The sequence below is a fragment of the Polyangiaceae bacterium genome, assembly GCA_020633235.1.
Lineage (GTDB): Bacteria > Myxococcota_A > Polyangia > Polyangiales > Polyangiaceae > JACKEA01.
This window is the reverse complement of record JACKEA010000012.1, coordinates 1-57671: the sequence shown is the minus strand read 5'-3', so window position 1 is coordinate 57671 and position 57671 is coordinate 1. Positions and strand designations below refer to the sequence as shown.

Sequence of the window (57671 nt, the reverse complement as noted above, 5' to 3'; positions counted from 1 at the left end):
CGTGTGGCTGACGGCCGGAGAAGTCCTGGCGGAGTCTCCAGCCCGCCGAGAGAAGCACATCAAGGAGCTCACGGGCCTGAGCAAGGCGCAGAGCAAGAAGATTGCCGCCGCGCTCAAGGGAACGACCACGGACGCGGACGCCTTCACCGAGCTACAGGAATTTCGGTCCAGGAAGACCGAGCCCGCTCCCGCCGGTCGCCTGGTCCTCCAGCCCGGCAGCGAGCGCCGCCGAACGAGCAGCCACTACACGCCCCGCAGTCTTACCGAACCGATCGTCGAGAAGACCCTCGCGCCGCTGATCGCGACCATCGCGCGCAGCTCCGGCAAGGACGCGGCGCCCAGCGATCTGATCTTGGAGCTGAAGATCTGCGATCCGGCGATGGGTTCCGGCGCGTTCCTGGTGGCGGCGTGCCGCTATCTGGCGGACCAGCTCGTGGCGGCGTGGACGCGCGAAGGCAGGCTCGACAAGATCGCCAGCACGACGGGTGATGTCACAGCTCATGCGCGGCGTCTCGTCGCTCAGCGTTGCCTGTACGGCGTGGACAAGAACGCGTTTGCCGTGGGTCTCGCGAAGCTATCGCTCTGGCTCGTCACGCTGGCCAAGGACGACCCTTTCACGTTCGTGGACCACGCCCTCCGCCATGGCGATTCCCTGGTGGGTCTGAGCTTGGACCAGATCCGCGCGTTCCACTGGAAGCCGAAGGGCCAGCTCGAGCTGTTCACGAAAGAGATCGACGCAGCGCTGGACGAAGGCGTCGCGCTGCGCCGGCAGATCCTGGAGCGGGCCGACGACGACACACCGGCGGCAGCCCGCGAGAAGGAGCGCTTGCTGTGGGACGCCGAAGACGCCCTCGACCGCGTGCGCTTGATCGGCGACGTGTGCGTTGGCGCGTTCTTCGCGGAACAGAAAGACAAGGCGCGTGAGAAGGAACGTAACCGCCGACTCGACCTTGTGAACGCGTGGTTGCGCGACGGCGGTCTGCCGACGGAGGAGCTGCGAGAGCTTCAGGCGGAGATTCGCGCACGACTGCCAGTGCTGCACTGGCACATCGAGCTGCCGGAGGTGTTCTACGAGGAGCGGCCCGATCCGTTAGAGGGCGGGGCCGTGAACGGGGCGGCGTATCTGGACGCGTTCGTCGGAAATCCGCCTTTCCTCGGTGGGAAGCGCATCTCGACCGAGCACGGTGACAGCTACGCCGACTGGCTGATTGCCCTTCACTCAGCGGGAAAGAACGGAGACCTCAGCGCGCACTTCTTCCGACGTGCAGACTCACTCCTAGGCGCGCACGGCACTGTGGGGCTGATCGGCACCAACACGATCGCGCAAGGCGACACTCGCGCAACGGGCCTCCAGTGGCTGGTGCGGCACGGGCACCAGATCTACGATGCTACCCGAAGCATGCTCTGGCCGGGGGACGCGGCAGTGGCCGTCGCAGTGGTGCACACCGGGAAGGGCGATGTTCTCGCCGTCGCTCCGGATGTCCATCTCGACGGGAAAGAAGAGGAAGCTATCAACTCCCGATTGCGCGGCAAGCCAGAACGCGACGACCCGCTGCCGTTGCGAACAAACGCGGACTGCGCATTCGTGGGAAGCTACGTGTTGGGCATGGGCTTCACGCTCACGCCGGAGGAGCGAGACACGCTCGTGCAACGCGCCGCGCGCAATGCGGAGCGGATTTTCCCGTACTTGGGCGGCGAGGAAGTGAACTCCAGCCCTACGCAAACCTTTGATCGGTACGTAATTAACTTTGGCGCTGTCACGCTTGCGGAGGCCAAGGAGTGGCCGGACCTCATCGAGATCGTTGAGCGCCGAGTGAAACCGGAGCGAGACAAGGTCAAGCGTGAGGCGCATCGCAAGTACTGGTGGCACTACGGCGACAAGCGGCCTGCACTCTACGCGGCGCTCGCAGGCCTGCCGCGGTGCCTGGTCAACTCCCAGGTCTCAAAACACCTTGTTCTCGCGTTCCAGCCTGTGGATCGCGTCTTTGGCCATACTCTCTATGTGTATCCGCTGCCCAACTACTCGGGGTTCGCCGGCCTCCAATCCCGCATCCACGAATTCTGGGCTCGCCTCCTCGCGTCGTCCCTTGAGGATCGACTTAGGTACAGCGCCAGCGACTGCTTCGAGACCTTCCCGTTTCCCGTCGCAGATCCTCGCACTGTCCTTCCCGAACTCGAAACCGCTGGCGAACGCCTCTACACCGCCCGAGCCGACTTCATGGTCCGCACCAACCAGGGCCTCACTCAAACGTACAACCTGCTGAAGAACCCAACCTGCACGGACGCCGCGATCATCGAGCTCCGCAAGTTGCACGAGGACCTCGACCGCGCGGTTCTTGCCGCCTACGGCTGGGACGATGTCGAGGTCCCGGCCTACTGCGGCGCGCCACCGTCAGAGCTCGAGCGCTTCGAAGACGAAGTCATCGACCGCCTGTTCGTCCTCAACGCCCAGCGCGCGGAAGAGGAACGGATTGCGGGCAAGAGGAGCCGCGGGAGATGATGCCGTGCCAGGCGTCCATGTCCCCCGGCCAGTTGTTGCTTGGCGGGTCGGCGGCGAACCGCGCCACAACGTATCGAAAGAGCCGCTCTTGACCACCGCGACTCTTCATCTTGGACGGCTCGCCATCCCCGGAATTCTTGCGATCTTGGCCGGCGTGTCGCTACTTGCCCCCGGCGGACACTTTTTTGCAGCAATCAGCTCCATTGACTTCAAAGTGGCGTCGCCCTTGTTCGGGCTGGCGCTGGTCATCGGAGCCATGTACTTGCTCGCCGATGCGCGGGAACGTTTTTCGATCAGCTTCTCCTGGGAAGACGTGCACGACACGATTCACTCGACATTGCTCGAATCGGTCAGAGAGCGACGGCAGCTGACCGAAGAAGAAGAAGAGTTTCTGCTCCAGAACCGACGACTGCTCAACGTGTTCTATCGCCTCATCGACAACGATCTGAGTCTGAAGGCTCGCCAAGATAGCATTCGCCTCAACGGCTTGATTGTAACCAGCGCCGCGGACCTCGCGATAGTGAGCATCACCGCAACGATCCTGCATTTTCTGGCGGCGCTCTTTGAATTGCACGATGGACACGCGTTCTGGATAGCTGGATGTGTCGCATGCTGGGTGCTTTGCGAGGCGATTCTGATACCGGCAGCACTGAATAGGCATCGGAGGCTAGCGAGTGAGCAACTTGCGTACATTGCCGACAATCTACCCGTCGAACTCGACTCGAAAGTCGCGACTGCGCTGCAGAGACTGCAGTCCCACTCCCAGCCGGCGGGCAATCCGCGGGATGGAGAGGGTGAGCCGCGAGTATCTGAGGAGCGATGAGCCCTGGTACGTTGGCTTCAGCGGCGGCAAGGACTCGACCGCCGTGCTGAAGCTGGTGTACTCGGCGATGAAGCGCAGCCCGAGACATGAGCGGCAGGTTGTCGTCGTGTACTGCGATACCGGAGTAGAAATCCCGCCCATTGCTCAACATGTGCGTCGCACGCTCGCGAAGCTGCGGGCCGAAGCGAGCGGTGACTCATTGAACCTCCGCGTGCGGGTTGCCCGGCCACCGCGACACGATTCTTTTTTCGTGAAGATCATTGGTCGCGGGTATCCGCCACCGACCAACAAGTTCAGGTGGTGCACGGACAGATTGCGTATCAACCCCGTGACGCGCGTGCTCCGTAGCTGCGATAACGGTGCAGGTACTGTCGTCTTGGGAACGCGTCGGGGAGAGAGTGTCGAGCGCGACAAGGTGCTTGCGCGACACCAGCTCAGGAGCCGATACTTCTATTCACAGGGGCGAGCGGCGCGACGAGTCATTTTCGCACCAGTCGCAGACTTTACGACCCACGACATTTGGTCTTGCGTGCTGGGACTGGATCGACCACGCGCCGTGGACGCGGAGACTCTGGCAGGGTTGTATCGAGACGCGGACGGCGAGTGTCCGATGGTTCGGGACGAACATGGGCCACCATGCGGAGCAGGCCGCTTTGGCTGCTGGACCTGCACGGTCATTCGCAGGGACCGATCGGTGGGAAGTCTAATACGAGAAGGATACGAATCGCTAAGGCCTCTCCGCGACTTCCGAGACTGGTTGAGTCAATTCCGTGAGGATCCGCGGAACCGGTGTCGGTATCGACGAAACGGCCAGAAGGGGATGGGGCCCTTCACTTTGGCAGCGCGGAAGAAAATACTCGCCAGACTCAGACAAGTTGAGCGGAGTGTTCCGTGGCGTCTGCTGCCGGCCGGAGACGTAAAGCTGATCCATGAGTTGTGGGCTCAGGACCGAGCATGCCCAGAGTATCGCGAATAGCTGACGGTAGGCGGAGAGAGAATGACAATTGGACCGCAGACTCGAAACCAGCTGGTGGAAGCAACAACGCGTGACGCAGTGGGTCCGTTCGCCGAGCACCCGACCATCTGCGAATGTCTGAAACTCCGCCCTTCCCGCTGGTACCTCACCGGCTTCCTGGCGCCGCAGAGCGCACAGCCCGACGAAGATCCGACCGACGACGAGAACGTCGGCGGCGGGGACGACGTGGACGCGGACGAGTTCTCGGCCGGAGAGCAGCCGGAGCCGAAGCAGAAGCAACGGCTGCCCGCGTCGCTGGGGCTGTCCGTACTGCTGCGCAAAGAGACGACGAGCGTCACGGCGAGTGTTCAGTACGCGGACTACGAGCGCATTGCTCGCAAGGATGCGGGGCTGCCGGAAGAAGCGGACGGAGTGAAAGGCTCGAAGTTCGTGTGGCGTCGGCTGCCGCCGCACGACGTGTCCGTGGAAGTACCGCTGGACGCGAAACAGCTTGGGAAGGGCATCCCGGTTCCGGATTCGGGTGGACTGTATCTGAAAGGAACGCTGGGCGCTGCGCGCGGCCATGGCCTGCCCGCGGGGACGCAAGCCCTGTCCCTGTTCTTGGTGAACTCACGCCCCGCCGAAAACGCGCGAGGGCTCGGAGACCGCCAGTTCGTTTTTCAGGTGTCTCTCGAGCTACGGGTTCCGGAAGGGATATTGCCCCGCCCCAACCGGCGGGACGAACGTTCCTCCGATCGCGACGAGCGGATCCTCGACCTTCAGTTCCGAAACCACGCTGAGTACGCCGTGGGGCACGGCGTGGCCGTGGAGCTGGAGCACGAGGGTGAGCGCTGCGTTGCGGCGCGGAGCTGCTGGATCCCGCGCGCGGAAGTGAAGCGCGTCGTCACCTTCAATCAGTCGAAAGCCGAGACCTCAATGGAGGCGCTTGCGCAACTGACTGATGGTGGGGATGTTCGCTCGAAGCTGGGGCCGCTCGCGGACGAGTACGCAGCGTGGATCAAGTCCCAGCGCAAGATCGCCGTGGATAGCGACGAGCGACGAGCCGCACGGGAAGCCGTAATGGACGAGGCGGACCGCGCCCGCGCCCGCATCGCGCAAGGCGTGGAACTGCTCGCGAGTGATCCGCAAGTGCTGGAAGCGTTCAAGCTGGCGAACGACGCCATGGCGCGTTCGGCGCGGCAGCGGAGCCCGGAGCGCGGAGCGCCGAAGTGGCGCTTGTTCCAGCTCGCGTTCGTGCTCTTGAACCTCTCCGGTCTCAGCGACGACAAGCACGAGGACCGCGCCCTGGTCGAGCTGATCTTCTTCCCCACGGGCGGCGGGAAGACCGAAGCGTACCTCGGCGTGATCGCGTTCACGCTCTTGCTGCGGCGCATGCGCGGCCAGGAGCGACCCGATGGCGGCTTGGGCGTGGCCGTGTTGCTGCGGTACACGCTGCGGCTGCTCACGCTGGACCAGCTCGGCCGCGCTGCCACGCTGATTTGCGCGCTGGAGCAGCTCCGCGCAACGCGCACGGAGCTGCTGGGACAAGAGAGATTCACCATCGGCTTGTGGGTGGGGCGGTCGGCCACGGCGAACACGCTGGCCGAGGTGGAAAAGCGCATCATCGACTTCAAGAACAGCAACGCCACCGAGCCCGTTCCGCCGTCGCCGCTAACACAATGCCCGTGGTGCGGGACGCCGTTCACGAAGGACAGCTTCGAGCTTCGTGGTCCTCGCTCGAAGTGGACCGGACTGGTGCTCTCCTGCGCAAACTGGCGCGAGTGCGAGTTCTCTCCGCAAAAGAACCGCGACGGGCTGCCGGTGCTGTTTGTGGACGAGCAGATCTATCAGGAGCTGCCGTGCTTCCTGGTCGCCACCGTGGACAAGTTCGCGATGCTGCCCTGGCGCGCGGAGACCGGCATGCTGTTCGGGCGCGTTTCCGCGCGGGACGGCGATCAGTTCGTCGGGTGCGGCGAGGCGAAGCTGCCGTCCGGAGCGATGGCGCTGCCGGACGGCCTGCGTCCGCCGGAGCTGATCGTGCAAGACGAGCTGCATCTGATCTCCGGACCGCTCGGAACCATGGTCGGTCTGTACGAGACAGCCGTGGAAGCGCTATGCACCGCGGCGGAGCCGCCCGGAACGGCGACTTCGAGCGGCGACTCGGACCTGCCACCGCCGTCCATGCAATATCGCGAGCGCGCGCTGCCGAAGATCATCGCTTCTACGGCGACGGTTCGGCGGGCAGAGCAGCAGATCCGAGCCCTGTTCAATCGCGAGATGGCGCAGTTTCCGCCGCCCGGCGTGGACGACTCGGAGACGTTCTTCGCCACGGTGGACAAGGAGAGCCCGGGGCGCCTCTACATCGGCATCGCGGCGGGCGGTCGCAACATGAAGGCGATCCTGCTGCGCACCTACGTGTCCCTCTTGGCAGCCGCGCAAAAGCTCTACGATCCGAAAGGCGCGCCGGACCAACCAGCAGATGCCTACATGACTCTGGTTGGGTACTTCAACAGCTTGCGCGAGTTGGGCGGCATGCGGCGGTTGGTGGAGGACGAGGTGCGGGCGCGGGCGGCGCAGGCGGCGCTGTTGCGGCCCGAAGGCACGACGGGGCCGCATCCGTGGTTTTCGAATCGCGATCTGCGGAAGGAACCCGTGGAGCTGACCAGCCGCGAGAGCACCGCGAACATCGCTCGCTCCAAGGCCCGGCTCGCGGCGCGGCACGCTGCACGGGAAAGCGTGGACGTGGCGCTGGCCAGCAACATGATCTCGGTGGGCGTGGACATCGACCGGCTGGGGTTGATGGTGGTGGCCGGGCAACCCAAGACGACGAGTGAGTACATCCAGGCTTCCAGCCGCGTGGGCCGACAGCATCCCGGCCTGGTGGTCACGGTGTACAACCTGCACAAGCCGCGGGACCGCTCGCATTACGAGCGCTTCACGAGCTACCACGAGAGCTTCTATCGCTCGGTGGAGGCCACTTCGCTGACGCCGTTCTCGGGGCCGGCGCTGGAGCGCGGGCTGGCCGGGACGCTGGTGGCGATGGCGCGCCACGGCGCTCCGGAGCTGACGCCACCGCTCGGCTTCATGCACCTGAAAGACCACGCCGCGGTGGAGCGGTTCGTCATCCACTACATCGCATCGCGAGGCAGCGCCCAGGCCCTGGGGCTGAGTGCCGAGGAAGAGACCCGGCTGCGGGACGATCTGACCAAGAAGGCGCGCAACCTGTTCGATGCCTGGCGGCACATCATCGACGACGCGCACAAGGATGCGACCGCGCGGGCGTACTCGCGCTACGACCGGAACGTGAAGGGCGGAGTGCCGCTGTTGTGGAGCGTGGTGGATCCACCCGAAACCAAGCCGCGCAAGGACGAGCGGGCGTACAAGTTCGCGGCGCCGACCAGCATGCGTGACGTGGAGCCGAGCGCTCACCTGTGGCTGCAGCGCGGGCGGGCGCTGGGGACGGAAGGGAAGCCCGAGCGATGAAGCCGCGACGAGCCCGCCGAGGCGCAGGGCCGCGACCGGATGGAGCGGTGCGGCTCAGCCAGGTGGTCACAACCTACGGCCCCGGGGCCATGCTCGATCTGGTGGACGCGGCCGTGCTGGTGAGCGGGCTCGACTACTGGAGCCGCGGACACGAGGCGAAGGCGGTGGACGAGCCGCGGCTGCGGGACGTGTTGGCGCGACGTCTGGCGCAGGCGGGGCGAACGTTGCGCAGGGAGCAGCCGTTCCTGCTGCCGCCGGCGGGGGACGATTCGGATCCGAGCAAGTCGGTCGGCATCCAGGTGCTCGAGTTTCCGAAGTGGTTCGTGTGCCAGAACCCGCGCTGCCGGCGGCTGGTGCGCGCGACCGGCTTGGAGCTGAAGCGGAACCGATACGTGCACCGCTGCGATGTGGGCGGACCTTCGGAATGCGTGCCGGTGCGGTTCGTGGGTGCCTGTCCGCATGGGCACCTCGAGGATTGGCCGTGGATCCGATTCGCGCACGGACAGAACCCGACCTGCGAGGCGCCTCAGCTGACGCTGCACGAAGGGGCCAGCGGTGACTTCAGCGAGATCGTGGTGCGCTGCGCTTGCGGTGGGTACCGGCGACTGCGGGATGCGCTGACGCGAGAGACAAATCCGCTGTGCAGTGGCGAACGGCCATGGCTGGGCACCGAGGGCTCCGAGGCGTGCAGCTCCGGCGAGCGCCTCCGGCTCCTGGTGCGTACCGCGAGTAATGCGTACTTCTCGCAGGTGGAAAGCGCGCTATCGATCCCGTCGGGGGAAACCGAAGCACTGATGGACCGGGTGCTGTCGGTGTGGGACGTCTTGAACAAGGTCAGCAGCGCCGACGAGATCGCGATGTTGCGGAAGCTCGTGGATCGCGCGGGCGAGGCGCTGAGCGGGTTCGACAACGACGCGGTGCTTCAAGCCGTGCGCGCCGAGAAGGCGGGCGTGCCGATCGAGCGGGACCCACTGCGGACGGCCGAGTACAAGGAGCTGATCCGCCAGCCCGCGGAGCGCAAGGGCGAGCTAGCGCCGGACGGCGCGGACTTCTTCGCGCGGTCGGTGACGCCCAAGGGTGGATTGCCCGCGGGGATCGCGCGGCTCGTGCTGGCGAGCAAGCTGCGCGAGGTGCGCGTCCAGGTCGGGTTCACGCGCATCGACTTCCCTACCCCGGATCTGCAGGGCGAGTACGAGCTCGCGCTGCGGACGGCCCCGCTGGGGATGAATGCGGACTGGCTACCGGCGAGCGAGGTCCGCGGCGAGGGTATCTTCATCGAGTTGGACGAGCAGGCCGTGCGCGCGTGGGAGCGTCGCGCGGCGGTGAAGGAGCGGGGACGCGAGCTGCTGGCGGGCTTCGACGAGCAGTTCAAGGCGGCGCCGCCAGAGGCTCGGCCGGACTTCCCAGGGGTGCGGTTTTATCTCCTGCATTCGCTGGCGCATCTGCTGATGTCGGCGCTATCGCTGGAGTGCGGCTACGCGGCGAGCGCCATCCGCGAGCGCATCTACTGCGCACCCGCGGACGACGAGCCGCCGATGGCTGGGATTCTGCTCTCGACGGGGACACCTGGAACGGAAGGGACCTTGGGCGGACTCGTGGAACAGGGCCGGCACCTGCGCCATCACCTAGCGCGGGCGTTGGAGCTCGGCTCGCTGTGCTCGAATGACCCGGTCTGCGCCGCGCACTCGCCCAAGGGGGACCTGGCGGAGCGGTACCTCGAGGGCTCCGCATGCCACGGGTGCTTGTTCATCGCGGAATGTAGCTGTGAGCGGTTCAATCGCTACCTCGATCGCGGGCTGGTGGTGCCGACCATTGGGCGCGATCCTTCGCTTGCCTATTTCGAGGTATGATGGATCTCACGGGGGTATCTCTGACGGCGTTGCAGGCGCTTCTCGCGCTTGCTGAACGCGGCGAGTCGCCGGCGAGCGCTTCCTTGCCCGCGGAGGTTCTGGGCGCGGCTGCGCCGCTGGGGGCGATGCCGGCAGGTGCGGCGGCGGAACTGCTGCGCGCCGTGATCGCCGAAAGGCGGCGAGAGCGGGGCGCCAAGATCGATCTGGTGTGGACCGGGCCCGAGGCGAAGGTGAGTTTGGCGCGGGATACCGCGGTGGTCGTCGCGGAAATGTTCGGGGCGGCGCGGAAGAGCGTGCTGATCGGCGGGTACGCCTTCGACCACGGATACCGGCTGTTCGAAGCGCTGCATCGCGTGATGAAGGAACGCGGCGTGAAGGCGGACGCGTTCCTGGACATGCAGCCGGTGGACGGCGTTGCGCCGGAGGAGGCGGCGAAGCTCCGGCGCGACGAGTTCCTGCGCGGCAACTGGCCGTTCGGAGAGCCGCTGCCCACGATCTACTACTACCCCGACGGCATCTCGAAGCAGGTGTACGCGAGCATCCACGCCAAGTGCGTGGTGGTGGACGAGATCCGCTCGCTCGTGACCAGCGCGAATTTCACCGACCGCGGGCAGACGCGGAACATCGAGGTGGGCGTGCTGATCGAGGATGCGGCGTTTGCGGAGGCGCTGAGCCGGCAGTGGTGGGGAGCGGCGGGGGCGGGGGTGTTTCGACAAGTCTCGTGAAGGCTTGGTGGGAGGTTGGAATGTCAGTGTGGCTGGTTAGGGCAGGACAAACAGGGGATCGCGAGGACTTCGCCCTCGACAACGATGTCGCGGTGGTTGGCTGGGATGACATGCCCAACCTCGCCTCGGCCGAGACGCGGGAGGAGCTCGACCAGCTGTACCTGCAGACCTACCCCGATGCGGGGAAGAACCGGCGAAGCAACCATGTGGGCCAACTGTGGGCATTCTCCCACCGCATCAAGCCGGACGACCTGGTCGTGCTGCCGCTGAAGCGATCCTCTGCCATTGCGATTGGCAAAGTGACCGGTCCCTATCAGTACGTTCACTCACCTGGCACACCCGAGCACCGTCGACCGGTGCAATGGCTCCGAACGGACATCCCCAGAACCTCCTTCGACCAGGACCTTCTCTATTCCTTTGGCGCATTCATGACCGTCTGCGCGATCACGCGAAACGATGCTGAGACACGCATCCGTGCGCTGCTTGCGGGCGAACCTCCGATGGCATCGGACGCAACGGGCAGCGCTGACGAGGAGTCCATTCCCGACATCGAGCAGATCGCCCGTGACCAGATCTCGACGCACGTCCTTCAGAAGTTCAAGGGCCACCATCTAACGGACCTGGTAGCTGCTGTCCTTCAAGCCGAAGGGTATGTGGTCCAGGTCTCGCCTCCGGGGGCAGATGGCGGCGTGGACATTCTTGCGGGTACGGGCCCACTTGGATTCGCCCAGCCACGTCTTTGCGTACAGGTCAAGTCACAGCAGAGCCCTGCCGATGTCACGGTCTTCAGAAGTCTCCAGGGGTCGATGCAGACGTTCGGTGCCGAGCAAGGGCTGCTTGTGTGTTGGGGCGGATTCAACAAGGCCGTGCAATCGGAAAGCCGCCTGAGCTACTTCCGCATTCGGCTTTGGGATGCGGGCGCACTGCTCGAAGCCGTGCTTCGGATGTACAGCAAGCTACCGAAAGAACTTCAGACTGAGCTACCGCTGAAGCGTGTTTGGGCGCTGGTTCTCGAGGAGTAGCAGGGTCTGCTGAACGTGTTGCGGCCAGCGTTTCTGTCACACCCGCGGAACTAAGCATGCATACCACTACGGTCCTCGAACGCGTTCGACGTCGGACCTACGAAATCGTTGAGGTCGCCGGTGAAGGTGATCGCGCCAGTCGAGTCTTCGACGTCACGATCGCCGCCCTGATCGTCGCGAACATCGTCACGCTAGTGCTCGATACGGTCGCAACCATTCACGCCCAGCTTGGTGCGGCCTTCGAGATCTTCGAGCTGATCTCGGTACTGGCGTTTACCGTCGAGTACGTCCTCCGACTGTGGTCGTGCACAGTAGACGAGCGCTACCGGGAACCCGTGCGCGGAAGGATGCGATTCGCCCTCACTTTCATGGCGCTGATCGATCTGGCCGCAGTGCTTCCATTCTACCTCCCATTCTTTGGCTTCGACCTTCGCGTCGTTTGGGTGATGCGGCTGTTTCGGCTCCTACGGTTCGCGAAGCTTCATCGATATTCGAAGGCTCTGCAGACATTCGCGCGAGTCTTCCGGTCGCGAGCGGAGGCCTTGCTGATCAGTTTAGCCCTGGTGGTTGCCTTGCTGCTCATCGCATCCTGCCTGATGTACTTCGCAGAGCACGACGCACAGCCCGAACGTTTCTCGAGCATTCCTGCCTCTATGTGGTGGGCAGTGGAGACTCTGTCTACCGTGGGCTACGGGGACTGCACTCCCGTGACGCCGATCGGCCGGGTGCTAGCCGGCATCGTGGCATTGCTGGGCATCGGGTTGTTTGCGGTGCCCACCGGGATTCTCGGCGCAGCGTTCTTGGAGGATCAGCAGCGACAAGAGAGCAAGCGGCGTTGTCCGCACTGCGGAGAAGCGTTGGACGGATCCTAGGCCGCGCGTGGTTCCGCGCCGGACCAAACCTCATCATCAGTAGCTTCAGAGGTAGCCGCGGTCGCGACGTTTTCGGAGAATCGCAAAACTGGTCTCAGCGGCATTGGATCAACGCATCGGTCTTGACCTTGGTGTGCCTTTGCGCAGGCTGATTGGAGAGCCCGGCCCCCATGGTGGAGAGTGCATTTGCGACGCGCTGCTCCTCGACACGCCGGCCGGCGTCGAGGATGTCATACCCAGTCGGGCAAAGCTTTCCTGCTTCCTCGTAGCAGTCAGCGGGATCTTCGCAGCTCACGGTGTAGCCCGGCCGGCCGCTGGGTGTGGTGACTGGCCGCGATTCTGCGCCGCCCCCGCACGCAAGCAACACGGACGAAAGCAACATCAGCAATACCCAAGGTGCCCACCCATTCGTCATTCGAGCGCTCCGCGTTAGCAACCCCACTAGCGAACAGCATATGCTGCTATCGTCGCAATCCGGTTGACGGAACACAAGGGGGGGCGTTGGCGGCCACGCGCGGGTCCTCGCAGTCACAGATCCGGGACGGTTCGTAGGCCGCGAACTTCTGGAGGCCGCGCGCGCGCCTCCGGCCCGACACGGCTCCCCCGTCACGCCGCAGCCTGGGGAACTCGGAGCAGCAGGTCGGGCCCTGCGTGCGAGGCCGCGTCCCGCAAGCTTTGGAACTCGCCGACCAGTCGGTTGTCGGAGCAGTACAACCGACACAGGCCCAATGCCTTCCTGCCTTTCTGCCCTGCCGGGGCGGAGCAGCAGCTTCACGTTGGGCTTCACCCGAGTTCCGCCGAGACGAGCTGCGCCATGTCCCAAATGTCCACCATCACGAAGCTTGCATTTGCCGGAGTCGCGGTCGTCGCGATCGGTATCGCTTTCCTCCAAGGGCCCCAAGCATCGAAACCGACCAAGTTCTACTGTGGCGTGGCGCCAAACTTCCCAGGTGGGCCCCGGGAGTGTCTATCGAGCGCTGAGCGTTGCGAACGAGCTGGGGGAGGCTGCTTCGAACGAGCCAAGGCCTACTGCTGCACGCGACCGTCCGAGATCAAGGGAGTGATGATCGCCGCGTGTGGGCCGACGAAAGACGAATGCCAGGAATTCTGCGATTTGAATCTGCCCGGTAGGACCGCGTGCCGGGAAGCGCGCCCCGACGAAATTCCGGAGTCGGGCGACCTCGAGCCTGCCACGATGTGACCCAACTGCGTATTCCGCTCAACTTGGGCACGCGTTCCGACGACTTGGGCATCCGTTCCGGAGCACTTGGGCGCCGAATCGGAGCGAAGCGACGACCGCAGTGGTCAGGTGGTAGTGGATGGCGGGGTGTCGGTGGGAGCGAGCCCTTTCTTCCTCCGCATGGACTGTCCGCGCAGCGTGAGGACGTGAGCGTTGTGTACGAGGCGATCGCAGATCGCGTCGGCAATGGTCGGATCGGAAAGCATCTCGTGCCAAGTTTTCGTCGGCACTTGCGAAGTGATGACAGTGGATGAGTGGTCGTAGCGATCTTCCAGGACCTCGAGAAGATCCCGTCGCTCCGTGTCCTTCATGGGCGCGATCAGAAAGTCATCGAGCACGAGCACATCGAAGCGTGAGAGCCGCCCGAGCTCTGAAGCGTAGCTGCCATCGGCACGCGCCATCGAGAGCTGGTGAACGAGCCGAGGAACGCGGACGTACAGCGCACGGAAGCCCTGGCGGCACGCTGCATTGGCGAGAGCGCAGCCAAGGAAGCTCTTGCCAACACCGGTAGCCCCCAGGACGATCACGTTTTGCTTGGCTCTGATCCACCCGCATGTCGAGAGCGAGCGGAGAACGGCCTTGTCGAGGCCGCGGCCGGCGTCGGCGACGACCTCTTCGAGCACACCGTTGACGGGGAGCTTGGCTTCCTTCACGCGGCGTCCGGTCCTGCGGTTGTCGCGCTCGAGCCACTCGCGGTCGACCATGATGCCGACCTTCTCGGCGAAGGTCAGGCTCTTGTCGGGCTTGTCGAGTAGCTCGCGGAACACCTGCGCCATCGTGCGCAGCCGCAGCGCGAGCAGCTTGTCATGAGTTTCTTGGTCCATCATTCGTTTGTCTCCTTGTCGAAGTATTCGCCGCCACGAATGTGCTCGTGGCGCACGAAGTCGGTGGGCTCGGGGTCGTTTGTCGGTAACGGTTTTGACTCCAGTCCCCGTGCGAGGATGGCGTTGATGCTTCTGCGTGTTGGGCCACCGGGGCCAGAGATTGCGAGGGCGCGTGCGCAGGCGGCGTCGAGCCGGTCGTTGCCCACACGCTGAGCGTCGCGGGCCAGGGCTTGCACAGCCCGGTAGCCGAACTCTGGGTTACGGTAGCGGCCCAAGATGGCTTCAACGACCTTGCCGACGTTGGGTCCCATACTCCTGCCCCACGATCGCATCCGCTGGGGAGGCCACTTGCCGTACTCGCGGTGGGACTTCGGCATGTGCTCACGACACGTCACGTACGTGCCCTTCGGAGCGCGACTTCGAACGTGCGAAGCGACGCGCTGGCGGCCATTAAACACCTCGACGACTGCACGGGTTGCCCGCACCTCGACGGCTGCGCCGATGAGCGCGCACGGCGCGCTGTAGTACCGGTCGTCAAATGCAACGTGGTAGTCGACGTTGACCTTTGCCCGCTTCCACTCGCCCCGCTCGAAACGTAGGCTGGGCAGCGGTCGCATTGCGGGACGGTCGATGCCTTCGAACGCAGAGCGACGACAGCCCTCCAGTTTCTGGAACGGCCGAGAGTTGAGCCGCTCGAGCAACTCCCAGATCGCCTCGTTGAGTGCCGCCAGGCTGAAGAAGGTCCGGTTGCGGAGCGCGGCGAGGATCCAACGCTGTGCGATCAACACGCCACCCTCGACCTTGGCTTTGTCCTTTGGTTTTCCGGGCCGGGCGGGAACTACGGCGACGCCGTAGTGCTGAGCCATCTCCAGGTAGGCGGGATTGATGTCCGGATCGTAGCGGTCCGGTCCCGTGACCGCGGCACGGAGCTGATCCGGAACGAGGATCTCCGGTACGCAGCCGAAGTACTCGAAGCCGCGCACGGTGGCGTCGATGAAGTCCGCTGCGCTCTGTGTGGCGGTCGCCTCGGCGTACGTGTAGCTGCTCGCACCGAGCAGCATGACGAACAGCTCGACGTCCTTCACTTCGCCCGTGCTGGCGTCGATCAGCCTCGGCTTCTTGCCGGAGAAGTCCACGAATGACTTCTCGCCCGCACGGTGCGTTTGCCGCATCGTGATCGCCAGCTTCGATTTCCACGCAGAGTAGACGTCGCAAAACTGGCTGTACTGGTAGGGCCGCAGCGCATCGCCACGGAGCCTGGTCGTTTCCTGGTATTCGACCCACAGCGTCTGGAGCGTCACACCAGTCTTGCGCATCTCCCGATGCACCCACTCGAAGTCGATCGCTGCTCGACCTGCTGGCTCCAGTCGGCCGATGGCTTTGAATAGACGCGCCTCGAGCTCTGCGTCGCTCATCTCGCGTGCAACTTCCCAGCCCACTCCGGCGTCGCGGGCTCGCTTGAGGTAGCCGCCCACCGAGCCCTTCGAGAGACCGGTCGAGGCTTGGATCTGCCGCTGCGTGCATCCGCACTCGTGGCGTAGTCGGAGAACTTCTCGAATCTTGCGCATGGTGTGTCGCGTCGACATCGGCTCGTGCGTCCCGGAGGAACGAGGAGCCAGCTTTGCGACCACCACGGTCGTCGCCGGGCCCAAGGGGCCAGGGCGGCCTAGCCGGAGCGCAGCGCGGGCATTGCCCGCGCCGCCGGCTGGCGCCCAGGTGCACCGGAATCAGCGCCCAAGTGCGCCGGAATCAGTGCCCAAGTGTCCGGAACGGGTGCCCAAGTGCCACCGGAATGGCTGCCCAAGTGTTTCCGGAATCGGTGCCCAAGTGCGGCCGGAATACGCACTCCGCCGCAATGTGCGCACGGTTCGAGACGAGCTGGGCTTCTCAGGAACCGTCGAGGTGCGCGTGGATGGCGCGTTTTTCAAGCGGGAGTTCCTTGCCGCGTGCGACGGCTGCCGCGTGGAATATGCGGTCAAGGTACCGATGATGCCCTGGCTGAACCTGCGCGCCATCGTCAAGAAGCACCCCACTCGTGACTGGCAGTGGGTCGACCGGAAGCTGGGCGTGCAAGCGCTCGACACCGTGCTGCCCATCGACGCATGGAACCGCACCGAGCGCGCGGTCATCTATCGTAAGCGCATCAACCACAAGTCCCCGAAGAGCCATCAGCTCGATCTCTTCAACCCCGACGACGGCGAGTGGGAGTACTCGGTCGTGGCCACCAACAAGACGCTCACGCCGCGAGCCTTGTGGCATTTCCAGAACGGTCGCGGCACCCAGGAGAAGACCATCGGCGAGCTGAAAAGCGGACTCGCCTTCGCCACCATCCCTACGAACCGCTACTCCGCAAACACTGCTTGGCAAAAGCTGAACGTCCTCGCCCACAATCTCGTCACCACCTTCCAACTCGCGACAACCGCGACCGAGAAGCCGCGCACCCTGAAGCGCACCGCCCTCTACTGCCTCCGCAGCATCAACACCCTGCGCTTCGAGTTGCTCGGAAAGGCCGGCCGTCTCCTACGCCCGGGCGGAGCACCCGTGCTCCGCCTCGCGAGCAACGACGCTACGCGCCTGGCATACGAGAAGATCGAACGAGAACTCCAGAACGCTGCCTGAAGATTGTCGGATTGGGGCTAAGACATGCGCTCGAGCGCTTTGGTCCACGGCTCGCCCAGATCTACGGGCAGGGGGAGTGCCCGATGACGATCACGACGCTAACAAAAGCGGCCATCGCTGATCGCGAGCACCCCCGCTGGCTCGATCGGGCTCGCTCTGCCGGCCGGCCGTTCGCGTGCGTGGAGGTGATCGTCGCAGATGCGACCGACAATCCAGCTCCGGCCGGTGAGAGCGGCGAGATTCTGTGTCGGGGCGACGTGGTGATGGAAGGTTACTGGCAGGATGGCCCCGCGAGCGCGGAAGCGCTTGCGCACGGCTGGTTGCACACCGGCGACGTGGGTGCTTTCGATTCCGAAGGCTACCTGCATTTGATGGATCGTTCGAAGGACGTGATCATCTCCGGAGGCTCCAACATCTACCCGCGCGAGGTGGAGGAGGTGTTGCTACGCCACGCTGCGGTGCGTGAAGTGTCTGTGCTTGGTCGACCGGACCGCAAATGGGGAGAGCGGGTTGTCGCGTACGTCGCCGGCGAGGCAGACGCAGGCGCCCTCGATGAGCTCTGCCTGTCGCGGCTCGCGCGATTCAAACGACCGCGCGACTACGTCTTCTTGAACGAGCTCCCGAAGAACAACTATGGCAAGGTGTTGAAGACCGAGCTTCGCAAGTTGGACGCCGCTGAGATCGCGGCGCAAGCGCTCGAGCGAGGGTCGCCACGGCGCAAAAAATAGCGCAGCGCCGGAGAGTGCGTCATTTCCGTGAGCAGCGGCCGTCCGCTATCCGCAGTACCCGCACGATCCGCTGAGACTGTGCACCATCTGACAGTTGGCTTGTTGGCATTGCGTGTTTCCGCAGCACGCGCACAAGCAAGCCGATTGGCAATAGAGGCAGGCCTGCTCTACGCCCGAACCGGTGCATGTCGAGGGGCAGTTGCAGTTTTCGTCGCAGCCGCTTCCGGGCGGGCCTGCACTTCCTCCACCCGATCCACCACTCCCGCTGGGAACGTAGTCGGAAGGAACAGTGCACGCGCCGTCCACACACACACCTGTCGTCGGCTGCTCAGAGCACTGGAAGTCCCACACACAATGCGCGGAACATACGACAGGCCCTGGTTGCCAGTTGACGCACTCGTAGTCGAACGCACAGTCCGCCTGATTCGTGCAGGCGTGCCCCTGTCCGCCGTTCAGCCGCAAGATGCAATAGCCGCTCTCGCAGACGTAGTCCAAGCTCGGGCACTCGAATGTTTCTACGCACTGGTGACCGCAGCGAGTGTCGCCGTAGGTCGGCCAGTAGCCGCAGGAGAGCGGATCGGCGCAGTCGTCGTTGCTCGAGCACGGCTCTCCTTCGCCCGCGTCGCCGCCTGTACACGCCACGAGCGCCGTGAGAATCGCGAGCACGGTGAATGCGGCCCGCGCAAGCCCCGACGGCATGTAGCGAGGACGCGAGGCGGGCCTTGCCGCGGTGACGCACTGGGACCTGCATCGCAACTCCATGGAAACCTCCGACTCGCCACCGTACCGTCACGCACGAGTTCCTCCCATACGCGATAGTGCATAGACGCCTCTATCTCACGCCGCCCAACGCGTCTGCGGAGCAGCGTCACTACGCGGGTATCCGATTGCTAACTGTGGTCGAGTCGGGGCGGGGCAAAAGAACCGGCACCACGCATCACGGAATCACATCTTGATCACAAAGGTGACCGCGAAGTTCTTGGGGCGCGTCTCCGCGCCACCGGTCTTTTCCATGGTGACCCCTGTCGTTGCGAGCGCGGTGTATTGGTTGCTGTAGTTGGCCCACTCGTCGGCCAGCACGCTTGCAGGACCATATGGTCCATTGCCCACGCCGGTGAACTGATGAATGTGTCCTGGATCGTTGAGAACGTGGTCGTGGCTCTTTAGCAGGTCGGGCTGCATGCTTCCGCCGACCGCGCGCGGGGCGTCTGGGTCGCGGCTGGTCTTGTTCTGCGGGTCCGCGCCGCGCAGGAACGCTCCGCGAAGATCAGGGATGTTGAACTGCGGGCCAGACGCATCGCCGCCGTCGCCCCACTGCTCACCGATGGCTCCATACAGCGCTGGATAGTTGGTCTTGTTGAGGACCTGGCCATCGCAAATGAGCCAGCCGGCCGGTGCAGTTGCTCCCCCAAAGGCGACAATCGTTCCCGCTGGCGCCATGTCTTTCTCCAAGGCTTGGAGACGCGAATCCAGATCCTGGAAGTTGTCGGTCAGGTCCTTCGCCATCAGTACCTCGTTCGAGCTCCAACCGCTCTTGGGCAAGGCGGCCAAGGTGGTCCCGGCAAAGAACGCCAGCACGAGGAGCAGCGCCCTCCCCGGCAAGAGCCTCGACTTCCTACGCCTCATCTGCTGCCTCCGTTCCTTTTGCAAGCGTGCATGCGTTGTGGTGCGCTTCGGCGTCCTTCAGTCACAGCAGAGCAGCCACAACGCGTTGTTGCAGGATGTTGCGTTTGGAAACCCCTGACCGCCGGACGGGACGTTGCTCACGTCCCACATGTGCCCGAGAATGTTGGGTGCGCCGCTTGACCAGCCGTCACAATTGCGGACTGGTCCGGTGGGCGGTGCGAAGGAGTAGTCGCCATCGATCCAGCCAATGTGACTGGGATTGATGCCCAGCGATGCCGACCGGATCATCTCTCCCGCGCTGCAGATGTGCGCCGAGGATGACGAACATGCGGCCTCGCATGCCGCTTTCGTCGCGCCCCAACCGCCCCATCCACTGCCGGTGTGCGACTCTGACGTGCTCGCGCAGTAGGTGGCGTCGAGCGACCACTCCTTGCCGTTCTTCTTCACGATCGCGCGCTTGGATTCCTGCGCTGCCAGACGCGCATCTAGCGCTTGGAAGTTCGCGTTCAAGTCGGTGTGGGTGAGAACCTCCGCGTCACTCCAGGTCTTGGGCACCGCGCCCAAAGCCAGGGTCGCGAAGACGGTGACGACAAGCACAGAACCGAGCAGTCGCAACCTTTGTTCAGGCATGGGTGTCGTACCTTTCAAGGCTAGTCACAGCACAGCACTGGTGTGGTCGCGGAGTAGCAGGCAGCGACGCCGACGTAGCCGTGGGGGCCGCCGCTCCAGACCGAACCCAAGGCTCCGGGATTGGACACCGCGTTTGTCCAACCCTCACAGTCGGTCATGTCTATGCCCGCCCAGTTGTTGGGTGAGCCGTAGGAGTTCGTGATCCAGCCCGACACCGACGTCTTGCCGAGGGCGTAGCTTCGCTGCATTTCCGAGACAATGCACATGTGGGCGCTCGGGCTCTTACAAGCGAACTCACACATGGCCTTCGCGCCGGTATGCCCGCCCAGATTTCCGAGAGCAGGCGGAGTGGCTCCGCAGTAGATGGCGTCCAGCGAGTAAGTCTTGCCGTTGAAGGATGCGAGAGGGCGCTGCGCTTCCACGGCTGCGAGTCTGTCGTCCAATGCCTTGAAGTTCGCGTTCAGCTCGGTATGGCTCAACGTTTCGCCCGCGGACCAGGTCTTGGGCACCGCGCCTAGCGCCCCGCCCGCGAACGCCGCCACGAGCAACAGTGAGCCACCGAGGCGAGGCAGGGAAGAGGAGAGCATCCCACGATGATCGCGTTCCGCGAGGTAGTCGCAATATGGGTTTGCACATAGACGATCGCGACGCCTTGGCTGCTTTTCCCACCGTCGCGATCGCGTATGGGATTTCGCATATGGAGCATCTCGTCGAACTGCGAAAGGCTACGCGATTGTGGAGGTCGTCTCGGCGTGGAGTGGGTAGCCGGACAAGTCGTCGCAGCGCGCTACCGTCTGGAGCAGAAGCTGGGTAGCGGAGGCATGGCAGCCGTGTGGCGCGCGGAACACCTTGCGCTGCGTTCGCCCGTCGCGCTCAAGGTAATGCACGGTGCGCTGCTGCAGAGCCAGGACGCAGTTGCGCGGTTTCTTAGAGAAGCGCGCGCTGCAGCTGCCCTCCGAAGCAGCCATGTGGTTCAGATCTTCGACTTTGGCGTCGAGGACGGCGTGCCGTTCATAATCATGGAGCTCCTGCATGGCGAGAGCCTGCAGAGCCGCTTGGAGCGTGGCGCGCTTTCTCTTGGCGAAACCCTAGAGGTCTTGGCACAGGTGGGGCGGGCGCTCGAACGGGCGCACCGCGCGGGCGTGGTGCATCGCGACTTGAAGCCGGACAACCTGTTCCTGTGTCAGAGCGAGGACGCCCATCTGCTCGTGAAGGTGCTGGACTTCGGGATCGCGAAGGCGAAGGACATGGACGGTTCGAGCGACACCCAGGGGGCTGGGTTCGCGGGCACACAAACGGGGGCAATGCTCGGAACTCCCTACTTCATGAGTCCAGAACAAGCGCAGGGCACGCGCGATGTCGACCACCGCGCGGACCTGTGGGCTTTGGGAGTAATCGCGTTCAACTGTGTGACTGGTCGCCGGCCCTTCGAAAGCGAAGCACTGGGCGACCTGATCCTCGGGATCTGCACGCGCGATCCAATCGCGCCTTCTAGCCTTTGCAGCGTGCCTTCGGCGTTCGACGATTGGTTCAGCAAGGCCGTGGCCAAGGATCCCGACCTTCGCTTTCAGAACGTCCGCGAGCTCGTGGCGGGCTTGCAGTTGGTCGCGGAAGCCGCGCACGTCGCGTCCGACGAGGCGCCGTCCCTCGACGAATTCGAGCATTCTCCTTCACTCACGTCTACCCCTGCGGACACGACTGATGTCGTACGCACCCGCGCCAGCGCTGGCGTTCAGCAATCCTTCATCGGAGCACTGACTACCGGCGGGATCGCGTCATCCGCGATCCCATTGTTGCGCGCACGCCGGCGTTCTGGGTGGCGCACTCTGGCCGTCGGGTTTGGCGCCCTCGCGCTTGGCGCGGCCGCGGCCTGGGCCATTGCGACGCGTTCCGTAGCGCCAGCCGAGTTGACGCGGACTGCCGCTGCGCCGCCCAGCGCACCGCCGACGGCCCCGCCGTCTGCCACTGCGCCGCCAACGGGCGGGAGTGAGAACCGGACAGCGCCGATTCCTGCCCCGGTCGTTTCCGCGGCGGAACAAACAAGAGAAGCCGAGGCCAGGAAGAAGCAACCAGCGTTGCCGATTAGAAGGGCACACGCGGAGAAGGCCGAAACTCACACGCCCAAGCCCGTGGTGTCCTCACCACCAGCACCGACACCGCCGCCTGCAGCGACCAGCGCGACCGTTGCGCCAACTGAGCCGACCCCAAAGCCGGTTCCTCCCACCCCGAAACCCACGAACGCCGATGACCTGTTCAATGACCGCACGTTCTAGGCTGATGTCTGCAGTACTGCTGCTGACGCTGTTCGCTCTATCGCGCCCGGCGCGAGCCGGGGCTGCCGAAGCTGCCGCAGCACAGAGCTTGTTCGATGAGGGGCGACAGCTTCTGGATGCTGGCAAGCCGGCACTTGCGTGTCCCAAGCTTGAAGAGAGCAACCGACTTGCACCCGCGCCGGGAACGCAGTTTCACCTCGCGCGCTGCTACGAGAGCATTGGTCGGACCGCCAGCGCGTGGGCGCTATTCCTGGAGGTGGCTGCCACGGCGCGGAGCGCAGGGAAAGGCGCAGAAGAGCAGGCTGCGCGCGACCGTGCGAAGAAGCTCGCACCAACACTCGCCCACTTGGTGGTGGCAGTAGCGCCGGAGCGCCAGGTCGACGGGTTGACCATCACCTACGATGGAAAGGCCCTGCGCAAGGGCCTGTGGGGCAACTCGTTTGCCGTGGACCCCGGCGAACATCACCTGGTTGCACGCGCACCCGAACATACCGATTGGCGTAAGACCGTTGTCGTCTCGCCGGGACGCGCTGCAACTGTCGTGGTTCCAGCGCTGCGTGCGATCAAAACTGTCCCAGACCCGGACCCGTTTCCACCACCAGAACACGATCGCAGCAGTTCTGGGTCGTCCACACGAACACTTGGCTATGTGACCGCAGGGGCGGGCGTGGTCGCTCTCGGGCTGGGCAGCTACTTCGGCCTCAGAGCGTTCTCCAAGTGGGACGACCGAAACCAGCACTGCCCAGAGGACCGATGTGACGCTGCCGCCGTGGACCTTGGAAATGATGCGAGCACTGCGGCCACCATCTCGAGTATCAGCTTCGGCGCCGGGGCGTTGTTGGGCGGCTTGGCCGTGTATTGGATCGCGACCGCTGGGGACGGCCAACATGCGCATCGCGACCGGCGGAAGTCCTTTGCAGTCCAACCCGTTGTCGCTCCAACCGGTGGTGGCGTTGCGGTTTCGAGGAGTTGGTAATGCGGCCGGCCCGGGTGTGGATCATCTTGCTGGCCTGCCTGGCGGTGCTGGAAGGGTGCAACGCGTTGGTGGGCATCGAGGACACCAACGAATACACCGGCAATCGCACTGACGCAGGTGCCGACGCCAGCACGGCCAACGGCGGTTCGGATGGCGGCGGACTTGGAGGTTCGGCGAGTGGCGGAACCGGCGGCTCGGATGCCGGAGCCACATCTGGAGGTGGTGGAACTGGCGGCTCGGCTGCCGGCGGCTCGGGAGGCGGTGGAACTGGCGGTTCGGGTGCCGGAGGCATGTCTGGAAGTGGTGGCTCAGCCGGTGCGGCCGGAAGCAGTGGCATGCCATGCACCCTGGGCGTTTCCAAACTGCCGTGCAACCTTGGGTAGACTTGGAGCGAATGTTCGATGAAGTCAGCGGAGCGTTTGGCCGGGTTGCTCGTCGCCGCGGCGTTCCTTGCGGGCACGGCGGTGTCCGCGTTGCCGAAGCCAAGTTGGCAAACGGGGGAAGCGCTGACGGCTAGTGACCTCAACGGGAATTTCCAGAACCTCGAGAATCGTGTTGCGACACTGGAGGCACATCCCACGCGGGAGGTCGTCTTCTTGAAGGATGTACGCAGCACGGGCACGAACGGCGGACAGGCCGCGGGAAGCACGTGGGTCCAGCGCTCGCTCAATACCCTGGAGAATCCATCCGCCTACAGCTGGGTTACCCTGAACGGCAACCAGTTCACACTCTCGCCCGGCACGTACGAAATCCTCGCGTTCGTTCCAAGCCACTGGGTGAATCGTGCTCAAGCGCGACTGCGCAACCTGACGGACGCCACCACAACGCTACTCAGCTCTTCTGGTTTGCTGAGTGAGCGGGAAGGCGTGGACGGGCAGGCGAGCATTACCGCCGCCAATACATTGATGGGTGCTTTCAAGGTGACGGGAGCGACGAAGACCTTCCAAATCGAATCCATCGTGCAGATCCCGTCGGCGGAAGACTGGACGCTGGGGCACGCGTCCGCGTTCGGCGTGCAAGAGGTGTATACGCAGGTGAGATTGGCACGCACGGGGCCGTGATGCGTCAGCCCAGCTCGGTCCAGAACCTGGCCACGACTTCGGCCCGGGACTCTGCTCCGACCTTGGCCAGCACTGCCGCCACGTGAAGCTGGATAGTGCCTTCCGCGCAGCCGAGGGCGGCTGCCATGACGCGGTTGGAGAGGCCGCCAGCCAGCAACTCGAGGACTTCCGTCTGCCTGCGCGTCAGCCCCCAGCGTTGCGCAGCCTGCGGCAGGCGAGCGGTTGCGTCCGGCCGCGGCTGTCGTTGCACCGCAAGGTAGTGCGTACCGACGCCTGGAGCGACGATCTCAGTGAGCGCCAGCTGTGCCCCTCCCCAACGCCGCCGGCCCAGGCTGTCCTGGATCGCGCTAAAGGTCGAAGCCCGATCCGCGGAAAGCGCCTGCGTTGCCAATGCGTTCGCGTGAACGATACGGCCTTTCGCAGACACGACGAAGGCTGCCCGCGGAATGGCATCCAGTGAAGCCTGTAGCGCGGCGAGATGCAGCGATGACAAGCCAACCTGGCGTTGGAGGGCAAACCTCCGTTGCATGGCGGGGACCACGGCCTGCAGCCTCCGCTTCTCCTGCGGCGTGAAAGGGCGCGCTCGAAAACCACCCACCCAGGCGAGTAGCCCGGCGCCGTCGCACACAAGGACGCGCAGCTGATCCATCTCGGCGATGTCATTGCTCTCGAATAGCCGCCACAAGCTCTGCGTCATTTGACCTGAGCGCCTCCGTAGCTCCCCCATTGTGCGGACACGGTTGCGTTGCCACGCTTCGGGGCGGATCGGATCGTAGTGCCCGAACCGATGCTGGGAGCGGACTACCCGGTCAAGCTCGCTTCGGGCGTCAGCTCGGAGGCCCAAGGCACCCCAAGAATCGATGCGGAGCCCGCTGGCGCTTCGCTCGAGTGAGTACATGAGGACGCGATCGAGGGCGAAGGCTTCCGACAGCGCTGCGGGCAGTCCGCAGAATTGATCCTGCCCCTCTGCCAGGGTGACGGTCTCCAGCGCTTCCCAAAGCCTTTCTACGGACTGACTCATCCAAGCTCCGTCCAGAAGCGAGCTACCACCTCCGCGCGAGACTCTGCTCCGATCTTCGTGAGCAAGGCCGCAACGTGAAGCTGAATCGTACCCTCCGCGCAACCGAGGGCGATCGAAATCGCGCGGTTGGAGAGACCCCGGGCCAGCAGGCCGAGCACCTCGGTTTGCCGGGGCGTCAACGTCCAACGTTGCCGCGCCAGCGGTAACAGTGGATCACTGTTGCGAGACGTGTTTCGCCGGACTGCCAAGTAGTGCGCTGGCAGGCCTTGGCGCGTGAGACGAGTGAGGCAGAAGGCACCCGCTTCGCCCCGGGTAGTGCGCGTCGAGAGCCGCAGCGCGCGTTGCAGCTCTTCCAGAAGGGCTTTGCCCTCGCGCGCGGCCATCTGTCGACCCAGCTCATTGGTGTCGACCACGCGTGCGCGCCCGTCAATCAAGTATGCCTCCGCAGGAATGGCTTCGAGCGCAGCGCACAACGCTGCTTCACGCAACCCCGGTGCTTCGGTGTACCGCGCCAGCAACAGACGCCGATGAATGAGCGGCACGACGCGCTGCAAGACGCGGCGGTCTGCGTGCGTGAAGGGACGTTCTCGAAACCCTCCTACCCAGGCGAGGAGCCCATCGCCATCGCAAATCAAGGCGCGAAGCTGATCGCAGTGTCCCACCCCCACTCGCTCAAACAGCTGTCGCATGCCCTTCGGCATCGGCCCGTTGCGACGCTCCAAGTCGGCAAAGGTGAGCGCCTTGTTGTGTTGCCATGCGTCTGGGCGAAGGGCGTCATACTGCCCAAACCGAGGCTGTGAGCTCGCCACGAACCGGGAAAACTCTGGAGACAGATCGGGCGGCGCGCCTACGTCACCCCAAGCGTCTACGGCAATCCGGGCGGAGTGCTGAACCACGGAGTAGGTGCACCAGCAGCTGAGACGGAGCAGGTCATGGAGAATCGCACCCGCCTCGCCGAGGGGCTGCTGCTCGCCCAAGCGAATGGTGGAGAGCTCGGCTTCTAGCTCCGTGATCCTGCTGTCCACCGCCCCGGCCCCAGACACCAGTTCAGCTTACCGGCGCACACCCAGTTTCGAATATGCAAAATCACATAGAGTCGGAGAAGAGCACCTTGGCTATCTCAGCTGGGTGACTCAGGGGCAACATGTGGGAGGCGGAGTTCAACCGGTGAAGCGCCACGTGCTCCCCGAGCTTGGCCAGGCGTTCCGCGTGTTCCACGGCAGCCATCGCGTCACGCTCAGCGTGAAAGATGACGGTAGGCGTGTGGAAACTGGTCAGCACAAAGGGTGGGGAGCCGATGGGTGCGACGCGCTCGATTGCGCGGGCCAACCTCTCTGCACTGCATTTCGCAGACCGTAGAATCAGGTCCTCCGCTAAAGCATCTCTTTCGTCTCGAGGCAGCAACAGCTCCAAGAACTCGCCAACGAGGCCTTCGGGGGTGGCCGCGCCGATGCGAAGCGACGCGGCCAGGTCTCGGCGCATTTGTGAATCTTGCTCCGAGAAACCAGCCACCGGCGCACAGGCCACGAAGCGAGCGACTTGGTCACCAAGGCGCGGGAGCAGCCGCAAACAAACGAAGGCACCGATGGAGAGGGCACCTAGGATAACAGGGCCGTCCGCTTCGCGGAGGACGGCCTCCAGATCGCGCTCGTAGAGACTGAAGTCTCCCTCGCCATCCGGCGCTGCGCCATGATCTGCAAGCTCCACCCGCCAAAGTGACACTCCTGGCGGACACCTATCCGCGACCCGAGTCCATGTATCCCGATCCCCTGGGGTTCCATGGACGACGATGACCGGACGACCACTCCCCACCTTGTCCGCCAATGGCACGACAGCAAATGTCGCATAGAATGCTGCACATTGCCATGGATCTTCCGCGCACACCGCTAGATCGCATGAAGTTCGGGCCGGTCGAGCGCTTGCAGTACGAACCGGCCCTTGCGGTATTGCGTATTCTGCCGCTATGGCGCAGGGCGGCACCCCGCAGTGGGGATTTGGCAACGATGCGCTGGTTGGACAAGCTGTACTGGCTGCACAAGGCCCGGTACCCCGTCCAGCGACCACAACGCAATTCCGCTCTGGAGGCGCATTTCGCGAAACATGCGTCCTGCGAATTGCAGGTTGCGCGAGGGTTCCGCGCACGCTCGAGTGCAGCCCTCTCGGCGGTTGGTGATCTCTCTCCTCACGCGTATCTGCGAACCTCCGAACACCACTTGTTCGCCGAAGTTGCCGACGTGATCTTCGACGTGGACCTATCTATGGCGAACCTCGAATGTGTTGTTGCTGGCTCGTCCAACCAGGGAGTGGAGTACAGCCCAAAAAGCGGCCCGACATTCTGCTTCGACCCTGTGACTTTCGGAGTGGTGAAAGGCCGCTTTCAGTTCATGGCGACAGCCTGTAACCACAGCCTCGACATGGGGCCGATGGGAGTAGACGAAACGATCGAGCACTTGGACGACGCCGGCGTGCTGCACCAGGGCACCAATTTGAGAGAGGAAGACGCTTCAAGCGCAGGTCTGGTCACCAGGAACGGTATCCGGTTCGCGTTGCTCTCCTGGACGTTCGGTCTCAACGCTCATGCGCCACCTCCCCGGCGACCGCGGATCGTGAATGTCTGCGACCTGAATGGCCGCGTGGCGACCGGAAACATCAGGCTGCTCGAAGAGCAAGTTCGCAATGCCCGGACGGCCGGCGCAGACTTCGTGATCGCCCACCTACATTGGGGCATGGAACACGAGTTCTCTCCCACGCCATCACAAGTCGCGATGGCGCACTACCTCGCCGAACGAGGGGTGGACGCCATCATCGGTCACCACCCTCACGTGGTTCAGCCCTTGGAACTGTACCAAACGCGGCGGGACCCGAATCGCGTCGTTCCGATCTACTACTCGCTCGGAAACCTGGTGAACCCGTTCTCTGCTCCGTGGCTCACGACAGGCTGGGTGGCACGGATGGAGGTTGCCCTTGGGACCGACGAAGGCGGAAACTCACGAGCGTATGTGACTGCTGCCAACACCGTCGAGGTGCAACAACACTCGGATGCCCGAACGCAGACGCTCACGCTGCGACGCACGAGCCACTGACGTATGGGGTTTTGCATATGGCCGCGGCAAGCCGTTGCGGACACCATGCCGTGTCATGGCGCGTGGACTGCAAATCGTCACAGGAAGCGCGGTTCTCAGTTTAGCAGGCGGCTGCGCGCTGCTCGTCGGGGTGGAGGACACGCAAGCGTCTCCGACTTTCGACGCCGGCGCCGACGGCACCGCGAGTGGCGGATCTGACGCTTGGAGCGCAGGTGGCGCTGGCGGGACTTCTGGCCATGCAGGCTCTGGTGCCACGGGCGGAGTCGGCGGCAACGCTGGCGACGCGAGCACAGGCGGCGCGAGCGGAAGCTCCGGCAACGCAGGCTTTGGCGGATTGGGCGGCGGGAGCGCGGGAACCGGTGGTAGCGCGGGAACCGGTGGTAGCGCGGGAACCGGTGGTAGCGCGGGAACCGGTGGTAGCGCGGGAACCGGTGGTAGCGCGGGAACCGGTGGCTCGGCTGGCATGCCCAGTCTCGGTCCGGAAGGGCCTTCGTGCAGCGGAGGGCTTGACTGTGGGGGAGTCAGCTGTTGTTCAGCGGACCTAGTACCTGGCGGCACTTTCCCCATGGGTCGCAGCACGAGTGGCACGGACGCATATGCGCAAGGCTTCGCCATCGAAACGCCAGAGCACTCCGCGACCGTTGCGCCAGTGTACTTGGACCGATTCGAAGTCACGGTCAGTCGCTTCCGCAAGTTCATGAACGTGTACTCTGGTCTGGCTCCAGCGGCGGGCGCCGGAGCACATCCCGCCGTGCCCGGAACAGGTTGGCAAGCAGCGTGGGACTCGAATCTCGCGGTCTCGAAATCTGCGTTCGAGCAAACGATATTGTCGTGTGGCGAGGCGCACTACACGCAGCAATCCGGCCCGAACGAAGTCAAGCCGATGAACTGTCTCACGTGGTACGAGGCCTTCGCGTTCTGCATCTGGGACAATGCCCGGCTCCCCACTGAGGCTGAGTGGGAGTTTGCGGCGGCCGGAGGGGACTCGAACCGACTCTATCCCTGGGGCGATGCGGCGCCGGATTCAACCTACGCGTCGTACAACTACGACACGTTTCACTACGTCGGGCAGTTCCCCAAGGGTGTCGGGCGATGGGGGCACCTGGACATGGCCGGCAATGTCTCCGAGTGGGTGTTCGACTGGCTGAACGGGTACACGACCGGACCGTGCACCAACTGCGTCTCGTGGCAGTCTGGGACACAAAGAATGGTGAAGGGTGGAAACAAGGTGACGGACAACTCCTACCTCCGCCCTGCGACACGGCTAGGGTACGCGCCAAGCACTCGCCACCCCCTCTATGGCTTTCGGTGTGCTAGAAGCCCGTAGCTCGCCGCACCGATGCTAGCGTGCCTTCGAAGTTTTCGAGCAACAACATGTGCCCAGCGCCGGGCACGGCTTCCAGCGTGCCGCTGGTGAGAGCAACGAGTTCCTCGGCGTGCGTCAGCGGGACGGCTTGATCGGCGGTGCCAGTCCGCGCCACTATGGGGCAGCGAATGCGCTGCAGGGAGGCACGTAGATCTTCGCTCGTTCGGAGCGCCCGCAGTTCTCGAACCAGCGACACGCGGGAGCCGGCCAGCCAGCGGTCGATCTCCGCAAGCGCCTCCTCGTTCTGCTGGTAGACGGGAGAGAGAAACCGCTCGACAACCATGTTGGTGAGGTCCGCTCCGGACTCAACCAGTTCGATAAATCCCCCGTAGGCCGTCCGCTCTTGCGGAGTCAAGCTGGCCATGCCGCCCAGCACGACAACCGAACCAAGCTCGACCTCGGCCCTCGCCGCGAGCGCCAACGCGCGATAGCCCCCAGACGAAAAGCCGACCACGGTCGCCCCCGCCATGTCGCGAAGGGCTAGTTCCATGGCGTCCAGTGATTCGTCCATCGTGTAGTCCACATCCGTCTTTGGACAATTCCCGTGTCCCGGCAAATCGACGACGTGAACCGCGAAGTCCGCAGCCAGCTTGTTGACCAATGGTTGAAAGTGCGAACGGGGCGCGGGACTGCCATAGAGCAGCACCAACGGCGGGCCCTGCCCCCACGACTCGATCTGCACTTCCATGCCCGCTCCGCTCTGCAGACTACAGCAGCAGTCTCGCGAAGGCGACAGATTCTGACTCTCGCGTGGGCTTCTCTGAGGATATCCTGTTGGAATGCCGATAGTCGACAAGTGCGGGACGGGCAATGCCGTCCAGGTGCTACTTCTCCCTAGCCTACCGGGGGACTCGAGGATCTGGCGGCAAGTGCAGCAACTCGCGCCGCCAACGATCTGCGTCTCGCTGTTCGACTACCCCGGAACCGGCGGCGCTTCGGGTCCCAGAGCTTCAGATCTGGCAGCGCTGGAGCTCGACATTGATGACGCGGTTCGGCACTTGGCCGAATCTGGCCCAGTGAGAATCGCGGGCGCCAGCGCCGGAGCGTACTTTGCTGCGCGAGCCTGTACACGCGTTTCCAATCTGATCGAGCGACTGGTTCTTTGTTCGGGGTTCGTAGAGCTGGGTGCGGACGCTCGTGCGTTGCGTACGCAGTTGGCGGAGAAACTCCGTTCCGGAGAGCTTTCCCAACCGTCCTTATTTGCGCAGGTCGTGGATGGGTGCGTTCCGCCCGCGGAGCGGAGTGACCATGTGGAGACGGTGCTGCGAGAGCAGTTCGTGAGTGAACCATTGCAGAGCTTGGCCACCGCGCTGGACCTGGCCACATGGTGCACTGAACCCGTGCCGACGTACTCCACACGTGCCACGCTCTTCCATGGTGGCTCCGATGCATTCGTCCCTGTGGAGGCAAGCAAAGCGCTCGCACTACTCGGTGAGCGCAGTCGCTTGGATATCTTGGAAACGAGCTCGCACTATCTGCCGCTGAGTCACTCGGGGTTCATTGCGAGGGCGATCTTCGATTCAGAGGGAGGGTAGCGATGAGCAGATGCGGTTCCACACATCTCTGCATAGGTATGGCATGGCTTGTCTTGTGCGCGCCCGTGCCAGATGAGCAGCGGAGGTAGTGGTGGGGTCTACGCGAGCAGACTCGGCTGCGGTGAGAGACCTGTCCGAACGGCTGCTTACCCTCGAACTTGGAAGCGACATCAGCCTAGCCGGGTTGACTGGCGACTTCCGCCGCCTGTTCCGACTTCAGGGCTTCGTCAGCTACTCGCTCCGAATCGAGCACACGCGCATTGAAGTGGATGGTGGGGCGGTCAGCGCCGGCGTGCCAGATCGCTGGGTGGCTGAGCTGGACAGCGTGGTAAGGGCGTCCGGCGCAAGGTTTGGCTACTACGATGCGCTACGCCCCCAATCATGGCAAAGGAACCGCGCCCGAACACGGACCGAACTGGACGCGCGCGTACCGATGCCGACCAACCTGGCCCTGGCGTATGCGCGAGTAGGACTCGCAGACTTGGATCAGTTGCGGGTCCTGGTTTGCGAGGGCGATACACTGCTGGCTTGGGTGGGGGGCTTCCGGGAAGAGCGTTTCACTGCCCAGGACAAGAGACTGCTCACACGTCTAACACCAGCACTTCACCGCCGGCTGGTCGTGCAGCGGCATGTTGCTACCGCGCGTCTGACCGAGGCTGCCCTCCAAGCTTCGTTGGACGCCGTACCGTGCGCCGCTTTCGTGCTCGACAAGACGGGGCGCATCTTGTGCGCCAACCACGTCGGAAAGGAGTTGCTGGGGAAGAACTTCGCAGGCACCGTCGCATCTCTGCGTCACTGTGTTCGCCATCGTCAAAGAACGACGGTACTGGAGGCCGGGAACTTCGCCTTGACGGAACTCCGTGCACCGGGTCTGGCACGTCACTATCTCGCACTGCGGCAACTCGACCCTAGCGATCCATCCGGAAGGCTGGTGAAGGCGCGCCAACGTTGGAGCCTGACGCCTCGCCAGGCACAAGTGCTCGAGCAACTGGTCAAGGGCAAATCGAACCGAGCGATAAGTGTCGCGGTTGGGTGTGCGGAAGGCACCGTTCAACTCCACGTGGCGGCGCTGCTCGCGAAGGCGGGCGCAGAGTCCCGCGCAGAGGTCGTCGCACGGTTCTGGACGGAGCTTGGCTAGGGCGACCAGATTGAATCAGTCCAAGAACGCCGGGCTTCTTGGCTATTCTTTGCTTGATCGGGCTCCGAATCGCGCGTGGATTAGGTGAGACGCAGTATCGAGCCCGCACCACGTGGTTCCGCGGCGGACCAACAAAAACCTGAAAGCTGGAGTCAGCCAGCACACGGCGCTGGCGGGGGGAGTTGGGCCGCTCGCAGCAACGGATGCGTCAGCTCTTATCGCGGCACGCACGCGTCGGCGGCTGCCACTGCCGGGTGATACACTGGGCGGGTGAGACGAGGCGCCGGGGTGGTTGCCGCGATGGCGATTGGGAGCGCGTCTGCGTGCGGTAGCGGCGGTGCGCCGGAGCCGATGGGCCACGTTGGACTGCGGGTCACCGTGGTGCCGGTCGTGTCTCCCGAGATCGAAACGGACGTGCCGGTCCTCGTGCCGTCGACAGACATGCAGGTCAACGCCGCCGTCGCGAGTGACGCGGCGCGGTGAGGGGGGCCCGCGTCGCGCGGGTGTCACCGGCGGGGACCGTCCTGGACAGCGCGCCCATCACGGTGGCGCCAAACGGCGAAGCGGAAGCGATCGCGGGAGGCCAGAACGGCTCGCTGGCGATCTGGAAGGAGTACAGCGGCACGACGGCCAAGCGGTATGCGGAGCGCGTCGACCCAAATGGCGTCGTGCAAGGTGGCCCGACCGAGCTCGAGGTGTCGCAGGACGAGCCCGCCGCCGTATCCAACGGCGTGGTGTACCTGGTCGCCTGGCGCGCTTCCAACGCCATCCGTGCCGCGCGCCTCGGGGCCAATGGTCAGTTGCTCGACTCGACTCCGATCGAGATCGCGAGCACCAGCACCGCGTACGATAGGCCGGCCGTAGTCCGAGCAGGCACTGACTTCATCGTCACCTGGGGCGACAAGTATCCCGACAAGACGCGGTTTGCGCGCGTGACGGGCGGCGGGGCCGTGCTCGATCCCGACGGCGTCGTCTTGCCCGACATCACGGGCGTGCCCGACATCGGGTTCGATGGCGGCTCTTGGATGCAACGCCTTTTGCCATCTCTTCGGGCCCCGGCAGCGTGGAAGCACCGCGGATCGCGTCGCGTCCCGGCGAAAGCCTGGTCGTGTGGGCGAAGAACACCGACATCGCGGGACGCCGCGTGGCGTCCGACGGAAGCTTGCTCGGCAACGCTGCCATCGATTTCGCGCTCGGCGCCAACGAGCAGACCACGCCCGCCGTGGCCTCGGACGGAACAGGCTTCTTCCTGGTGTGGGAAGACGACCGGGCGCTGGATGGCGGCGACGTGTACGCCGAGCGGATGGCGCAGGATGGCACCGTGCTCGATCCGGTCGCCATTCCCGTTGGCGTGGCAGCCGCGGGCCAGGAGGCACCCGAAGCCACCTTCGACGGACAGAACTACTTCACCGTGTGGCAAGATCGGCGTGACGGACAGCTCGACGTGTATGGAGCGCGGGTCGACCCGAGTGGAGCAGTGTTGGACGTGGGAGGTTTTCCCATCGCCAGCTCGACCGAAACCGAAGCGTTTCCCACGGTCGCCAGCAACGGCACGGTGAGCCTCGTCGTGTGGTACCAGGGAAGCAGCGCCAATTGGGACACGTACGGTGCGCGCGTCGCCCCGAACGGCGACGTTCTCGATCCCAATGGGTTCCTGATCGCGGGAGGTCTGGGTTCGCAGATCGGCCCGGTCGTCGCCAGCGACGGGACGGACTTTCTCGTGGTCTGGAGAGAGAGTCCGAGCAAACTCCCGACCTTGGGAACGAGCCAGCTCCGCGCGGCGCGCTACGCCGGCGACGGAACACCGCTGGACCCGAGCCCGCTCGAGCTCACGTCCTCCGACGGATCCCGGGGAGCCCAGCACGTGGCCTTCGGTGGCGGGCTCTATTTGGTCGTGTGGGCAGATGGGCGCAATTCACCCAATTGGGACATCTACGGTGCGCGTGTGAGTCCTGCAGGGGTGCTGCTGGATCCGGATGGCATTCCGTTGACGCAAGCCCCGGACGACGACGTGTGGCCCGACGTCGCCTGGAACGGCAGCACGTTCGTGGTGGCGTGCGGTGCACCGACGGAGCGGCGTGGCGCGCGCGTCGATCTGTCCGGTACGGTGCTCGATCCGGGCGGCTTCGTCATCGCGCCGGGTGAGAACTGGGGCCGACCCATCCGCGCAACGGCGAATGCTGCCGGCACGACGCTGGTGAGCTACGCGCGCTATGACGACGCGCCGGAGCTGCGATCGACGCGGGCGCGGGCCCGTACCATTGCGTTCGTCGAGAGTGACGCGGGGGCGGAGGACGCGGGGGATGCGGGGGCGAGCGACGCGGGCACGGACGGGGGCGACGCGGGCGTGGACGGGGGCGACGCGGGCGTGGACGCGAGCGTCGACGGCTCCAGCCTGTCGCCTCCGGGCCAGCGCCCACTGACCGTCGACCGGCGGGGGCTGCGGTTGTTCGATGCCCGGCTCGACGCCCGCGTCGTTCGGTTGGATTGCGCTGGGGCTCGTGCTCGGCGGGTTCGCGCGTCGGCGCGCTCGGTTCCGCGCCGAACCAACATAGACCTGCGGCTTGGGCCAGCTCGAGCCCTGACATTGTCGGTCAGCGCTGACGGCGTCAGCGTTGCTGCTTGCTTGCCGGCGCTCATGGCGTCTGGAAGACTGGCGCTGTGGATGTTCCCATCACACCCGATGTCCTTGCCTGGGCCATGCGCGAAGGCGGATATGACGCGAAAGAGCTCGCGCGTGCAGTCGACGTGTCGCCAGCGGTTCTCGAGTCGTGGCTTGCGGGCACATCGCGACCGGGGGTGACGAAGCTCCGAAAGCTGTCCTCTGTGCTTCGCAGGCCGACGGCCACTTTCCTTCTTCCTCGCCCTCCGCAAAGCAAGTTGCCGGCTCTGGATTTCCGTCACCCGCCCGGGCGGGAAGGCCGGGCGCTCAGCCATACCGAGCGCGTGCGGCTTCGTGAGGCTGTCCGCCTGCAGCGCGCACTCAGTTGGGTATCCGGCGAGCTGAAGGCGGCCGAAGTGAAGCTGCCGAAGTACAGCTCCAGGCAAGATCCCGAAGCTGCAGGCATCGCCATCCGAGAGCAGCTCGGCGTCGACGCAGAGACCCAAACGGGTTGGAAGAGCGAGTACGTGGCGTTCAGGGAGTGGAGGGCGCGGGTCGAAGCGATGAATGTCGTCGTGCTCGCGCTGCCGCTCGGGGCGGACAGCGCGCGGGGGTTCTCCGTGTGGGATGAGCGCGCTCCGCTCATTGCAGTGAACACTCACTGGAACGCTTATGCCCGCGTCTTCACCCTGTTCCACGAGCTCGGTCACCTGCTCTCAAGAACCAGCTCCGTGTGCGAAGAGGACTTTTCGCGAAAGCACAAGGAAGCAACAGACCCCATCGAACGCTGGTGCGAGGCCTTCGCGGCATCCGTGCTCTTGCCGTGGGGGGACGCCGCGGAATACCTCGAGCGCCACCACCATTGGGATGGGCGGTCCCCGATCCGAGATTTGAAGACGGCGTCCGCGCTCGCGCGGAAGTTCAAGATCAGCGTGCGGGCAACGGTGCTCACGTTGATCGGGCACGATGTTGCGCCCTGGTCGTTGTACCGGGCCATACCCAAGGCCAGCGAGAAGAAGGCCGAGGGCGGCGGAGGCAGTGGGCGCTCCCGAGCGGAGGCGCGCCGAGATGAATACGGCGGCCGGACCGTTTCCATCATTCGGCGAGGACTCGAACGGGACGTGCTGGGTCCGGACGATGCGATCGGCTACTTGAGCATCGGCGACTCCGAGCTCCAGGCTTTCCTATCGCCGGCGCTGGGAAGATGAGGCATGCCTCCTTCCAAACGAGAGGAGGTTGCGACGCCGGCCGCGGTGTGGGTCATCGACACGTCGTCGATCCTCCAGGTGCGGCGTCAGTCCCTGAAGCCGCATGAACGGCAGCGTCTGTATTCGGGCCTGAGCACGCTCGTCGAAGGCGGTGGGCTCGTGTTCCCGCAGCAAGTGTACGACGAACTGAAACGAGGGAGCGGTACATTTCCGCAAGAAACCGCGGACGAACCCCTCGCCTGGGCTACCAACGCGCGCACCATCGCAACGCGGCACGGGACGGACTTCGAAGCGGTTCGGAAAGTGCTCGAGAAGGTGTCCGACGTCTTGGACGTCGACAAGACCAGCGGCGCTGACGAGGCAGATCCGTACGTCCTCGGGCTCGCCCTGCATCTCAAGGATGGCGGCCACGAAGTCACGGTAGTGAGCGAAGAACGTCGCGATCGCCCGGCGAAGATGTCGATGGCGACGGCATGCGGGTTGCTACGGCTGTATTGCGTGCCGCTCCTGGGGTTAGTGCGGGATCAGGGTCTGGGGTAGCTCGCGGCCCGCAGCGCGTGGTTCCGCGGCGGGCCCTCCATCGATGCGGCGTGCGGTTGCCAGCGCGCTCCAAGCACAGCACGCTTTCGCGAATGTACCTCGGCCGATCCCTGACGCGCCACACGCTCTCCGCGCTCGGAATCGTCCTTCTAGCGTCGTGCGCGCCGGAACGTCACACGCGGATACCGCCAACCGCCACTGCACCCGCCGCGACCGTGGCCAGCTCACCCATACCGCTGAACGCGGCGCCGGACACGTCAAGCTGGTTCGGCGCGGAGGAGGCTCCAAAGCGCTCGGCGTCAACCGCGGCGGTTTGCCAGATCGACGTCGGCTGCCCATTCCAAGCGCGGCCGCTACCTGCGTGCCCTCCGGAAGTTCCCAACATGGACGCAGGAGCGATTGTCGCGCGTCTCGCGGAGTGGGTGGGAAAGCATGTCACCGTTCACGGCGAGCTCGTGGCTTCCGCCGGAAGCGTGAAGCTCGTGGACTCCGCCGAGGCGCGCTGGTGCGCCAAGTATCCACGCCAGTTGGTCGTCGCCGGCAAGGCCTCTCAAGGCGTGGCAGCCAGCTTGGCGCTCTGGGACGCGCGCATGCCGGACGCGTTCGCGTGCACCGGAGACGAATCGTTGCTCTGCTGTCCCTTCCCGACCCATGCCGGCGAGGTGCTGGTGTCGGGCACGATCCAACGCGGAAACGCTGCGGCACCCTTCGAGTACGTTCTCGACCACGCCCGGCTGTGCCAGCTAGCGGCGCCCGTGGCGTCTTCCGAGCACTGCGAGTACGCCGGCATACGCTTCTCGAACGGCGGCCACGTTGGCGTACCCGGCGACGAGTGCTCCGGGCGACGATGCGTGCACGGAACATGGGAAGATTTCGACACCGGCTGTCTGGGAATGGTCGTCTTGGAACCCGTGAAGTTCTCACCCGGCGGGGTACGCATCGTGAAGAGCCAAGCGCCGGCGCTTCAGGGGGCGCTGGCGTTCATGCAGAAAAACAAGCACAGCAAGATGGCCGTGATCGGTCGCTACACTTCGAAGTCCGATGCCCTCGCACGCCAGCGCGCCAGTGCAGTGTACTTCTGGCTTCGGAAGCACGGCGTACCCGACGGACAGCTCGCCGTGGCAGTGCTGCCGAGTGACGAGAGCGACGTGCGATTCGCTGTGCTCGCTCACTTGCCCGATGGCGCGGCGCGCTTCGAGCCGTGACCCGTGGTTCCGCGGCGGACCGACATGATCTGTAGAAAGCTTCGGCGCGGGCTGGCGGGTGGTATCTTGCGCCATGACGCGTGGCACTGGGGTTGGGACCGTGGTCGTGGCTTTGCTGGCACGTGCACCAGGGCGCTGCCGGAACCTGGTGGGCATTGCGGCTGCGCTGCAGCTCGCGTGTGCGTCTTCCCCGCCGACGGATGGCACGGGCGGGGCCGCGGGTGCCACACAGGCCGATGCTTCGGCCGATGGCGCTGCGGACGCAGAGGTTGGCGCGCCGGATGGCAGCGGTGCGGTGGCGTGCGCCGTGCACGATGGCGGCGCGGCCTCGTGCTTGGAAACGTGCGGGCCCGACGAGGTGTGTTTCACCCAGGTCGCCTGCGGTCCGACGCCCGACGCAGGCCCGTGCACGCTGAACAGTGGAGGTGCCGGCGACGACAGGTGCCATCCGGCGTGCGGAGCGGGCATGCAGTGCCCCGCCGGACTCGTGTGCACTCCGTCCCTGTTCTTCGGATGCACGGACTTCAATGGGTTTCCCGAGGGGAAGGGCATTTGCTGCCCAGCCGAGGGGTGCGGGAGCTGAGTGGAACGAACCGGGCGGTTCCGCGGCGGACCGACATGATCTTGGAAATAGCGGGGATGGGCGATCAGCCAGCGCAGGGATCTGGAAGGTCCGGCGCTGGGGGGACGAGCGGACCGAGCTGGACAGCGGCGGCGTCAAAGCCGATGCCGAGGCTAATGCCGTTGCAGATTTGCGTCGGATCGCCGTTGCTGCCGTCGAGCATGATGTCGCTCGTGGCGCGGACTTGCACCGCGATGCTCTCGAAGTCGACCGGGTCGCAAAGAGGGGCGTAGATGGCGCCCGCTACCTTCGCGAACACCGGCAGCACTTCTTCCGGGTCCAACACGCCGGCGATGATCCCGCCTTTGGCAGCTGGGCCAGAGACCTTGGCAGAGATGATCGCGTTGTGGATCCGAAACTCCAGCGGGAACTCGCCAAGTTGGAACGTGAGCGTGATGGGAGCCGTGGCGTGGGCCACCCAGGTGCCGGCGACGACGTAGGACGGCAAGCCGACCTTGGGGCGCTCCAGGAAACCTCTCGCGGAACACCAGCGTGGGGCCGCCCGCAAGGATGTCGTTGGTGGCGTCCTCGCTGAGACCGCTCGAGAGGGTCCTGAGTATCGGTATCAGGTTCGCGCCCCAAGAGTTGTCGATGCCCCCGTAGCCGTCGGATTTGACCAACGCGGGATTCGCACCCTTCCGCGGCGCGCAGTGCGACGTGGATCGCTTGCTGCTGTAGTGGCCATCGAGATCGTAGCCGAAGCTCTGCCATGCGCCGGAATCCGCGTTCAGCTGGCGATCCGTATCTCCGAGGTACAACCGTTGCAGCGCGAGGGTGAGCGACGATGGCCGACCCCCAGGCGGTCCACCGGGATCGGGTGGTGGGTGGGCGGTGGCGCCGTCGTCCGGCGGGACGACTTCGGCTCCGATGGAAGTAGCAGTTCCGCCGGTTCCGCCGGCGTACCAGGGCGGACGGGTGGGTTCGTTGCTGCCGCACGCCGTCAGCGTTGCTGCGATCACGATCACCGCGCCCGTCCTCTGCATCTTCGTTCACGTGAAGTGTAGCGCGGAGGAGGGTGCGGCGCCTGCGCGTGGTTCCGCGGCGGACCGACATGAATGAACCGCGTCAGAGGTTGTCGCAGGGTGGCGGCCGCCACCGGCGAACCTGACGATCGCCACCTCCGCGGGCGGGTTTCCTCGGCGATTCGCGCCGGCATGGGGCGTGCAGTGTCCAGGGCATGCCCACCGGCGAGCACGAGGGACTCATTCAGCTCTTCGAAGAGCGGCTGTTCCTCGCCCCCGAGCTACTCCAGCTCGTGTACGGCCTGACGATTCCGCCGGATGCCTCGGTGCGCAAGGACGACGCGGCGTTCTCGGATTTGAAGCCGCCGGAGTACCGCGCCGATCTCGTGCTCGTGGTGGAGGCCGCGAGCTACCGCCGTTCGGTCATCGTGGAGATCCAACGGCGGAAGGACGCGAAGAAGGTCCGCAGCTGGCCGCGCTATGTGGCGGCACGCTGGTCGACCACGGGGGATCCCGTGGTGCTCTTGGTGCTGGCGACCACGCGGGCCGTGGCTCGCTGGGCGGCGCGGCCGATAGACACCGGGCACCCCGGCTTCGTGCTGCGCCCGTTGGTGCTGGGGCCGGAGAACGTTCCGCTCGTCACGGCCGAGCGCGACGCCATCGCCAATCCCGAGCTCGCTGTGCTCAGCGCCGTCATCCACGGCCGGGGGCGCGAAGCTCGAGCCGTGGGCACTGCGGCCGTGGCGGGCGCCGTGACACTACCCGAGGACGACGCTAGACTTTGCGTTGACCTCATCCTCAATGCCCTTTCGGGGCGAGCGCGCCGCGAGGTGGAGAAGATCATGGTCCAGCACTACGAACCGAGAAGCGAGTTCCTCAGAAAGTACCTGGAGACGGGGCGCCAGCAGGGGCGCGAGGAAGGCCGCGAGGAAGGCCGCGAAGTGGGCCGCGAGGAAGGCCGCGAAGTGGGCCGCGAGGAAGGCCGCGAGGAAGCGACGCTGGTCGCCACGGCGAACGCCATACTTCGTGTTCTCGACGCTCGCGGCTTGCGCGTGTCGCGCGCAGTGGAGCGGCGCATTCGCAAGTGTACGGACCTGCCAACGCTGGAGCTGTGGCACGAGCGCGCGGTCACCGTAGAGCGCGCGACGAAGCTGTTCGACTGAACGCGGCGGGCTCGCTGCGTTTCTTTTCCGAGGACGACGCTAGACTTTGCGTCGACCTCATCCTCAATGCCCTTTCGGGGCGAGCGCGCCGCGAGGTGGAGAAGATCATGGTCCAGCACTACGAACCGAGAAGCGAGTTCCTCAGAAAGTACCTGGAGACGGGGCGCCAGCAGGGGCGCGAGGAAGGCCGCGAGGAAGGCCGCGAGGAAGGCCGCGAAGTGGGCCGCGAGGAAGGCCGCGAGGAAGCGACGCTGGTCGCCACGGCGAACGCCATACTTCGTGTTCTCGACGCTCGCGGCTTGCGCGTGTCGCGCGCAGTGGAGCGGCGCATTCGCAAGTGTACGGACCTGCCAACGCTGGAGCTGTGGCACGAGCGTGCGGTCACCGTAGAGCGCGCGACCAAGCTGTTCGACTGAGGCGGGCACATTGCCTCCGAGGACGCCGAACAAGCCGTGTGCCGCTGTGCGTGGTCGTTGAAGCGCCACCGCTCGGACGAAGCCGCCGCCATCCGGATGCCAGCACCGCGAGTGGAGTCCGTGCTTCAGGCGTTTCACGACTGACTTGGAACGTGGTTCCGCGGCGGACCGACAGGATGACCTTCATGGATGAGGTTTTTGTTGGTGCGGCGCGATCCCCGTCCCGCCTCGTCGCCTGCGGGTTTTCGCGCGCGGCGGCCGAGTTTTCGGGGGGTGAGGTCCCGCGGAAATCGGTTGATATGCAAAGCAATTGGGCAGCGTCCGAGAGGCGACGCTTCCCATGCGGCCGCCGAGCTTTCCGGGGGGTGAGGTCGCGCGGAAATCGGTTGATATGCAAAGTATTTTGGCGGCGCCCGAGGGGGAAGATTGGGGGCTGCGGCACGCCTTTTCGGTCGCTGTGGCCCAGGGTTCGGGGGGTGTGGCCCCGAAAACTGGTTGATATGCGAACTAGTTTGGCGGCGCGCGAGGGGGCGTGAAGCCGCGCTCTCCGAAACGCTTCGACGCGCGCGCCAAGGGGCGTGAAACCACGCGCGCGAGGGGCGTGAAGCCGCGCTCTCCGAAACGCTTCAACGCGGGGACGCAATGGCTGCGGGCGCGCTTGAAACGCGGGGGCGCCAGGGGCGTGAAGCCGCGCGCTTCGAAACGCTTCAACGCGCGCGCCAGGGGCGTGAAGCCGCGCGCGGCGGCCGAGTTTCGGGGGTGAGGTCGCGCGGAAATCGGTTGATATGCAAAGTATTTTGGCGGCGCCCGGGGAAGGGGGGCTGCGGCACGCCTTTTCGGTCGTTGTGGCCCAGGGTTCGGGGGTGTGGCCCTCGGGAATTGGTTGATATGCGAACTAATTTGGCGGCGCCTGAGGGGCGTGATGCCGCGCGCTTCGAAACGCTTCAACGCGCGCGCCAAGGCGCGTGCGGCGCTGAAACGCGGGCGCGCGCGCGCCGAGCCGAGTTTCGGGGGTGAGGTCGCGCGGAAATCGGTTGATATGCGAACTAATTTGGCGGCGCGCGAGGGGGAGATTGGGGCTGCGGCACGCCTTTTCGGTCGCTGTGGCCCAGGGTTCGGGGGGCGTGGCCCCCGGAAATTGGTTGATATGCGAACTAATTTGGCGGCGCGTGAGGGGGCGTGTAGGCGCGCGCTCCGAAACGCTTCAACGCGCGCGCCAAGGGGCGTGATGCCGCGCGCGCGAAGGGGCGTGAAGCCGCGTGCGCCGAAACGCTTCGACGCGCGCGCGAAGGGGCGTGAAACCGCACGCGCGGAAACGCTTCAACGCGCGTGAAGGCGCGCGCTCCGAAGCGCTTCAACGCGGGGACGCATGGCTGCAGGCGCGCAGGGACGGGATGGCGTCAGGTGGGGGCGCGACGGCGGCGCCAGGGACGGGATGGCGTCAGGTGGGGGCGCGACGGCGGCGCCAGGGACGGGATGGCGTCAGGTGGGGACGCGACGGCGGCGCCAGGGACGAGATGGCGCCAGGTGGCGGGGCGCGACGGCGGCGCCAGGGACGGGATGGCGTCAGGTGGGGGCGCGCCACGGATGCTTGGCGAGCAGCGCGCGGGCGCGCTCGCGGAGATCCCGCGGGAGCTTGCCGGCAAGGGCCGCTTCCAGCGCGTCCGCCAGCGCACTGCCGCTTGCGAAGCGATCGTCGGGGTTCTTGGCGACGGCGAGGGCCAGCGCAAGATCGACGTCGCGGTGCAGCCGCACGAGGGAGCTCGGTCGCAGTGGCATTTCCGCCACCACCGCGGTGAGGATCTCCGTGATATCGCGACCGCGATAGGGCGGATTGCCCGTGAGCACGCGGTAGGCGATGGCGCCCAGGGCGTAGAGATCCGTACGCGCGTCCACCTTGCCGCCATGCACTTGTTCCGGCGCCATGTACTGCGGCGTGCCAATCACTTCCCCCAACGTGAGGGAGCCCCCCTGATCCGTCAGCTTGGAGACGCCAAAGTCGAGGATCTTCCAGACCCGTTCCTCCGTCAGGAACACGTTGTGCGGCTTGAGGTCGCGATGCACGATGCCCGCGGCCGCCGCCGCTTCCAGCCCGCGCCCCACTTGGCGGATCATGTCCAGCGCGGCGCTCTTGCCGAGGCGCGTTTCCCGTCGCAGAAGCTCCGCCAGATCCTCCCCGCGCAAACGCTCCATCGCGAGGTAGGGCAGCGCCGCGGACTCGTCTCCCACCTCGAACACGCGCACCACGTGGGGCGAGTCCAAAGACGCGGCAATGCGCACTTCCCGCAGGAATCGCCGCACCGCGTTGGGACGCCCGAGCGCCTCGGGCAGAAGCATCTTCACTGCCGCGGGCTCCCCCGAGTCCGCGTGCGTCGCCTCGTACACTTCCCCCATGCCGCCGCGGCCGAGCACCCCGCCCAGGCGATACGATCCCAACGTCTGATCCGTGAAACGTCCGAGCCCCCCGGCATTCAGCGCGCGCTCCAGATCCTGACGCGCCTCGATGAACAGCGCTTCGCGATGGGACGCCCGGCGCACCGCTTCGTCACGCTCGCGCAGCGAGTCCATGTTCAGCTCTCGCGCTCGCCGCGCTTGCCGGTACACCAACACCAGGAACAGCGCGAACGTCACCACCACCACGGCGCGCCCGCTGCGTCCGACATCGGCCGACAGCGTGGCCAGCCCTGGATCGGCCATCAGCCCGAGGGTCATCAATCCGCCCAGCACCACCACGGGAGCCATGGCCCCTGCCAGGCTCATCCGCGCGACCCGCGGCCCGTACCCGAGGCACGCCGAATACAAGTTCAGGACCAGCATCACCAACACCGGCCCGAACACGCCCAGGTAGTAGATGACGCCCGCATTCAGAATCGCGGACATACCGAGGTACGCGATCATGTGCCGCTCGTGGTACCGCTGCGGCTCGCTCGCGATGTACAGCAAGTAGGCGTTGTTCACCACGGCCAGCGCCAGGGACGCCCCAAAGATGACGAGCGCCAGGTGCTCACCAGGCAGGAACGGCACCGCCACGAGCCCGATGGCATTGAACACGAGCCCGGCAATGGCGGTGCGCCGCGTCTGCTCCACCTCCGCGCTGCGCAGCACCATCTCCGGCGCCGGCAACGGCAGCGTCGTGGTGCCCGTGCGCGGCGTCGGCCCAGTGGTCGCGGCACGCTTCGCGCCTCCGACGGCGTGAGTGAGCGCCTCACTCGAGTCGTCGTGCACCGTCGTCGCGCCGCGGTCCGTCACCAATCAATGATACGACACCGTTCGAGAAGGGTTCAGTCCCTCGCCCTGAACGGTTCAACGCAGGGTTCTGAGCGCGCGTTTCCCGGAAATCGCAGGCGCCCGACGCTGGCACTCCAATTGCCATGGTCTGCCGAAGAAGGAGGCGGACATGATGCGAATCACGGGATTGCTCTTGGTCGCCGGTTGGCTCTGCGTCGGGGCGGGCTGCAGCTCGGGGAGCGACAGCGGCAACAACGACAACGGTAGCTGCTTGAATGACCAGGGCACGTGGTCGCTCTCCGGCAATTGCGACGACACTGCCTGCAACGTTGCCCAAAACGGCTGCAGCATCAGCTTCACGTGCTCTCCCTCCGGCGCCGGCTACACGGGCTCGATGTCGAACAACTCCATCTGCTTCGGCGGCAGCGGCCTCAGCCGCAGCGGCAACGTCGGCTGCGACACCGGTTCCGGCACCTGCTCGAGCTCCGCGGGCACCTGCAACGGAGCGCGACCTGCAGCGGCGGCGCGTGCGGCTCCTCTTCCGTCGGAATGCGTGCTGCGCGGCATCGTGATCACCCATTACGCGGCATCGTGATCACCCGTTCCGCGCCATCGTGATCACCCGTTCCGCGCCATCGTGATCACCCGTTCCGCGCCATCGTGATCACCCGCGACGCGCCATCGTGATCACCCGCGACGCGCCATCGTGATCACCCGCGACGCGCCATCGTGATCGGGCGTTTCGCCCATCGCGATCACCACTGAACACTGATTCAGGTGAAGCTGCCACCCGTCGAGGCCGCGCGACCTCAACCCCCAACGACAACTACATTTCCCCATCGTGCTCCTTATTTGAACGCCCATTCGTAGTTGTCTTCGTTCCCCGGTTCTTGGGCTCCTCGCTTCTCACACTCGGGCCGTCAAGATGGCGTGAACCAGATGATCACGATGGGCGAAATGCGCACCCCTTCGCCCGCCTTCACATCCCTTCGCCCGCCTTCACATCCCTTCGCGCCCGTCTCTCACGCGAGTTGTTGTGCGTTCCGGAAATTCTGCGGCGCCGATTCCGGAAATTCTGCGGCTTCCCGGGTCGTGTTCGTCGCCGGCGAGCTCGTCGGCGGGAATGTGCTTGGTGCGCACCGAGGGACCATCGAGGCGTAGGAGGCGGCCCCGCTCGAGGATGCGGTCGACGATGGCGTCGGCGAGGTCGTCGTCGTGGAGCACACCGCCCCAGCGCTTCGGATGCTTGTTGGTGGTAAACACCATGGCGCGGCGCCTGATGTGTCGCTCGTTGACCACGTGGTACAGGACGTTGGCAGCGTCGGCGCCGTAGCTCAGGTAGCCGACCTCGTCGACGACGAGCACATGGGGACGCACGTACGATGCGAGAGCCTCACGCATGCGGCCCTCGCGGCTTGCCAGGGAGAGCTCGTCAATGAGCTCCACGGCGGTAGTGAACAGTGCGTCGAATCCGTTTTGCAGGGCCCTGTATGCGATGGCGATCGCAAGGTGCGTTTTACCGCGACCGGGCCTACCGAGAAAGATGACGGACCGCCCCTCGGTCACGAAGTCCGGCGCGAGCAGCGAGCCGATGGTCGTGAGCGTAGCGTCGACTGGTAGGTGAAATCGAACTCCTCGACGGTGCGCAGGAAGGGGAACGCCGCGGCATTGACGGCGCGCCTGAGGCGCGTGCCGCGACGGTGCGCGACCTCTTCCTCGAAGAGTGTCTGCAGGAGCTGACCGTGGGACCACTGCTCCTTCTCAGCACGTTGCACGAGGTCACGCCATACGCGACGCGCGTTGGCGAGGTGCAAGCGCTTGAGCAGTGAATCGAGGTCGGTCGTGGAGTCGAGCACGGACGCGGTCACGAGACACCTCCTCGCGCAGTCGGAAAGGCGATTTTCATCTGACCATCTTGCGCGGCTCTCGAGGAGAGCGCGCGACGCACACCGCTGATGGAGAGTTGTCCGTGCTCGACGGCATCAGCAAACGCGGCGCGCATGACGTCGTCGCCGTGCGTGTCGAGCAGAGTGTAGAGCTCCTCGACACGGCGACTCGCCAGCTTCGGCTCGCGGTGCGTGATCTCTGTGATGACCTCGAGGGCGTGTCGCCCGAGGTTGAGCAGGTGCTGCCGCTTCTCGTAGAGCTTGGCGCGGTGCCGTGCACCGCAGCGATCTTCTCGGCACGATGCTCGGGCAGCGGCGCTGGCGGCTCGTCCTTCGTGCGCCTGCGGTGCCGCGCCTCGAATCGTCCCGCGACGATGTGCACCTCATGCTCGTACAGGAATAGGGTGCCGGCGACGTGGGCGGCCTTGGGCGGCATCGAGTACGGTGCGCCCTCGAACATCACTTCCGCAGTGGGGCCGACAAACACGGGGATCCGCAGTGCGAGGTTTCCGGAAACACCTTCGCCGGACGGAGCCGTGTGAGCTCCTCCTGGCGCCGGATTTCCGGAATCACGCCTGTCGCCCGCGACGCAGTCTGCGTGTTGACTTCGATATGCCAGGTGGCGAGCTGCGCACGCAGATCCTCCTCGTCCTGGAACTTGCGGTGCTTGAAGAACGAGCTCTTCACCCATCCGACCAGGCGCTCAACGGAGCCTTTCTGGTTTCCGCTGCGTGGGGCGCACATCTCGACGCCGACGCCGATGTCGACAATCGCCTGCGCGAAGATCTGGTTGAACTCCTGGACCTCGCGCCCCTTGCCACTTTTTTTCACGATGGTCTTCGGGCGATCGAACACCGCCATGAGAGGCAGTCCGCCAAAGGCGACGAAGTCGCGCGCAAGGCAACGCAGGATGGTTTCTACGCGCTCGTTTTCGACGAGCGTGACTTGCGCGAACCGCGAGTACTTCAATCGCGACGCGAAGAAGTGCACGCGCTTCTTCCGGCCATCCACGAAACGGACATCTACATGGCCGAAATCGTGCTGCGAGAACTCACCTGGGAGACCCTCGAAGCGAACAACCGGTGCGGCGCGTGGCTCTCGGAGACCAGCGACGAGCGTGTAGAACGCGGTCTTCTTACCCGCGTATCCGGACTCCTTCGCGCGACGCAGCAACTCCTGCGTGGGCAGGTCCGGGTCCTCGGCGAGCCACTCCTTGATGCGATCGGTGAACCACGCCGCCTTCGATGGACGCCCGATGCGCGCGCTGCGCGCGCACCGCCGCGTCGTCCGTGTGCTCGACGGCGTCCTCCTTCTGGATGCGTCGCACGCTGTCGTCCGAAACCTGCGCCCGCTTCGCCACGTCGGAGGGCGCAAATCCCGCACGTAGCAAGACCTGGACTTCGTGCCGCTTCAGCTGGGAGAGCATCTCCCCCTGATCGCGCGGCCTGCTTCCGGTAGGCATCAGCAACCCCATGATCGCGAGAATCAATGTCCAAATCATCATGCCTGCTCCTTTCGGCCAGGAGCCGCAGATTTTCCGGAACGGGTTGCCGCAGATTTTCCGGAACCATCAGTTGTCGCCTTCACCACCCCTTCACGTCCCCCCGCGCGCCGCCAAATTAGTTCGCATATCAACCAGTTTCCGAGGGCCGCAACCCCCGAAATCTGTGTCGTCGCACGCGAAAAGGGTGCCGAAGCCCCCAATCTTCGCCCTTCGGCCGCCTTCACGCCCCCTCGCGCGCCGCCCAATTAGTTCGCATATCAACCGATTTCCGCGCGACCTCAACCCCCAACGACAACTACATTTCCCCATCGTGCTCCCTATTTGAACGCCCATTCGTAGTTGTCTTCGTTCCCCGGTTCTTGGGCTCCTCGCTTCTCACACTCGGGCCGTCACGATGGCCTTCACGCCCCCTCGTCCGCCTTCACGCCCCCTCGTCCGCCTTCACGCCCCCTCGCGCGCCGCCCAATTAGTTCGCATATCAACCGATTTCCGCGCGACCTCAACCCCCAAAACTGGGCGCCTCGGGCGGAGAAGCGTGCCGCCACGCCTCACGCCGCCCTGAACCTCGCACGCCGCGGGCGGAGAAGCGTGCCGTCGCCCTGAACCTCACGCGCCTCGGGCGGAGAAGCGTGCCGTCACGCCTCACGCCGCCCTGAACCTCGCACGACGCGGGCGGAAAAGCGTGCCGCCACGCCTCACGCCGCCCTGAACCTCGCACGACGCGGGCGGAGAAGCGTGCCGTCGCCCTGAACCTCACGCGCCTCGGGCGGAGAAGCGTGCCGTCACGCCTCACGCCGCCCTGAACCTCGCACGACGCGGGCGGAGAAGCGTGCCGTCGCCCTGAACCTCACGCGCCTCGGGCGGAGAAGCGTGCCGTCACGCCTCACGCCGCCCTGAACCTCACGCGCCTCGAGCGAAGAAGCGTGCCGTCGCCCTGAACCTCACGCGCCTCGAGCGAAGAAGCGTGCCGCGGCGGCGTCCACCACTGGTCGAGCGAGGCGCAGAAGGCCATAGCCTTCGCGTGTCACGATCACGCGCCAGTACCGTGCATCCACGCCGTCAGGCCCGCGATCTATCAGGCCGTCTTGCTCGAGCCGCCGAGCGATGCGCGACGTCGACGCTTCGTCGATACCCGCAACCTCGGCGATCTTCGCCTGGGAGACCGCATCGTCGAGCCGTTCGAAGGCCTGGGCCGCGGCGTCGAGTACCAAGAATCGGGTGTGCGTGAGTCCGATGGGACGCAGCACCTTGTCGATGCTGCGCTGCCATCCCATCGCCGTACGCCACGTGTCGAATCCTCGCTTCGTTGCTGCTCGCATACGCGCAGCTTCACCCAGCGGAGGACGTCGGGCAACGCTCGGGGTCACGCGCGCGGAAACCGGTTTGCATATCAAGTACTTCCGTCGCGCTCCGGGGGCTTCGACGGGCGTGGTCGCGCGTCGGGGTCGCGCGTCGGGGTCGCGGTGGGCGCTGTGGTGGTGGGCGCGTCGTGGTCGCGCGTCGGGGCGGCGGGATTCGCGTCGCACCGCGCGTACTGACGGGACTCGCGGCGTGTCGCGCGCTCTGACGAGATTCGCGGCGCACCGCGCGCATTGACGGGACTCGCGTCGCACCGCGCGCTCTGACGGAACTCGCGTCGCACCGCGCGCACTGACGGGACTCGCGGCGTGTCGCGCGCTCTGACGGGACTCGCGTCGCACCGCGCGCCCTGACGGGTCTCGCGGCGTGTCGCGCGCTCTGACGGGACTCGCGTCGCACCGCGCGCCCTGACGGGACTCGCGTCGCACCGCGCGCTCTGACGGGACTCGCGTCGCACCGCGCGCCCTGACGGGACTCGCGTCGCACCGCGCGCATTGACGGGACTCGCGGCGCACCGCGCGCTCTGACGGGACTCGCGGCGCACCGCGCGCTCTGACGGGACTCGCGTCGCACCGCGCGCCCTGACGGGATTCGCGGCGCACCGCGCGCACTGACGGGATTCGCGTCGCACCGCGCGCTTTGACGGGACTCGCGCCGCCCCAACATCAGGGGATCGGAGACGGGGAAACGCTCGATTGGAGGGCGCGCTGGGAAGATGCCGTTCGCCGTGGCGTATGGAGCGCCATGGCGAACGTGGAGTTGCTGCTGAAGCACGCGGCACCGGGGGTCCGGGTCGAGGCCATCGCGGTGCCGTGGGCCGGAGACGCGGGGTTGTACCTGTTCGATCAGTTCGGCGGGCACCCGCCCTTCGAGCTGGAGCTGCCGCCGGCGTTGCGAGCTGGTGCTTTGCCGCCTCTGCTGCTCGGCATTCGCGCGGAAGACACCGTCTTCCTCGGACAGCAGTGGCTCCCGGGAGATGTCGCCACCTGGGAGCCGCTGCCGGAGGTGCTCGTCGACGCCGCATCGGTGTGCGCCACCTCTCGCACCACGGCAACGAGCATCTCGGGGGACGACCTCGTCGAGGCCGAGGACGCTCTCTTCGCTGCGGACTACTGGGTGCAGACGTCCCTCGACGGAGTTCCGATCCTGGCCATCAAGATCACCGTCGGCGACGGCGCCTTCCCGCTGTACCTCGCGAAGAGCGCCACTGGCGAAAGCGTTGGCTGGATGCTCGAGCTCGGTCTCATCAACGACTATTCGCCCACCGCAGGGCTACCGGCTCCCTGAGCCTCCTTCAGTCTTCTATTGTTGGTGCGGCGCGACGCCCGGCGCGTCACGACGGCGCGTCACGACGCGAGTCCGGCGCGTCACGACGGCGCGTCACGACGCGAGTCCGTCGCGTCACGACGGCGCGTCACGACGCGAGTCCGTCGCGTCACGACGGCGCGTCACGACGCGAATCCGGCGCGTCACGACGGCGCGTCACGACGCGAGTCCGGCGCGTCACGACGGCGCGTCACGACGGCGCGACGCGACGGCGCGACGCGACGCGACGGCAGCGCGATCCCCTCGGGGCGCGACACTGCCGCGGGTGACGCAGCGCGACGGGGGCGCGCGACGGGGGGTGAGGCGGGCCCTTCCGGACGCGAGGTTCCGCGCTGGACCGACATGATCCTGCAAGAAACGGGGAGGGATGCCCCAAATCGGGACTGCGAAAGGGATGACGCAGCGCGGGGGATGATTTCGGATGGGTGGGGGGCGGCTTCGGATTTGACGTTGCCGCCAGTGTGGGACAACTGTGCCGCCTTCCAGTTGTACGCTGCCGATGCCCGCCGGGGGGGCGGCGCTGTGAGGATTACAAATGACTGAAGAGCTTCATCCGTATGCGGCGAGGGTGCTCGCCGAGGTCGTGGGTCGTGCGCAGTGGGAGCGTGAGTTCGTGGACACGGTGCAGGACGTGTTTGCGTCCGTGGGGCCGCTGCTCGAGAGCTCGCCGCGCTATGAGGCGGAGCGGCTGCTCGAGCGCATCGTGGAGCCGGACCGCGTGTTCTCATTTCGGGTGACGTGGACGGACGACCGCCAGCGGGTGCAGGTGAACCGCGGTTGGCGCGTGCAGTTCAACGGAGCGCTCGGGCCTTACAAGGGGGGCACGCGCTTCCATGCGTCGGTGAATCTGGACACGCTCAAGGCGCTGGCCTTCGAGCAGACGTTCAAGAACGCGCTCACCGGGTTGCCCCTGGGCAGCGGCAAGGGTGGCGCGGACTTCCCTGCGCGCGGGCGTTCGGAGCACGAGGTGATGCGCTTCTCCCAGAGCTACATGACGGAGCTGTTCCATCACATCGGTTCCGACACCGATGTGCCGGCGGGGGACATCGGCGTGGGCACGCGGGAGATCGGTTACCTGTTTGGGCAGTACCGGCGGCTCACGCGGGCGTTCAACGTGGCGCTCACGGGCAAAGGGCTGGCGTGGGGCGGGTCGCGCCTGCGGCCGGAAGCGACGGGCTTTGGCGTCGCCTATTTCGCGGAGGAAATGCTGAAGGCCCGCGGAGAAACGCTGCAGGGGAAGACGGTCGCCATCAGCGGCTTCGGCAACGTGGCGTGGGGCGTGGCCAAGAAGGTGGCCGATCTCGGCGGCAAGACGGTGACGCTCTCGGGGCCCGATGGCTTCATCCACGATCCCGACGGAGTGACGGGAGACAAGCTCGACTACATGTTGGCTTTGCGTCTGAGCGGCCGCGACGAAGTGCAGCCCTACGCCGAGAAGTTCGGAGTGGACTTCCACGCCGGCCGCCGACCCTGGGAGGTGCCCTGTGACGTGGCGTGTCCCTGCGCCATCCAGAACGAGCTGGAAGAAGACGACGCGCGCAACCTGGTGAAGAACGGCGTCAAGTTCGTGGTGGAGGGCGCGAACATGCCGACCACCCGTGAGGCGCTCCGCATCCTGCGGGCGGCGGGTGTGGCCTACGCGCCGGGCAAGGCGTCCAACGCCGGTGGCGTCGCCGTTTCCGGTCTGGAAATGACGCAGAACCGCTCCGGACAATCGTGGGACGCCGAGACGGTGGATCGCGAGCTCCACAAGATCATGGTGAGCATCCACACGCTATGTCTGTCCGCGTCGGAGCGCTACGGCCGCCCCGGAGACTACGTGGTGGGCGCGAACATCGGCGCCTTCGCCAAGGTCGCCGACGCCATGCTCGACCAAGGCGTAATCTAGCCCTGCCATCCCCCACGATGCGCGCACACCGCCGCCTCGCGGGGGCTCGCGCCTCGACACCTCCGTTCGGTTCCGAACGGTTCTCGCGCCCCGCGCTGCCTCACACGTGAGGGATCGCTCCTCGACAAATTCGTTCGGTTCCGAACGGTTCTCACGCCCCGCGCCGCGAGTCGTTGAGGATCGCGCCTCGGACCCTCGCACGTCGCGCACCCCCGCCTCGGGGATCGCTCGACAACCCGTTCGGTTCCGAACGGTTCTCGCGCCCCGCGCTGCCTCCACGTGGGGGATCGCGCCTCGACAAATTCGTTCGGTTCCGAACGGTTCTCACGTCGCGCGATCCCCGCGCGACACGGGCCGGACTTTCGGGGATCGCGCCTCGACAAATTCGTTCGGTTCCGAACGGCTCTCGCGTCGCGCACCGATCGCGTCGACAAATCGTTCGGTTCCGAACGGTTCTCATGCGTCACGCACCCCACCTCGGGGATCGCGCTTCGACAAATCGCGTTCGGTTCCGAACGGTTCTCGCGCCCGCGCTGCCTCACACGTGAGGGCTCGCACCTCGACGACAAATCGTTTCGGTTCCGAACGGCTCTTAGCCAACGACCAAGTTCAGCTTGAAGCGGACGTCACCATGCGCGTGGTTACCGACGTCACCGTGCGCGTGGTTTGCCGACGTCACCGTGCGCGTGGTTTGCCGATGTCACCGTGCGCGTGGTTTGCCGATGTCACCGCGCGCGTGGTTGCCGATGTCACCGCGCGCGTGGTTGCCGATGTCACCGCGCGCGTGGTTGCCGACGTCACCGCGCGCGTGGTTGCCGACGTCACCGCGCGCGTGGTTACCGATGTCACCGCGCGCGTGGTTTGCCGACGTCACCGTGCGCGTGGTTTGCAGACGTCACCGTGCGCGTGGTTTGCCGATGTCACCGTGCGCGTGGTTTGCCGACGTCACCGTGCGCGTGGTTTGCCGATGTCACCGTGCGCGTGGTTGCCGACGTCACCGCGCGCGTGGTTGCCGACGTCACCGCGCGCGTGGTTTGCCGATGTCACCGCGCGCGTGGTTTGCCGATGTCACCGTGCGCGTGGTTGCCGACGTCACCGCGCGCGTGGTTTGCCGATGTTGCCGTCGAGCCCGATGACGAGGTTCAGCTTGAAGCGGACGTCACCGTCCGTCGTGGCGGAAATGTCCGCCCCGCCGCCGATGACCGGCGAGATCCCCCAAGTGCCGTGGGCGTCGCCGAAAGTCGGCAGATAGCGCACGCCAAGCCACAGCGGTTCGTCGTCCGCGACGGGGACGCCGACGAGCGGACCCGCGGCGATGCCCATGCCCACGGCGTAGTAGCGAAACAAGAGTGCGCTCTGAATCGTCCGCGGCGCGCCGAACTTCGGATACGAGTCGGGGCCCGCCATCACGGCAAGCTCAGTGCGCAGGGACGAGCGCCAAGCGAGCTCCAGGGAAGCGTTCCAACCGCCGCCAATGGGAGAGTCGTCCAGGTTCGTCTTGCCGACCGAGGCGCCTCCGGTCAAACGATAGCTCAGCGGAGTGAGCAGTCGCGCCTCCGGATAGGTGCGCACGGCGCGCCGCTCCGTCGCTGAGAACTCCTCGGCGCCCCGCGGGCCGTACTCGAGCACCGTGGTCGTCCACGGCCGGTCGCCCACCACCACGAAGGCGTCCTTCAAGCACAGGCCGCGCTTCGTAATTTCCGGCGTGCCGTACGCGCGCACGAGGTGCGGCTCCTCGTCGTGGAAGCGGTCCGCGAGCTTCCGCGGTAGCCCCAACAAACAGAACTTCCCCTCACTCCAAGGGGAGAGCCAGACGCCGCCATTCCCTTCCACCGCACCATCGAAGTAGTGATGCTCCACCTCGGGCACGCCGTCGCGAATGCCAGCAGTGACGCCCACCCAGTACACGCGGCTCTTGGCGTAGCGCGCGGGATCTCGCTGCACGTCCGTGGGCAGCACGCTCTTGTCGGCCGCGGCGAGCTGCACCCGCTCGTCCGCGGTCGGCGGCTTGAACTCGGCCGACGATATGGACTGCGCGGCCGCCACACCCGTCCCGGTCAGGACCGCGGACCCCACGCTCACCGCGCAGGCAATTGCCGGAAGAAGTCGCATGCTAGAATCTGTTGACAGTTTCTGGATGGGATTGGTGCTGAAATCGTGCCTCGATGAGAATTTAGCTCGACATGCGTTCAGTTGTTGGTAGGCTGCGCGAATGGGGGTTCGAGTCGCGCTTTCCGATGCCGAGTGGGCACGTAGTGCGCCGTTGGTTTCCGCTCTCACGTCACGTGGTCCAAAGGGCGACGATAATCGTCGCTTCATCGAAGCAACGCTGTGGATCCTACGGACGGGCGCACCCTGGCGAGACTTGCCGGAGGTGTTTGGGAAGTGGGGCAGTGTGTATCGGCGCTTTCGGCGCTGGGCGCTGGCGGGTCGCTGGCACCAGCTTCACGAAGTGCTGCAAGTGCGGCCTTCCGATGACCTGTTGATGGACAGCACCATCGTGAAAGCGCATCCACATGCGGCGGGCGCGCTGAAAAAGGGGGCGGGCAATCATCAGAAGGTCTCGGCCGTTCTCGCGGTGGCTTTTAGCTCGCACGCTCCACGTCCGCCCGAGCTCGCGCGCTCCACGTCCGCCCAAGCTCGTCCGCCCGAGCTCGCACGCTCCACGTCCGCCCGAGCTCGCACGCTCCACGTCCGCCCAAGCTCGTCCGCCCGAGCTCGCGCGCTCCACGCCGCCCGAGTGCCAATTTGCAGGCTCATGGGGCCGACGGCCGCGTGACTTTTTCGGGGTCATGGGGCCACCTGATTTGCTGGGACACACCCGCGAGGGGGGCGTGACCCAGTTTGCAGGCTCACGGGGCCAGGCCCGAGGAGTTTTTGCTGGGACATGGGGCCAGCCCCGGATTGAGCGACCTGGACACGGGGCACGCTCCACGTCCGCCCGAGCTCGCACGACTCCTCGCACGCCGGCCCTCCGATGTTCTCCGCGTCAACATCTCGACGGGATTGGTGCACTTCCACTCCCAGTCTTTCCGTCGTGCTTGCAAGTGCCAGAGCCAATCCGCGGAGCGTTGCACCGTTCGGTTCCGAACGAGCGCGCGCGCGAGACATTTCCCGCGAGACCCTTCTCGAGGGGGCGCGCGGCGTGACAACCGTTCGGATCCGAACGACGTCGTGGATGCGAGAGCCCGCGACTCCGGAGTCGTGGGGGCGCGCGGCGTGACAACCGTTCGGATCCGAACGACGTCGTGGATGCGAGAGCCCGCGACTCCGGCTCGGTTTGGAGGGGTCGCGCGGCGGGGCTGCGGGGCGCACGTTTGCCCTCGACTCAAATTGAGCGCTTCGGCGCGCTCTTCGCGCCCCCCCCGCGCGTCGCCAAATCGGTTCGCATATCAACCAATTTCCGCGCGACCGCAACGCTCGAAACTCGGAAAGCAACACCCGAAACTCGGAAAGCAACACCCGAAACTCGGAAAGCAACACCCGAAACTCGGAAAGCAACACCCGAAACTCGGAAAGCAACACCCGAAACTCGGAAAGCAACACCCGAAACTCGGAAAGCAACACCCGAAACTCGGAAAGCAACACCCGAAACTCGGAAAGCAACACCCGAGGCGATTGGGGCCACGGCACGCCTTCGCCGCACGCGAAAGTGCGTTCCGTAGCCCCGCCGTTCACGCCCCCTCGCACGTCGCCAAATCGGTTCGCATATCAACCAATTTCCGAGGGACTCAGCCCCCGGAAATTGGGCCCCAGCGCCCGAAAACGCGGGCCGCAGCCCCCAAATCTTCGTCCTTCACACCCTTCCCGCGCCGCGAAATTAGTTCGCATATCAACCGCTTTCCGCGCGACCTGACCCCCCAAACTTCAGGCCGCTCCTGACGGGCGGCGCCCGCATTCCGACGCCGAACCGCATCGGCAACGCTCCGCCTTCCGACGCCGGACACCGACGGCCACGCTCCGCCTTCCGACGCCGGACACCGACGGCCACGCTCCGCTTTCCGACGCGGACACCGACGGCCGCCGCGCCGTTTTCCGACGGCACACACCGACGGCCACGCGCCGCTTTCCGACGCCGGACACCGACGGCCGCCGCGCCGTTTTCCGACGTGCGGGACGCGACGGGTATCGCGCCGAACCAGCCAACCTAGACTATGGCTCGACCACGATCTTCATCGGATCTTCGCCGGGGATGCGCAGCGTCGTTTGGCCGGGGCTCACGCCGATGACGACGTAGCTGGTGGGCGCGAAGGATCCGTCGACGTAGCGATCGACCTTGTTCAGGTGCGCGGGGAACACGCGGGCGATCTTTTCGTTCTCGATGGTGGCATCACCGGCGGAGCAAGGGTTGCCCCAACCCGTGACGCACTCGAACCCGATGGCCACGCCGCTAGAGATGCGGAGCTCGTCGTCCGAATCGTTCAAGGAAGCCACGCGGCTCGGTGGCGGCGCCGTGAGGGCGCGGTAGCTGGTGCAGCCGCTGCACGCCACGAGGGCGCACAAGAGCGCGAGCTTCGACTTCATTGTTCGTCTCCCGCTGGGACCGCCAGAGCCGGCGAGGCCGGTGGCGCAACTGAGGCCGTTGGCGCCTTCACCACGCGCAAAGGGACCTTCAAGGACACGCCCGCCACCGCGACAGAAAGCGTCGCACGCCTGGGCTGGGTAGCAACCACTCGCCGACGCTCCCCCACCCCATCACGGAGCACGCTGGCGAGGGGTGGCTGCACGAGCCATTGGCCGTCCACCACGCCGGAAAGCTCCTGCGCCTGGTAGTAGAGCCTTGGAGAAAGCACCGCAGACTCGCCAACCATCAAGTCGATGCCCTCGCGGACTTCCCCCATGTCACGTCCGTCGGGATACAGCCGATGCAACGTCGCGCGCGTCGGCTGCTCCACCCACAGGTGGTAGAAGTCGAGCACTTGTCCCGCCTTGGTGGTCACCAGGATGGCGCTCACACCAGGTCCGCGCCCAATGAGGCGCCCCTGCTCCGCCGCAACGACCGACGGCTGCGCGGACACCAGCACCAACGTGGGTGCCGCGGTGCCCTGCAGCTCCATTTGCACGTCGGGCTGGATCGATCCGCCCACGGCCAGCGGCGCGTTCAGCTCCTTGGCGTCGTCGGCGTCCTTCGCCGTCATCTGCCCTTGCCCCATCGCCATGCCGTGGCCACAACCCACGACGGCTGGAGCCAGCGTCAACAAAGTACACAAGATCGCGGTCTTCATTTCCGTTGCCTCCACAACGGCCGTGTGAGCTCCCGCCTTACACGTCGCCACCCAGCGGGCGTCCCGCCCCTCGTTCTCGATCATGATGTCGGTCCGCCGCGGAACCACGCGCTCGGCGCTGCGCGGCGCTTGTCCGGCATTGCGCGGCTCGCCCTCTACGCCGCGGCACCCCTCGCCGTCAGCACTC

At 65.6% G+C, this 57671-nt stretch carries 46 protein-coding genes and 1 pseudogene (1 of these 47 running past the window's edge); 30 read left to right on the top strand and 17 right to left on the bottom strand.

Annotated elements, in window-relative coordinates:
- The 8 genes from H6717_41790 to H6717_41755 all read left to right on the top strand — a co-directional run.
- Positions 1 to 2500, top strand: the 3' portion of a protein-coding gene (locus tag H6717_41790) for a hypothetical protein (protein MCB9583640.1). 1406 nt of this gene lie to the left of the window's left edge; the window shows 2500 of its 3906 coding nt (coding positions 1407-3906); its start codon lies beyond the left edge, outside the window; the stop codon is at positions 2498 to 2500.
- An 88-nt stretch (positions 2501 to 2588) separates the two neighbouring features.
- Positions 2589 to 3323: a hypothetical protein gene (locus H6717_41785; protein MCB9583639.1), complete on the top strand. Its 735-nt coding sequence runs from the start codon at positions 2589 to 2591 to the stop codon at positions 3321 to 3323.
- A 43-nt stretch (positions 3324 to 3366) separates the two neighbouring features.
- A complete protein-coding gene (locus H6717_41780; GenBank protein ID MCB9583638.1) occupies positions 3367 to 4299 on the top strand; it encodes a phosphoadenosine phosphosulfate reductase in 933 nt (310 codons plus the stop codon).
- Between the two features lie 21 nt (positions 4300 to 4320).
- On the top strand, positions 4321 to 7761 hold the full coding sequence (locus H6717_41775; GenBank protein ID MCB9583637.1) for a helicase: 3441 nt from the start codon (positions 4321 to 4323) through the stop codon (positions 7759 to 7761).
- Positions 7758 to 9611, top strand: a complete 1854-nt coding sequence (locus H6717_41770; protein ID MCB9583636.1) for a DUF1998 domain-containing protein — start codon at positions 7758 to 7760, stop codon at positions 9609 to 9611. Before H6717_41775 ends, H6717_41770 begins: the two co-directional genes overlap by 4 nt.
- A gap of 29 nt (positions 9612 to 9640) precedes the next feature.
- On the top strand, positions 9641 to 10336 hold the full coding sequence (locus tag H6717_41765; protein ID MCB9583635.1) for a phospholipase: 696 nt from the start codon (positions 9641 to 9643) through the stop codon (positions 10334 to 10336).
- A gap of 20 nt (positions 10337 to 10356) precedes the next feature.
- A complete protein-coding gene (locus tag H6717_41760; GenBank protein ID MCB9583634.1) occupies positions 10357 to 11358 on the top strand; it encodes a restriction endonuclease in 1002 nt (333 codons plus the stop codon).
- Positions 11359 to 11414: 56 nt separating this feature from the next.
- Positions 11415 to 12230, top strand: a complete 816-nt coding sequence (locus tag H6717_41755; GenBank protein MCB9583633.1) for an ion transporter — start codon at positions 11415 to 11417, stop codon at positions 12228 to 12230.
- 1305 nt (positions 12231 to 13535) lie between these two features.
- Here H6717_41755 and H6717_41750 read toward each other — a convergent pair.
- Entirely contained in the window at positions 13536 to 14297 is a 762-nt protein-coding gene (locus H6717_41750; protein ID MCB9583632.1) for an ATP-binding protein, read from the bottom strand.
- Positions 14294 to 15880, bottom strand: coding sequence for an IS21 family transposase (locus H6717_41745; GenBank protein MCB9583631.1), 1587 nt, complete (start codon positions 15878 to 15880; stop codon positions 14294 to 14296). Before H6717_41745 ends, H6717_41750 begins: the two co-directional genes overlap by 4 nt.
- A 271-nt stretch (positions 15881 to 16151) precedes the next feature.
- Between H6717_41745 and H6717_41740 the strand changes: the two genes are divergently transcribed.
- Together H6717_41740 and H6717_41735 are read left to right on the top strand one after the other, a co-directional pair.
- Entirely contained in the window at positions 16152 to 16913 is a 762-nt protein-coding gene (locus H6717_41740; protein MCB9583630.1) for a transposase, read from the top strand.
- A 17-nt stretch (positions 16914 to 16930) separates the two neighbouring features.
- Positions 16931 to 17641: pseudogene (locus H6717_41735) on the top strand (AMP-binding protein).
- Positions 17642 to 18586: 945 nt separating this feature from the next.
- Here the strand turns inward: H6717_41735 and H6717_41730 are convergent.
- The 3 genes from H6717_41730 to H6717_41720 all read right to left on the bottom strand — a co-directional run bounded on the left by H6717_41730 (position 18587) and on the right by H6717_41720 (position 20484).
- Complete coding sequence (locus H6717_41730) at positions 18587 to 19147, bottom strand: tail fiber protein (protein MCB9583629.1); 561 nt, start codon at positions 19145 to 19147, stop codon at positions 18587 to 18589.
- A gap of 177 nt (positions 19148 to 19324) precedes the next feature.
- Positions 19325 to 19897: a hypothetical protein gene (locus H6717_41725; GenBank protein ID MCB9583628.1), complete on the bottom strand. Its 573-nt coding sequence runs from the start codon at positions 19895 to 19897 to the stop codon at positions 19325 to 19327.
- Between the two features lie 20 nt (positions 19898 to 19917).
- Positions 19918 to 20484 carry a hypothetical protein gene (locus H6717_41720; protein ID MCB9583627.1) on the bottom strand — a complete coding sequence of 189 codons (567 nt, stop codon included), beginning with the start codon at positions 20482 to 20484 and terminating at the stop codon, positions 19918 to 19920.
- Positions 20485 to 20718: 234 nt separating this feature from the next.
- Between H6717_41720 and H6717_41715 the strand changes: the two genes are divergently transcribed.
- From H6717_41715 to H6717_41700, 4 genes are read left to right on the top strand one after another with little or no spacing between them, the layout of a single operon-like run.
- Positions 20719 to 22170 carry a serine/threonine protein kinase gene (locus H6717_41715; protein ID MCB9583626.1) on the top strand — a complete coding sequence of 484 codons (1452 nt, stop codon included), beginning with the start codon at positions 20719 to 20721 and terminating at the stop codon, positions 22168 to 22170.
- Positions 22171 to 22174: 4 nt separating this feature from the next.
- Positions 22175 to 23146 (top strand): hypothetical protein, encoded by a 972-nt coding sequence (locus H6717_41710; protein ID MCB9583625.1) that lies wholly within the window; start codon positions 22175 to 22177, stop codon positions 23144 to 23146.
- Positions 23146 to 23529 (top strand): hypothetical protein, encoded by a 384-nt coding sequence (locus H6717_41705; protein ID MCB9583624.1) that lies wholly within the window; start codon positions 23146 to 23148, stop codon positions 23527 to 23529. Before H6717_41710 ends, H6717_41705 begins: the two co-directional genes overlap by 1 nt.
- Positions 23530 to 23547: 18 nt before the next feature.
- Positions 23548 to 24207, top strand: coding sequence for a hypothetical protein (locus H6717_41700; protein ID MCB9583623.1), 660 nt, complete (start codon positions 23548 to 23550; stop codon positions 24205 to 24207).
- Between the two features lie 4 nt (positions 24208 to 24211).
- Here the strand turns inward: H6717_41700 and H6717_41695 are convergent, their stop codons facing one another.
- The 3 genes from H6717_41695 to H6717_41685 all read right to left on the bottom strand — a co-directional run bounded on the left by H6717_41695 (position 24212) and on the right by H6717_41685 (position 27052).
- Positions 24212 to 24904, bottom strand: a complete 693-nt coding sequence (locus H6717_41695) for a helix-turn-helix transcriptional regulator (GenBank protein ID MCB9583622.1) — start codon at positions 24902 to 24904, stop codon at positions 24212 to 24214.
- Between the two features lie 320 nt (positions 24905 to 25224).
- Positions 25225 to 26271: a hypothetical protein gene (locus tag H6717_41690; GenBank protein MCB9583621.1), complete on the bottom strand. Its 1047-nt coding sequence runs from the start codon at positions 26269 to 26271 to the stop codon at positions 25225 to 25227.
- A gap of 43 nt (positions 26272 to 26314) precedes the next feature.
- The gene (locus tag H6717_41685; GenBank protein ID MCB9583620.1) at positions 26315 to 27052 is read right to left on the bottom strand and encodes an alpha/beta hydrolase; all 738 of its coding nucleotides are present in this window, start codon (positions 27050 to 27052) and stop codon (positions 26315 to 26317) included.
- Between the two features lie 26 nt (positions 27053 to 27078).
- On the opposite strand from H6717_41685, the gene H6717_41680 reads away from it, so the two are divergent.
- Both H6717_41680 and H6717_41675 read left to right on the top strand, forming a co-directional pair.
- The gene (locus tag H6717_41680; GenBank protein MCB9583619.1) at positions 27079 to 28311 is read left to right on the top strand and encodes a CapA family protein; all 1233 of its coding nucleotides are present in this window, start codon (positions 27079 to 27081) and stop codon (positions 28309 to 28311) included.
- Between the two features lie 565 nt (positions 28312 to 28876).
- Positions 28877 to 29638, top strand: coding sequence for an SUMF1/EgtB/PvdO family nonheme iron enzyme (locus tag H6717_41675; protein ID MCB9583618.1), 762 nt, complete (start codon positions 28877 to 28879; stop codon positions 29636 to 29638).
- Here the strand turns inward: H6717_41675 and H6717_41670 are convergent.
- Entirely contained in the window at positions 29625 to 30365 is a 741-nt protein-coding gene (locus H6717_41670) for an alpha/beta hydrolase (GenBank protein MCB9583617.1), read from the bottom strand. The genes H6717_41675 and H6717_41670 overlap by 14 nt on opposite strands.
- 91 nt (positions 30366 to 30456) lie before the next feature.
- On the opposite strand from H6717_41670, the gene H6717_41665 reads away from it, so the two are divergent.
- The 8 genes from H6717_41665 to H6717_41630 all read left to right on the top strand — a co-directional run bounded on the left by H6717_41665 (position 30457) and on the right by H6717_41630 (position 38488).
- Positions 30457 to 31212, top strand: a complete 756-nt coding sequence (locus H6717_41665; protein ID MCB9583616.1) for an alpha/beta hydrolase — start codon at positions 30457 to 30459, stop codon at positions 31210 to 31212.
- Between the two features lie 121 nt (positions 31213 to 31333).
- Positions 31334 to 32350 carry a hypothetical protein gene (locus H6717_41660; protein ID MCB9583615.1) on the top strand — a complete coding sequence of 339 codons (1017 nt, stop codon included), beginning with the start codon at positions 31334 to 31336 and terminating at the stop codon, positions 32348 to 32350.
- 270 nt (positions 32351 to 32620) lie between these two features.
- Positions 32621 to 32833 (top strand): hypothetical protein, encoded by a 213-nt coding sequence (locus H6717_41655; GenBank protein ID MCB9583614.1) that lies wholly within the window; start codon positions 32621 to 32623, stop codon positions 32831 to 32833.
- A gap of 538 nt (positions 32834 to 33371) precedes the next feature.
- Positions 33372 to 35153, top strand: a complete 1782-nt coding sequence (locus tag H6717_41650) for a hypothetical protein (GenBank protein ID MCB9583613.1) — start codon at positions 33372 to 33374, stop codon at positions 35151 to 35153.
- Positions 35051 to 36160, top strand: a complete 1110-nt coding sequence (locus H6717_41645) for an ImmA/IrrE family metallo-endopeptidase (protein MCB9583612.1) — start codon at positions 35051 to 35053, stop codon at positions 36158 to 36160. Before H6717_41650 ends, H6717_41645 begins: the two co-directional genes overlap by 103 nt.
- A 3-nt stretch (positions 36161 to 36163) precedes the next feature.
- A complete protein-coding gene (locus tag H6717_41640; GenBank protein ID MCB9583611.1) occupies positions 36164 to 36700 on the top strand; it encodes a DUF4411 family protein in 537 nt (178 codons plus the stop codon).
- 383 nt (positions 36701 to 37083) lie between these two features.
- Positions 37084 to 37905, top strand: a complete 822-nt coding sequence (locus H6717_41635; GenBank protein ID MCB9583610.1) for a hypothetical protein — start codon at positions 37084 to 37086, stop codon at positions 37903 to 37905.
- A gap of 73 nt (positions 37906 to 37978) precedes the next feature.
- Positions 37979 to 38488: a hypothetical protein gene (locus H6717_41630; protein MCB9583609.1), complete on the top strand. Its 510-nt coding sequence runs from the start codon at positions 37979 to 37981 to the stop codon at positions 38486 to 38488.
- Positions 38489 to 38552: 64 nt separating this feature from the next.
- Here the strand turns inward: H6717_41630 and H6717_41625 are convergent, their stop codons facing one another.
- Positions 38553 to 38975, bottom strand: a complete 423-nt coding sequence (locus H6717_41625; GenBank protein ID MCB9583608.1) for a hypothetical protein — start codon at positions 38973 to 38975, stop codon at positions 38553 to 38555.
- Between the two features lie 729 nt (positions 38976 to 39704).
- Between H6717_41625 and H6717_41620 the strand changes: the two genes are divergently transcribed.
- The gene (locus H6717_41620) at positions 39705 to 40652 is read left to right on the top strand and encodes a hypothetical protein (protein ID MCB9583607.1); all 948 of its coding nucleotides are present in this window, start codon (positions 39705 to 39707) and stop codon (positions 40650 to 40652) included.
- A gap of 107 nt (positions 40653 to 40759) precedes the next feature.
- Positions 40760 to 41068, top strand: coding sequence for a hypothetical protein (locus H6717_41615; GenBank protein MCB9583606.1), 309 nt, complete (start codon positions 40760 to 40762; stop codon positions 41066 to 41068).
- 1566 nt (positions 41069 to 42634) lie between these two features.
- Here the strand turns inward: H6717_41615 and H6717_41610 are convergent.
- Positions 42635 to 44317 (bottom strand): serine/threonine protein kinase, encoded by a 1683-nt coding sequence (locus H6717_41610; protein ID MCB9583605.1) that lies wholly within the window; start codon positions 44315 to 44317, stop codon positions 42635 to 42637.
- Positions 44318 to 44465: 148 nt separating this feature from the next.
- Here H6717_41610 and H6717_41605 point away from each other — a divergent pair, with 148 nt between their 5' ends.
- Positions 44466 to 44891, top strand: coding sequence for a hypothetical protein (locus H6717_41605; GenBank protein ID MCB9583604.1), 426 nt, complete (start codon positions 44466 to 44468; stop codon positions 44889 to 44891).
- Between the two features lie 404 nt (positions 44892 to 45295).
- On the opposite strand, the gene H6717_41600 is transcribed toward H6717_41605, so the two are convergent.
- The 3 genes from H6717_41600 to H6717_41590 all read right to left on the bottom strand — a co-directional run bounded on the left by H6717_41600 (position 45296) and on the right by H6717_41590 (position 48960).
- The gene (locus H6717_41600) at positions 45296 to 46048 is read right to left on the bottom strand and encodes an ATP-binding protein (protein MCB9583603.1); all 753 of its coding nucleotides are present in this window, start codon (positions 46046 to 46048) and stop codon (positions 45296 to 45298) included.
- 593 nt (positions 46049 to 46641) lie between these two features.
- Positions 46642 to 47565, bottom strand: a complete 924-nt coding sequence (locus H6717_41595) for an IS21 family transposase (GenBank protein ID MCB9583602.1) — start codon at positions 47563 to 47565, stop codon at positions 46642 to 46644.
- Between the two features lie 1062 nt (positions 47566 to 48627).
- A complete protein-coding gene (locus tag H6717_41590; GenBank protein MCB9583601.1) occupies positions 48628 to 48960 on the bottom strand; it encodes a MarR family transcriptional regulator in 333 nt (110 codons plus the stop codon).
- Positions 48961 to 49789: 829 nt separating this feature from the next.
- Between H6717_41590 and H6717_41585 the strand changes: the two genes are divergently transcribed.
- Together H6717_41585 and gdhA are read left to right on the top strand one after the other, a co-directional pair.
- Positions 49790 to 50332, top strand: a complete 543-nt coding sequence (locus tag H6717_41585; GenBank protein MCB9583600.1) for a hypothetical protein — start codon at positions 49790 to 49792, stop codon at positions 50330 to 50332.
- 574 nt (positions 50333 to 50906) lie between these two features.
- Positions 50907 to 52259, top strand: coding sequence for an NADP-specific glutamate dehydrogenase (gdhA, locus tag H6717_41580; GenBank protein ID MCB9583599.1), 1353 nt, complete (start codon positions 50907 to 50909; stop codon positions 52257 to 52259).
- A 1092-nt stretch (positions 52260 to 53351) separates the two neighbouring features.
- Here the strand turns inward: gdhA and H6717_41575 are convergent.
- Positions 53352 to 54371, bottom strand: coding sequence for a hypothetical protein (locus H6717_41575; GenBank protein MCB9583598.1), 1020 nt, complete (start codon positions 54369 to 54371; stop codon positions 53352 to 53354).
- 100 nt (positions 54372 to 54471) lie between these two features.
- Between H6717_41575 and H6717_41570 the strand changes: the two genes are divergently transcribed.
- Positions 54472 to 55038 carry an IS5 family transposase gene (locus H6717_41570; protein ID MCB9583597.1) on the top strand — a complete coding sequence of 189 codons (567 nt, stop codon included), beginning with the start codon at positions 54472 to 54474 and terminating at the stop codon, positions 55036 to 55038.
- A gap of 1373 nt (positions 55039 to 56411) precedes the next feature.
- Here H6717_41570 and H6717_41565 read toward each other — a convergent pair.
- Entirely contained in the window at positions 56412 to 56783 is a 372-nt protein-coding gene (locus H6717_41565) for a hypothetical protein (protein MCB9583596.1), read from the bottom strand.
- Positions 56780 to 57484 (bottom strand): hypothetical protein, encoded by a 705-nt coding sequence (locus tag H6717_41560; GenBank protein ID MCB9583595.1) that lies wholly within the window; start codon positions 57482 to 57484, stop codon positions 56780 to 56782. Before H6717_41560 ends, H6717_41565 begins: the two co-directional genes overlap by 4 nt.
- Positions 57485 to 57671: the final 187 nt, after the last annotated feature.

Excerpts from the sequence above, each read along its gene's own strand:
- H6717_41775 (MCB9583637.1), top strand. The coding sequence starts at position 4,321 with ATGACAATTGGACCGCAGACTCGAAACCAGCTGGTGGAAGCAACAACG.
- H6717_41770 (MCB9583636.1), top strand. The coding sequence starts at position 7,758 with ATGAAGCCGCGACGAGCCCGCCGAGGCGCAGGGCCGCGACCGGATGGA.
- H6717_41760 (MCB9583634.1), top strand. The coding sequence starts at position 10,357 with ATGTCAGTGTGGCTGGTTAGGGCAGGACAAACAGGGGATCGCGAGGAC.
- H6717_41755 (MCB9583633.1), top strand. The coding sequence starts at position 11,415 with ATGCATACCACTACGGTCCTCGAACGCGTTCGACGTCGGACCTACGAA.
- H6717_41750 (MCB9583632.1), bottom strand. The coding sequence starts at position 14,297 with ATGATGGACCAAGAAACTCATGACAAGCTGCTCGCGCTGCGGCTGCGC.
- H6717_41745 (MCB9583631.1), bottom strand. The coding sequence starts at position 15,880 with ATGTCGACGCGACACACCATGCGCAAGATTCGAGAAGTTCTCCGACTA.
- H6717_41730 (MCB9583629.1), bottom strand. The coding sequence starts at position 19,147 with ATGGCGAAGGACCTGACCGACAACTTCCAGGATCTGGATTCGCGTCTC.
- H6717_41725 (MCB9583628.1), bottom strand. The coding sequence starts at position 19,897 with ATGCCTGAACAAAGGTTGCGACTGCTCGGTTCTGTGCTTGTCGTCACC.
- H6717_41720 (MCB9583627.1), bottom strand. The coding sequence starts at position 20,484 with ATGCTCTCCTCTTCCCTGCCTCGCCTCGGTGGCTCACTGTTGCTCGTG.
- H6717_41715 (MCB9583626.1), top strand. The coding sequence starts at position 20,719 with ATGGCAGCCGTGTGGCGCGCGGAACACCTTGCGCTGCGTTCGCCCGTC.
- H6717_41710 (MCB9583625.1), top strand. The coding sequence starts at position 22,175 with ATGTCTGCAGTACTGCTGCTGACGCTGTTCGCTCTATCGCGCCCGGCG.
- H6717_41705 (MCB9583624.1), top strand. The coding sequence starts at position 23,146 with ATGCGGCCGGCCCGGGTGTGGATCATCTTGCTGGCCTGCCTGGCGGTG.
- H6717_41700 (MCB9583623.1), top strand. The coding sequence starts at position 23,548 with ATGAAGTCAGCGGAGCGTTTGGCCGGGTTGCTCGTCGCCGCGGCGTTC.
- H6717_41695 (MCB9583622.1), bottom strand. The coding sequence starts at position 24,904 with ATGACGCAGAGCTTGTGGCGGCTATTCGAGAGCAATGACATCGCCGAG.
- H6717_41680 (MCB9583619.1), top strand. The coding sequence starts at position 27,079 with ATGCTGCACATTGCCATGGATCTTCCGCGCACACCGCTAGATCGCATG.
- H6717_41675 (MCB9583618.1), top strand. The coding sequence starts at position 28,877 with ATGGGTCGCAGCACGAGTGGCACGGACGCATATGCGCAAGGCTTCGCC.
- H6717_41670 (MCB9583617.1), bottom strand. The coding sequence starts at position 30,365 with ATGGAAGTGCAGATCGAGTCGTGGGGGCAGGGCCCGCCGTTGGTGCTG.
- H6717_41665 (MCB9583616.1), top strand. The coding sequence starts at position 30,457 with ATGCCGATAGTCGACAAGTGCGGGACGGGCAATGCCGTCCAGGTGCTA.
- H6717_41645 (MCB9583612.1), top strand. The coding sequence starts at position 35,051 with ATGCGCGAAGGCGGATATGACGCGAAAGAGCTCGCGCGTGCAGTCGAC.
- H6717_41640 (MCB9583611.1), top strand. The coding sequence starts at position 36,164 with ATGCCTCCTTCCAAACGAGAGGAGGTTGCGACGCCGGCCGCGGTGTGG.
- H6717_41635 (MCB9583610.1), top strand. The coding sequence starts at position 37,084 with ATGGACGCAGGAGCGATTGTCGCGCGTCTCGCGGAGTGGGTGGGAAAG.
- H6717_41630 (MCB9583609.1), top strand. The coding sequence starts at position 37,979 with ATGACGCGTGGCACTGGGGTTGGGACCGTGGTCGTGGCTTTGCTGGCA.
- H6717_41620 (MCB9583607.1), top strand. The coding sequence starts at position 39,705 with ATGCCCACCGGCGAGCACGAGGGACTCATTCAGCTCTTCGAAGAGCGG.
- H6717_41615 (MCB9583606.1), top strand. The coding sequence starts at position 40,760 with ATGGTCCAGCACTACGAACCGAGAAGCGAGTTCCTCAGAAAGTACCTG.
- H6717_41605 (MCB9583604.1), top strand. The coding sequence starts at position 44,466 with ATGATGCGAATCACGGGATTGCTCTTGGTCGCCGGTTGGCTCTGCGTC.
- H6717_41590 (MCB9583601.1), bottom strand. The coding sequence starts at position 48,960 with ATGGGATGGCAGCGCAGCATCGACAAGGTGCTGCGTCCCATCGGACTC.
- H6717_41585 (MCB9583600.1), top strand. The coding sequence starts at position 49,790 with ATGGCGAACGTGGAGTTGCTGCTGAAGCACGCGGCACCGGGGGTCCGG.
- gdhA (MCB9583599.1), top strand. The coding sequence starts at position 50,907 with ATGACTGAAGAGCTTCATCCGTATGCGGCGAGGGTGCTCGCCGAGGTC.
- H6717_41575 (MCB9583598.1), bottom strand. The coding sequence starts at position 54,371 with ATGCGACTTCTTCCGGCAATTGCCTGCGCGGTGAGCGTGGGGTCCGCG.
- H6717_41570 (MCB9583597.1), top strand. The coding sequence starts at position 54,472 with ATGGGGGTTCGAGTCGCGCTTTCCGATGCCGAGTGGGCACGTAGTGCG.
- H6717_41565 (MCB9583596.1), bottom strand. The coding sequence starts at position 56,783 with ATGAAGTCGAAGCTCGCGCTCTTGTGCGCCCTCGTGGCGTGCAGCGGC.
- H6717_41560 (MCB9583595.1), bottom strand. The coding sequence starts at position 57,484 with ATGAAGACCGCGATCTTGTGTACTTTGTTGACGCTGGCTCCAGCCGTC.